The 41,182-nt window shown below is 70.2% G+C and carries 39 protein-coding genes and 2 pseudogenes; 23 read left to right on the plus strand and 18 right to left on the minus strand.

Annotated features, from left to right (window positions below; translation table 11 throughout):
- Nucleotides 1–97 precede the first annotated feature (97 nt).
- Both MY520_RS22555 and MY520_RS22560 read left to right on the plus strand, forming a co-directional pair.
- A pseudogene (locus tag MY520_RS22555) lies at nt 98–418 on the plus strand (integrase core domain-containing protein); the annotation flags it as partial.
- A 625-nt stretch (nt 419–1,043) separates the two neighbouring features.
- Nucleotides 1,044–2,762, plus strand: coding sequence for an HNH/ENDO VII family nuclease (locus MY520_RS22560; protein WP_436694811.1), 1,719 nt, complete (start codon nt 1,044–1,046; stop codon nt 2,760–2,762).
- Between the two features lie 38 nt (nt 2,763–2,800).
- On the opposite strand, the pseudogene MY520_RS22565 reads toward MY520_RS22560, so the two are convergent.
- Together MY520_RS22565 and MY520_RS22570 are read right to left on the minus strand one after the other, a co-directional pair.
- Nucleotides 2,801–3,212, minus strand: a pseudogene (locus tag MY520_RS22565) (transposase); the annotation flags it as partial.
- A gap of 728 nt (nt 3,213–3,940) precedes the next feature.
- Nucleotides 3,941–4,963: a hypothetical protein gene (locus tag MY520_RS22570; protein WP_436694812.1), complete on the minus strand. Its 1,023-nt coding sequence runs from the start codon at nt 4,961–4,963 to the stop codon at nt 3,941–3,943.
- Nucleotides 4,964–6,010: 1,047 nt separating this feature from the next.
- Between MY520_RS22570 and MY520_RS22575 the strand changes: the two genes are divergently transcribed.
- The 7 genes from MY520_RS22575 (at nt 6,011) to MY520_RS22605 (ending at nt 13,849) form a co-directional block, all read left to right on the plus strand.
- Nucleotides 6,011–6,421 (plus strand): tyrosine-type recombinase/integrase, encoded by a 411-nt coding sequence (locus MY520_RS22575; RefSeq protein ID WP_436694849.1) that lies wholly within the window; start codon nt 6,011–6,013, stop codon nt 6,419–6,421.
- A 91-nt stretch (nt 6,422–6,512) separates the two neighbouring features.
- On the plus strand, nt 6,513–7,295 hold the full coding sequence (locus MY520_RS22580; protein WP_436694813.1) for a hypothetical protein: 783 nt from the start codon (nt 6,513–6,515) through the stop codon (nt 7,293–7,295).
- 680 nt (nt 7,296–7,975) lie between these two features.
- Nucleotides 7,976–8,698 carry a hypothetical protein gene (locus MY520_RS22585; RefSeq protein ID WP_436694814.1) on the plus strand — a complete coding sequence of 241 codons (723 nt, stop codon included), beginning with the start codon at nt 7,976–7,978 and terminating at the stop codon, nt 8,696–8,698.
- Nucleotides 8,699–8,962: 264 nt separating this feature from the next.
- Nucleotides 8,963–9,664: a recombinase family protein gene (locus MY520_RS22590; RefSeq protein WP_436694815.1), complete on the plus strand. Its 702-nt coding sequence runs from the start codon at nt 8,963–8,965 to the stop codon at nt 9,662–9,664.
- Nucleotides 9,661–10,710, plus strand: a complete 1,050-nt coding sequence (locus tag MY520_RS22595) for a protein NO VEIN domain-containing protein (RefSeq protein WP_436694816.1) — start codon at nt 9,661–9,663, stop codon at nt 10,708–10,710. Before MY520_RS22590 ends, MY520_RS22595 begins: the two co-directional genes overlap by 4 nt.
- Before the next feature lie 147 nt (nt 10,711–10,857).
- Nucleotides 10,858–13,470 (plus strand): DEAD/DEAH box helicase, encoded by a 2,613-nt coding sequence (locus MY520_RS22600; RefSeq protein WP_436694817.1) that lies wholly within the window; start codon nt 10,858–10,860, stop codon nt 13,468–13,470.
- Nucleotides 13,460–13,849 (plus strand): nucleotide pyrophosphohydrolase, encoded by a 390-nt coding sequence (locus MY520_RS22605; protein WP_436694818.1) that lies wholly within the window; start codon nt 13,460–13,462, stop codon nt 13,847–13,849. The genes MY520_RS22600 and MY520_RS22605 overlap by 11 nt, the downstream gene beginning before the upstream one ends.
- A gap of 3 nt (nt 13,850–13,852) precedes the next feature.
- On the opposite strand, the gene MY520_RS22610 is transcribed toward MY520_RS22605, so the two are convergent.
- Nucleotides 13,853–14,659 (minus strand): HNH endonuclease, encoded by an 807-nt coding sequence (locus MY520_RS22610; protein WP_436694819.1) that lies wholly within the window; start codon nt 14,657–14,659, stop codon nt 13,853–13,855.
- A 350-nt stretch (nt 14,660–15,009) separates the two neighbouring features.
- On the opposite strand from MY520_RS22610, the gene MY520_RS22615 reads away from it, so the two are divergent.
- The gene (locus MY520_RS22615) at nt 15,010–15,837 is read left to right on the plus strand and encodes a hypothetical protein (protein ID WP_436694820.1); all 828 of its coding nucleotides are present in this window, start codon (nt 15,010–15,012) and stop codon (nt 15,835–15,837) included.
- A gap of 76 nt (nt 15,838–15,913) precedes the next feature.
- Here the strand turns inward: MY520_RS22615 and MY520_RS22620 are convergent, their stop codons facing one another.
- The 3 genes from MY520_RS22620 to ychF all read right to left on the minus strand — a co-directional run bounded on the left by MY520_RS22620 (nt 15,914) and on the right by ychF (nt 18,573).
- Nucleotides 15,914–16,510 (minus strand): hypothetical protein, encoded by a 597-nt coding sequence (locus MY520_RS22620; protein ID WP_436694821.1) that lies wholly within the window; start codon nt 16,508–16,510, stop codon nt 15,914–15,916.
- Nucleotides 16,511–16,596: 86 nt separating this feature from the next.
- Complete coding sequence (locus tag MY520_RS22625) at nt 16,597–17,328, minus strand: restriction endonuclease (RefSeq protein ID WP_436694822.1); 732 nt, start codon at nt 17,326–17,328, stop codon at nt 16,597–16,599.
- Between the two features lie 171 nt (nt 17,329–17,499).
- Entirely contained in the window at nt 17,500–18,573 is a 1,074-nt protein-coding gene (gene ychF / locus MY520_RS22630) for a redox-regulated ATPase YchF (protein WP_436694823.1), read from the minus strand.
- Between the two features lie 113 nt (nt 18,574–18,686).
- Here ychF and MY520_RS22635 point away from each other — a divergent pair, with 113 nt between their 5' ends.
- A complete protein-coding gene (locus tag MY520_RS22635) occupies nt 18,687–19,385 on the plus strand; it encodes a class I SAM-dependent methyltransferase (RefSeq protein ID WP_436694824.1) in 699 nt (232 codons plus the stop codon).
- 12 nt (nt 19,386–19,397) lie between these two features.
- Here MY520_RS22635 and MY520_RS22640 read toward each other — a convergent pair whose 3' ends face one another.
- The 6 genes from MY520_RS22640 to MY520_RS22665 all read right to left on the minus strand — a co-directional run bounded on the left by MY520_RS22640 (nt 19,398) and on the right by MY520_RS22665 (nt 24,199).
- Complete coding sequence (locus tag MY520_RS22640) at nt 19,398–19,886, minus strand: GNAT family N-acetyltransferase (RefSeq protein ID WP_436694825.1); 489 nt, start codon at nt 19,884–19,886, stop codon at nt 19,398–19,400.
- Entirely contained in the window at nt 19,883–20,521 is a 639-nt protein-coding gene (locus MY520_RS22645) for a response regulator (RefSeq protein ID WP_436694826.1), read from the minus strand. Before MY520_RS22645 ends, MY520_RS22640 begins: the two co-directional genes overlap by 4 nt.
- Nucleotides 20,518–21,753, minus strand: coding sequence for a sensor histidine kinase (locus MY520_RS22650; protein ID WP_436694827.1), 1,236 nt, complete (start codon nt 21,751–21,753; stop codon nt 20,518–20,520). Before MY520_RS22650 ends, MY520_RS22645 begins: the two co-directional genes overlap by 4 nt.
- On the minus strand, nt 21,750–22,580 hold the full coding sequence (locus MY520_RS22655) for an ABC transporter permease (protein ID WP_436694828.1): 831 nt from the start codon (nt 22,578–22,580) through the stop codon (nt 21,750–21,752). Before MY520_RS22655 ends, MY520_RS22650 begins: the two co-directional genes overlap by 4 nt.
- Nucleotides 22,577–23,494, minus strand: coding sequence for an ABC transporter ATP-binding protein (locus MY520_RS22660; protein ID WP_436694829.1), 918 nt, complete (start codon nt 23,492–23,494; stop codon nt 22,577–22,579). The genes MY520_RS22655 and MY520_RS22660 overlap by 4 nt, the downstream gene beginning before the upstream one ends.
- Nucleotides 23,495–23,593: 99 nt before the next feature.
- Nucleotides 23,594–24,199, minus strand: a complete 606-nt coding sequence (locus MY520_RS22665; RefSeq protein ID WP_436694830.1) for an ABC transporter permease — start codon at nt 24,197–24,199, stop codon at nt 23,594–23,596.
- On the opposite strand from MY520_RS22665, the gene MY520_RS22670 reads away from it, so the two are divergent.
- The 5 genes from MY520_RS22670 (at nt 24,189) to MY520_RS22690 (ending at nt 28,813) form a co-directional block, all read left to right on the plus strand.
- Nucleotides 24,189–24,491, plus strand: coding sequence for a hypothetical protein (locus tag MY520_RS22670; protein ID WP_436694831.1), 303 nt, complete (start codon nt 24,189–24,191; stop codon nt 24,489–24,491). The two genes, MY520_RS22665 and MY520_RS22670, sit on opposite strands and share 11 nt — an antisense overlap.
- 61 nt (nt 24,492–24,552) lie before the next feature.
- Complete coding sequence (locus tag MY520_RS22675) at nt 24,553–26,040, plus strand: AlkA N-terminal domain-containing protein (RefSeq protein WP_436694832.1); 1,488 nt, start codon at nt 24,553–24,555, stop codon at nt 26,038–26,040.
- Nucleotides 26,037–26,570, plus strand: coding sequence for a methylated-DNA--[protein]-cysteine S-methyltransferase (locus MY520_RS22680; protein WP_436694833.1), 534 nt, complete (start codon nt 26,037–26,039; stop codon nt 26,568–26,570). Before MY520_RS22675 ends, MY520_RS22680 begins: the two co-directional genes overlap by 4 nt.
- Nucleotides 26,571–26,689: 119 nt before the next feature.
- Complete coding sequence (locus MY520_RS22685; protein WP_436694834.1) at nt 26,690–27,778, plus strand: DNA recombination protein RmuC; 1,089 nt, start codon at nt 26,690–26,692, stop codon at nt 27,776–27,778.
- A gap of 222 nt (nt 27,779–28,000) precedes the next feature.
- Nucleotides 28,001–28,813 (plus strand): DUF6542 domain-containing protein, encoded by an 813-nt coding sequence (locus tag MY520_RS22690; protein ID WP_436694835.1) that lies wholly within the window; start codon nt 28,001–28,003, stop codon nt 28,811–28,813.
- 12 nt (nt 28,814–28,825) lie between these two features.
- On the opposite strand, the gene MY520_RS22695 is transcribed toward MY520_RS22690, so the two are convergent.
- Both MY520_RS22695 and MY520_RS22700 read right to left on the minus strand, forming a co-directional pair.
- On the minus strand, nt 28,826–29,287 hold the full coding sequence (locus tag MY520_RS22695; RefSeq protein WP_436694836.1) for a nuclear transport factor 2 family protein: 462 nt from the start codon (nt 29,285–29,287) through the stop codon (nt 28,826–28,828).
- Nucleotides 29,288–29,385: 98 nt separating this feature from the next.
- Nucleotides 29,386–30,357 carry a 4-hydroxy-3-methylbut-2-enyl diphosphate reductase gene (locus tag MY520_RS22700; RefSeq protein WP_436694837.1) on the minus strand — a complete coding sequence of 324 codons (972 nt, stop codon included), beginning with the start codon at nt 30,355–30,357 and terminating at the stop codon, nt 29,386–29,388.
- 118 nt (nt 30,358–30,475) lie between these two features.
- Between MY520_RS22700 and MY520_RS22705 the strand changes: the two genes are divergently transcribed.
- Genes MY520_RS22705 through MY520_RS22715 form a run of 3 tightly spaced genes read left to right on the plus strand, consistent with a single transcriptional unit; the run spans nt 30,476 to nt 33,214 of the window.
- Nucleotides 30,476–31,741 carry a hypothetical protein gene (locus tag MY520_RS22705; RefSeq protein WP_436694838.1) on the plus strand — a complete coding sequence of 422 codons (1,266 nt, stop codon included), beginning with the start codon at nt 30,476–30,478 and terminating at the stop codon, nt 31,739–31,741.
- A 34-nt stretch (nt 31,742–31,775) separates the two neighbouring features.
- Complete coding sequence (gene xseA, locus MY520_RS22710) at nt 31,776–32,996, plus strand: exodeoxyribonuclease VII large subunit (protein ID WP_436694839.1); 1,221 nt, start codon at nt 31,776–31,778, stop codon at nt 32,994–32,996.
- The gene (locus MY520_RS22715; RefSeq protein ID WP_436694840.1) at nt 32,993–33,214 is read left to right on the plus strand and encodes an exodeoxyribonuclease VII small subunit; all 222 of its coding nucleotides are present in this window, start codon (nt 32,993–32,995) and stop codon (nt 33,212–33,214) included. The genes xseA and MY520_RS22715 overlap by 4 nt, the downstream gene beginning before the upstream one ends.
- Before the next feature lie 10 nt (nt 33,215–33,224).
- Here the strand turns inward: MY520_RS22715 and MY520_RS22720 are convergent, their stop codons facing one another.
- Together MY520_RS22720 and MY520_RS22725 are read right to left on the minus strand one after the other, a co-directional pair.
- Entirely contained in the window at nt 33,225–33,464 is a 240-nt protein-coding gene (locus MY520_RS22720; RefSeq protein WP_436694841.1) for a hypothetical protein, read from the minus strand.
- A 162-nt stretch (nt 33,465–33,626) separates the two neighbouring features.
- Nucleotides 33,627–34,235, minus strand: a complete 609-nt coding sequence (locus tag MY520_RS22725; protein ID WP_436694842.1) for a DUF4245 domain-containing protein — start codon at nt 34,233–34,235, stop codon at nt 33,627–33,629.
- A 130-nt stretch (nt 34,236–34,365) separates the two neighbouring features.
- On the opposite strand from MY520_RS22725, the gene glpX reads away from it, so the two are divergent.
- On the plus strand, nt 34,366–35,412 hold the full coding sequence (gene glpX, locus MY520_RS22730; RefSeq protein WP_436694843.1) for a class II fructose-bisphosphatase: 1,047 nt from the start codon (nt 34,366–34,368) through the stop codon (nt 35,410–35,412).
- A gap of 28 nt (nt 35,413–35,440) precedes the next feature.
- On the opposite strand, the gene MY520_RS22735 is transcribed toward glpX, so the two are convergent.
- Entirely contained in the window at nt 35,441–36,163 is a 723-nt protein-coding gene (locus MY520_RS22735) for a DUF1707 SHOCT-like domain-containing protein (protein ID WP_436694844.1), read from the minus strand.
- A 62-nt stretch (nt 36,164–36,225) separates the two neighbouring features.
- Nucleotides 36,226–37,536: a hypothetical protein gene (locus tag MY520_RS22740; protein ID WP_436694845.1), complete on the minus strand. Its 1,311-nt coding sequence runs from the start codon at nt 37,534–37,536 to the stop codon at nt 36,226–36,228.
- Nucleotides 37,537–37,717: 181 nt separating this feature from the next.
- Between MY520_RS22740 and MY520_RS22745 the strand changes: the two genes are divergently transcribed.
- From MY520_RS22745 to MY520_RS22755, 3 genes are all read left to right on the plus strand, one after another.
- Entirely contained in the window at nt 37,718–39,136 is a 1,419-nt protein-coding gene (locus MY520_RS22745) for a class II fumarate hydratase (protein WP_436694846.1), read from the plus strand.
- A 102-nt stretch (nt 39,137–39,238) separates the two neighbouring features.
- A complete protein-coding gene (locus tag MY520_RS22750) occupies nt 39,239–40,555 on the plus strand; it encodes a citrate synthase (protein ID WP_436694847.1) in 1,317 nt (438 codons plus the stop codon).
- Nucleotides 40,556–40,691: 136 nt separating this feature from the next.
- The gene (locus MY520_RS22755; RefSeq protein ID WP_436694848.1) at nt 40,692–40,943 is read left to right on the plus strand and encodes a hypothetical protein; all 252 of its coding nucleotides are present in this window, start codon (nt 40,692–40,694) and stop codon (nt 40,941–40,943) included.
- Nucleotides 40,944–41,182 lie beyond the last annotated feature (239 nt).

Here is a 41,182-nt window from a genome sequence, read left to right on the forward strand (position 1 = left end):
CGCAAGGTCCTCGACTGGAAGACCCCCGCGGAGGTCCTGGACGAGCACCTACGCTCACTGCACAAGGCAGGTGTTGCAACCACCGGTTGAGGCCAGGCAATACCTGTCCGTGCGCTACACCGACCGGCTCGACGCCGCCGGGGCCGTACGCTCTGTGGGCAGCAGGGGCGACCCCTACGACAACGCCGCCGCCGAGTCCCTCATCGGGCTCTACAAGACCGAGCTCATCCGCCGCCGCGGCCCGTGGAAGGGCCTCGACGATGTCGAGCTGGCCACCCTGGAGTACGTCGACTGGTTCAACCACCGCCGGCTGCACGGCGCCTGCGGCGACATCCCACCGGTCGAGTTCGAGGACCGATACTGCCGCTCGATCGCCGGCCTCACCGAGGACCTACCGGCAGAACCGAGCCTCCACTGAGCCCGGGGCGGTTCAGTCGGCCCGTGTGACGGGCAGTGCGCGACCACACCGCGGCCACAGCACTCCCTACTTATGTCTGTCTCTGCCCCAAGGTCGCGATATGACCGACCCCGGAATCACGACAAGGCCATCGCCGCCGCCGTGGCTGGCGCATGACCGAGGTGCCACCCGGCTGGTTCCTCGACCTGCTCGCCGTATTGGAACTGACGGACCGTTGAAGCAGCGGCACCCTCGGGTCGAGAAGGGTAGCCGGGGACAGCCCCAGGGCGCCCCCGCTCGCTCGAGCAGCCGACCGAACGGGGCTGGCTGTCGCGTCAGCCACGAAGCAGGTGGAAGACCACCGTCAGTCGACGGAGAGGCAACAATCCGTCCAGTCACCTCAATCGCGTTTACCGAACGGCTTGCCACGGTGGGCGTCGCACCCAGCGTCGGCAGCGTCGGTGACGCGCTGAGCAACGCCCTGGCCGAGTTCCAGCGGCCTGTTGAGACCGAAACTCATCCGCCGCCGCGGACCCTGGAAGACCGTTGACGACGTCGAGCTGGTACCTCAAGGTCCGCGTATCAGACGGTTCCCTCCGCTGCCTGAATATGGGAAAATCTGTGCGCACTTTAACGAGGAGATGAGATGCGGACCAGCCGCGCTATCGGACGCGAGTCTGCGGCGAGTCCACGAGAGGCCCAGCGCCGCGAGCCTGTCGCGAAACCTCCCACGGTCGAGCATGTGTTGGCACTTCAGCGCCGGGCGGGCAACGCGGCCGTCAACCGTCTTCTCGGCGCCGGTCACGACCGCACGGTGCGACGGCTGCAGCGAGATGACAAGGAGCGTGAAGCTGAACGCGCGTATTACGAGTCGACACGCCAGGTTCGCCTCGAGGGCGCGGCTGAAGTGAACGATGCGTGGTGGCGAGCGAATCTCTCCGGAGGAGATGCTTCTCAGATAGACGCCTTCTGGCGTGGCGGACGCAAGGCGGCCCTGATCCAAGCGATCTCGACACCAGACCATGGTTTGGGGAAGCGTCAGGTTCTCCGAATCTGGACGCTCTATTGGGCTGACAAGTACAACCTTGTGAACAACTTCGTTGACAATATGGGTGGCTGCGCACGCCATGTCCCGGACGACAAATGCAGTGAGTACCAACGGCAATACAGTCAAGCGGCGGCCATGGTGAGTGCCGTCGTCGACGTCCACCACATCCTGTCGGCAGCCGAACAGCATAAGAAGAGCCTGACTCTCGATCAGATCAACGAATACGCGAGCGATGCCCTCCGACTTCGGGGAATCATGGTGCTTGTTGCCGGCGTTGCGGGTGGGCTGCGCCAGTCCTTCAGGGCACCGCCGAGGAGTCGCGCCGCCTCACAAGGTTTTGGGGGCGGGAAATCGAAGACGGGCGACGAGCCCGTGACGAGGGCGGCCCCGCCCCGCGCCACGGCGCGCGACGAGCCGGCCACCACGGCGACGACGGCCTCGCCGATGAAGCAGCTCCCCGCGAAGTCCGCCTCGGACCGGCCCGCGCCGGCCTCGGCCGACCCGGTGGCCAAGCAGGAGGGGGTTGTCGTCCGCCGCCAGGAAAAGGTGAGCGACGCCACGCGAGCAGTGCGCGAGGCTCATCGCCGCGTGGAGCAGTCGGAGCGCGCTGTCGCGACCGGCCGGCAGCGGTACGCGGACGCCCGGGCCGAGGCGGAGCGCGCGCAGAAGGCGACCGAGCAGGCGCAAGCCAGGGCCGAGGGCGCCAAGCGCGGTTCCGACCCGGCGAAGCAGGCCACGCAGGCCCGCAACGACGCCAAGAAGGCCGCGAGCGCCGAGGCGAGGGCAATAAGGTCGCTGGACAAGGCGGAAGGCGAGCTTCGCGACGCCCGCAAGGCGCAGGCCAAGGCCACGCTGCGGGCCAAGACCGCACGCAATGACCTCAAGCGATCGCGGGCCGAGCTCGAGCGTAAGCGCGCTGGCGACTCGACGTGGGAACCGCCGCTGAAGGTCGTCCGCGACCCGCGGACGGTCACGGGCCCGGCGGGCGGAAAGCTCACGGACCGCGGCTACGAGGGCCGCCTAGCCGACGACCCGCCGCTCGGCATGCAACGCAACAAGCTGTTCGACCAGAACGACAGCAACCTCCAGCGAATGCTCGACGGCCGCCCGCCGATCGGCCGCGACGGCGAGCCGCTCAACCTCCACCACCGGACACGCGGGCCGATGTCGCGGCTGGACGAGTACTCGGCCACCGAGCATCGCCAACTGCGGCTGCACGAGGCCGGCCTGGACAGCCAGATCGACCGCACGCTTTTCGGCGAGCAGCGGGCGCGCTACTGGGTGACGAGAGCCCGGAGCCTCCTGAACCTGAAGTGACAAGCGAGCCGCCAAGCCCCACGGCCAGCAGATCGACGCCGGTCGCGGGCGGACTTGGAGATGCCGGTGTCCGCGCCCAGCGCCCGCACCAGGTCATCGACCTTCCGCGTGGAGACGCCGTGCAGATAGGCCTCCATCACCACCGCGAACAGCGCCTGGTCGATCCGCCGGCGGCTCCAGCAGCGAGGGGAAGAACGAGCCGGCGCTCAGCTTCGGGATCCGCAGCTCCAGATCTCCGGCCGTGGTGGTCAGGGTTCGTGGTCGGGAGCCGTTGCGCTGGGCGGTGCGGGACTCGGTGCGCTCGTGCGGACCGGCGCCGATCACCGCGGTCAGCTCGGCCTCGATCAACGCCTGGTACAGCGTCTCGGTGGCGGCACGGATGCGGTCGTCGACGTCGGCGGCTTTCAGTGCCTCCAGGAGCTCGAGCAGGGCAGACTGGTCCAGGGCCATCGCGTGGCCTTTCTCTGAGTGAACCTTGGCGGGAACACACAGAAGATCCACGCGGTGGCCCCTCGCACGCCAGCACTTCGCCGACGAGCTCAGGACCTCCGACCAGCTACACCACGTCCTGGGACGTCACCCGACCGTACCTAGACAAGGACCCACCTGAAACAGCAAGCCAGCGTGATCTGGACGAAGAGACATGTGCAGCCGGAGAGCCCTACACCGGCTGCTGGGCATTCGTGGCGCGGGGCCGCGCCAGTTCCGGTTCCGTCCACGAAGGTGAGCAGCCGTCCCTCGAGCGCCGTCGCGAACTGGAGCGGGAGCCGCAGGTACGGATGCCCGGGAGGCAGGGCCAGGACCTCGGCCCCGGACGCGTGCCCCGATGCCGCAGCGCCGGAACAGGTCCAGGTGCCCGCGCCCGGCCTCGGCATCCCCCAGCGCCGGAACGCCTCGTGGATGAGCGAGATGAGTTGGTGGAGGGCCGGCGCGGGCGTGTTGAGTGCCAGCTTCCCCAGTCGGGGTCGGCATCGGCGACGTCCCCGCCGGTACACCGACACCGTGGTGACCCTGGAGAAGCCGATCGGGGGCCACGGCAGTCAGCGGGAGCGTCGCGGCGTCCAAGACGCGACACGGCTGCCGCGAGGCGGCCGCCCCCACGGGCGCTGTCCTACTCCGCGGCAAGGCAGAGCCAACTGCGGCCAGCAACGAGTTCGGGCCAGGGCTCCGGGTGGGGATCAGGCCTTCGACCACTCCTCCGCCGCAGGTCGTTCCCTCGGTGCCGGAGTTGGTTCGGCGCGCTTCGAGCCGTCCACAACTGCTACCGCGGCCTTGGCCGTCAGGCCGTTCTCATCCAGATACTCCTTCAGCACCGCGACCGCATCGAGATGATGTGGGAGTTTGCGATTGAGGTGGTGCCAGGCCTTCGGTACGACTGAACGCTCCAGTCCACGACGTGAGTTCAGGCCGCCGAACCAGTCCCGTGAACCCATGAATTGCTTGACGTGCTTGAACTGATCCGGGAAGTCGACGACCGCCCCCAACGTCACGACGTGCAACGAGTCGAAGAGAGGGTGACTGTCGCCGTCGAGGTCGCGGACGAACTGCTCCATCGCGTAGTCGAGCATGAGACTCCCCTTGCTGTGCCCCACCACCAGGTTCAGGTTCTTGGGACGGGCCACGAGGATGTCGAGGATGGTCGCCACGTCCGGCCCCGGGCGGGCGCTGAGGCTGACCGCTTGCGGGTTTCGTCCTACCGCTGCCGCCGGCAGCACGCCCCCCAGCACGCTTCTCGAGGTCTCCACCACTTGTTCGACCCGCATGCGCGTTCTGTCTGCGGCTCCGAACAGGAACCAGCCGCCCAGAGCCTCCGCGACCAGATCGGTGAGCCCGTAACCGGTCACCACGCCGGCGACGTCGCAATCCATCGCGTCGGCGACGTTGCGCGCCAGCGCGACCGTGCCCACGACCGAGCTGCCGACCCCGGCCACGGCCAGCGCCCGGATCTGGTCACCTTCGACGTGCATGAAGCGCAGGGCACTCCGGTAGTGCCGGATCCTTCCTCTGCCGCTGGGTGGCACGACCACGATGCTGCCCTCGCGGTCGTTCAACGGGGACAGCTGCCCCTGCTCCTCGGCCGTCAGGCTCCCGACGTCGTAGAAGATGCTGTCGGCGAGCGCGTTGCGGGTCCTGACCGAGAGGTACGGGACATCCACCGCGAGACTCGTCAGGGGATCCTTGGCTTCCATCGTCAGCGTCACACCTCTCGCGCAGGGGTCTTGTCGTCGTGAATGGCTCGTCTACTCGCGAGTTCCCCGTCGCCGTACCGGCTCAGGCACCATTGCAGTCAGTGCCATGGCGCCAGACCTGGATCGCTGTGGCGAGGCAGTTGTGCGTCGATCGATGAACTCGACATCCACCGCCCTTCTCGGCAGGGAGGAGGCGCGCAGTCCGCACCTGGCATGAGACGTGGAGCAGCTGAGGGAGACTGCACTGTCCCTCCGAACGCCTGACCGACCCGTTGCGCTCCTCCGGGCGATCTGGCCCGAAGCTGGAGGACGGACGAGAACTGGTGACGGCGGCGACCTCCGGTGATCAGCCAGGCAGTCATGGACGGCAGACCCCTGGGAAGGGCGCCTTCCGATGTCGAGGCCCATCGTCGGCAGTTCGCGTCACCCATCCGTCACGAACGCGTAGGCGGGCGCGTCACCGCCATCTCACGTGGACCGATGAGAGGTCGCGCGGTTCAACCGCACGCCCGCCACCGTGTCGACCTACTCGCACCTCTGGCCGAGCGCCGGGCCCGCACGCGGGCCACCGCACAGGCCCTACTCACGGAATCGTGCGGACTGGACGTGGACCGGGGCCACTGAGCAATCCGCTGAGCTCCGGCGCTAGGGCCGGTCACACGTTGAAGCGGAACTCCACGACGTCGCCGTCCTGCATGACGGTATGTACAGGAGTTCCAAGTGCAACTACACGACGTCTCTACCTGTCATGACGTGGCGCTGACGCGCCTAGCAAATCGCCCGATCAAAGAAGCGACCCACAAGGAATACTTAGCTACTCTCAGAGCTCTGCACCTGTCAGACCTTCCGTTTGATTCCGTCACGGTAGCCATGCTGACCACCCGGTTGCAGCGCGTCCTCAGCCCCAATACACGGCGGAAGCACGCAATCAATCTCAGGGCTTGCCTTGGTATTCCTGTCCCCTGCCCCAGACCTACACGGCGGGAATACGACCTCCCTAGCCTTGATCTTCTTAGAAAGTTGATCGAGGAAAGCTCTTACCGCATGTGGGGATATGCCATGTTGCTAGCAGGACTTCGACTAGGCGAAGCCTGCACGAATCAACCAGTTAAGGGAAACGTCATCACCGTGGACAGGCAACGCCTGCCCGACGGCACGATCAGCACACCCAAGACCGCCGGCCCGGTGGTAGTACCTCAGTGGTTCGCAGACGAGTACCGAAGCCATGACTTCACCAGAGCAGCCAACACGGTCTATGTCGGAATCCGCCGGGCAGGTCGGAAGGCTGCCATTGACTTGACACCACACGTTCTCCGCCACGCATTCGCTACCAGCTTGGTCAACGCGGGGTGCTCACCGGAGGTTCTGCGACGACAGATGAGACACCACGACGTATCGGTCAGCCTGGGTTTCTACGTCCACACCACGACCGGCGACATTGAGGGAGCGATGAGCCGGGCGTTCGGCTAGCCCAGCAAGTCCCTGTACGGCTCCCTGACGCCCTAAGAATCCCCCGGCCTGCCTCGGTGCGGGCCGGGGGATTCTTGCTTAGGCTCAGGGCATGTTGGAGTGGTGGGACTTCCTGTGGGCGCGGACCGCCGAGCAGTGGCAGGCAATTGGGTCGGTCGGCACGCTTGCCATCGCAACCCTTGCGGCGGCCGTCGCAGGCGTGCAGGCAAGGGAAGCCCGCCAGCTACGGATTGCACAGAGCATGCCTGAGATCGTAGTGGATTTCGAAACACAGTCCGTGTTGGTGGAAATCGCGATTTCCAATACGGGCCAGACCACGGCCAGCGACGTGAAGGTAGCCTTCGACCCTCCACTGGAGTCCACGCTGATCGAATCTGGACGAACAAAGATGCTCACGTCCAAGTTGCTGACCGAGGGCATTGAGACCATGCCGCCGGGCAAGAAGTATCGATTGATGTTCGAACACGCCCCAGATCGCTACAAGCGGGACGACCTGCCTCGCACGTACACCGCGACCGCTACCTACCGCGACACGAGGAACAAGCGGCACGCGGCCACCTATGTTCTTGATTTCGATACGTACTACGGCTACAACCAGGTCACCCTCTACGACATTCACGACGCCGCCAAAGCGCTGAAAGAAATGCAATCCCTCATGAAGAAGTGGGCGGAGTTCGGCCAGGGTGGCCTCAGAGTGTTCAGCCGGGACGGCGACGCCAAGGACCGGCGTATGCGGGAAGAGTTTGAAGAGATGAGGCGAGACGAAGGAGCCGGCGAGAGCGAGGCTGAGGATTCATCGAGCGCAGAATCAAGCTTCGTCGGTCAGATAATCACCAGGGTCGTCCGGCGCTTCGGCGGGCGAAACAACGACTGAGTGTCACTGTCATCGATGGGAACGACCCGTTCACGGTCTAGCGATGGGCACCAGTCGGGGAAGGGGCGAGAAGCTGTGGACAGCGACAGTGCCGGGAACCTCGCACTGACACACTAGTGCCGTGTCGAAGGTCTGGGATTCCAGGATGACGTTGACGCTGACCTGCCCGCACTGTGGCCGGGTGCCGATGACCGAGGTAGGCCGCACGCCCCTACCAGGCATCCACGGAGGCCCCGAGACGGTCTTGGCGACCTGCAACGGCTGTGGTCGACCGTCCGTCCACCGGCTGATCGGCAAGACAGACCGGCGTCTCTGGCCGTATGCCCGGATTTTGGACCGCGAGTCCTGAACGCCTGAGCGGGGTTCCGCCCCCTCAGAGTCCGCAGGAGCCGCCCGAAAATCGCGGACGGCAAGTCCCCAGGGAAGTTGATTTCCGGCCCTTGCCCTGGGGCTGGGGAAGCCTCATCATTGAATCAAATCTTATTCCGCCCGGCACCTGGTCGGTTGCATTTCAGTGGATATTCGTGTAGCATTAATGGCAACAGAGGCCACTGAGACCATGCAGGAGGGTTGCTCAAAGCATAGATTTCTTCTAGGGGTAGAAGAGTACAAGCAAAGAGTCCGCCGGGATGGTCCCCGGCGGACTCTTTTGTATTCCTAACCCCTATTGGAGAAGCGTAGTGAGCAAGAATTTGAATAGCAATGAACTGACAAACGCAATGCTGTGCGCGCACTTGTCAGGCAACGAAATCAAGGTGCTCCTCGCCTACGTCAGCAAGGGCGGCTGGAAGCACGGAACCGAGGTGTTCCTGCCAGAGTCGGTCCGGAAGGAATACGGCCTCGCGGACAGCACTGTTAAGCGAATGCGCAAGAATCTCGTAGCTAAGGGGTGGATGGTCCCGACCGGCAACAAGTCACACTTCGGCTGTGACATGTACCTCCTCAGGATTCCGACGGGGGTTCATCCTGAACCCTCTGCCCCGGTCAGCCTGGACCCCCCGGTGGTTCATTCTGACCCCTTGGGTAGTCCAGATCGATCTACAGAAGTAACTAAGGAACTAACTCAGGAACTATCAAAGTCAAGTAACGAAGAAGAGGACCAGGAGTCTAATCCACCAGAGGATGACTCTGGCTTAATTGGTAATGATCCTTCGAGTCCTAGATTCTCTGGTCTGATTCTTAATTCTGGGTCTTCAGAGCTGCCCGCAGGGAGGCCGGCCGACGAACGGGCGGTCGAACTGAAAAGGCAGTGTCGGACCTATCGACCCGACCTGACTGAGGGGGAGTTGGACAGGATGGTGTCCGGGATGCTGAACCGCGAGCGGCTAAGAGAGGTGCAGGACGAGGCCCGTAGGCGCCGCCAGGAGACGCAGGAGGCCGCAGAAAAGGAGCTGACCTGGTGAATACGTGGGAGGTTTTCTCAACTGATAGGGCGCCGCTGGGCTGACGTGTAGTACTGACAGCCGTCTATTGATACTCCGTTGGACGCTGTGCGATGCGCGGAGCGTACGGCAACACGAAACGGCTGGTGCTAACAGATTTCGTTGACGCCGAAGTTGAACGCGCGTGTCGCACAGCCGATACGGAGTTCACCTGGTCGGGTGCGATTCGGATAGTGCGACCATGCTTTGCTTAAGAATACGGTCGTTTAGATTAGATTTGACCCTATGGCTAAGCGTGTCAGCAGTCGGGTTCTGGCGTACGTTCGCGTCTCGACGGAAGAGCAACGGTCGTCCGGTTTGGGCCTTGCCGATCAGCGGGCCGTGATACAGCAGGCGGCTACTCAGCGCGGCTGGGCTGATGTCGAGTTCGTAAGCGACGAAGGCGTGAGCGCGAAGAACCTTGCCCGTCCTGGCATCGCTTGGGCGCTTGAAGAGCTGGCTGCTGGACGCGCCAGTGCCTTGGTGGTTAGCAAGCTGGATCGGCTGAGCCGGTCGCTGTTGGACTTTGCGAACCTCATGGACACGGCCAAGCGACAGGGCTGGGAGGTGGTGGCCCTTGACTTGGCTATCGACACGTCAACGCCAAGTGGCGCTCTCATGGCGAACGTCATGGCGAGCTTCGCCCAGTTCGAACGGCAGTTGATCGGCCAGCGGACGTCGGCAGCCCTCCAGGCTAAGAAGCTCGCTGGCGCACGGCTTGGGCGACCTCGCTCGCTTGCCCCGGTCATTCGGCAACGAATCGTTGCCGAGCGCGCAAGCGGAGGAACGCTCACGAGCATCGCCAGGGGCCTAAACGAGGATGCCATCCCCACGGCACGCGGTGGGCGAGCTTGGCACCCAGCAACTGTGGCAGCGGTCTTGCGCTCCGAGGCACTCGATGACGAGGCGCGGTTGGCATCGCGGGTCCCAGACATGATGGCCTCGTGAGCGAGTCGACGAGGTTGCCAGGGGGAACGCAGGAGGCACTCAACCGGTGGTGGGACGAGGAGCCGTCTGAGCGGTACTGGCTCGAAATCACTGATCGAGAGGACCTTGGCGCTGATCTTCATGCCCCGAAGCTGGATGATGCCGGACGGCCCTACTGGAGCTACAACCTCGTCACCGAGGTTCGGGCCGACGATGTGGTGCTGCACTGGCACAAGTCGATGCTCGGGTATCCCGCCATCGTGGGCTGGTCGGTCGCAACGGGGGTCCCGGAGGACAGCAGCATCGTCTGGCAGGCGCGAGGAAGTTTCGGTCGTCGTCATGGCCCGACGGGGCCTGAGCCTGCCTGGCGAATGCCGCTTCGTGACTACACGCCTCTCCTGTCTCCGATCGGGCAAGCGACCCTCAGGCGGGAGGAGGGGGCTGTGCGGACGGTTCACGACGACCTCGTCGGTCGGTTCCGAAGGCCCCTCTATTTCCCCTTTGCCCTGAGCGAGCGGCGGCCCGTGCGAACCGCTCAGGGATACCTCGTCAAGTTCCCGTCGGCGCTAGTGCAGGTCTTCGAGGAACTCGCGTCACTGCCGACCGCCACACCCAGGAGCCGGCCAAGTAGGACGACTCCCCGGCCAGTGCCGGGACGGGGCGGTGCTGGGTACCAGTCGGACTTCCGCGTTCGGAGCGCCATCGAGACGCATGCTGTTGACCGGGCCGTCGGCTACTTCGCGGAACTGGGCTATGAGGTGGAGAACGTAGGCGCCTTCGAGTCTTTCGACCTCTTGGTCAAGAAGGACTCAGAACTGCGACACGTCGAGGTCAAGGGGTCCTCGGGAGACGCCGTCACCGTTGAGCTGACCGATGGCGAAGTGCGCCACGCCCGTCGACATCAGCCAACTGACCTGTACGTCGTCGACGGCATCGCATGGAGACGCCAGCCCGATGGCTCAATAGCAACGAGTGGAGGAAATGACCGCGTGCTGCATGACTGGATGCCCGGCTCCGAGGATCTCTCTGCAACTCGCTATCGATACCGCCTCCCGGAGCACTCGTGAGTAGCAGGCGTTAGATCTATTGCCCCCCGTCAGGACCTGGCAGGGTCCGCATCCCAGCGTGGGGATGTTTTCGGGTGGGGGGACGAGCACGGCGCTCAACGCACCGACTCTCGGTGGGGCCACTCCGGTGGGGTGCAGGATGCAGTCGTGCCCTTCGTGCGTCGGACCGCCACCGGACCTGTCCCAGAGGACCCCGAGCAGCTCTACAGGCTCCTGGCCGAGAGCAACTCTGGTCCAGCCGCTCTGTGGGGCCACCAGCAGGACGTGGTTCGCTCCTGGCACCAGGAGCACGAGTCGAGGGCCGACGTCGCAATCGAGCTCCCCACAGGTGCCGGCAAGACTCTGGTCGGCGGCCTCCTGGGAGAGTTTCGGCGTCGGGTTGCAGGTGATCGAGTCGCCTACCTCTGCCCGACTCGGCAGCTTGCCAGGCAGACGGCTGCCCGCTTGACGGAGTACGGCATCCCAAACGTGCTCCTGATCGGTAAGGCAGTCGACTTCAACCAGGCGGACCGTGCGCGATATACGGGCGCGCAGGCCATCGCGGTGAGCGTCTATCACCACGTCTTCAACAGTAATCCGGCGCTGAATGACGCCCAGATGCTGGTTTTGGACGACGCCCACGCTGCGGAGCAGGCGGTAGCAGGGCCTTGGAGCCTCCGCATCGATCGGACCCACGAGGCTTACATGGACGTCTTGGCGCTCCTGCCGGGTGCACTCGACCCCCACATCCTGGACCGACTAAGGACCGACAGCCCGGATCGCCAATACCTGGCGCAGACGTACCTGGCCTCTCCAGTCGGCCTCGCTGCGGTTGCGTCCGAGCTGGAGGCCGCATTGGACACTGCGGCTTCCACGCGCCGGATGAGCAAAGACGCCCGCTATGCCTTGAAGCAGATGGCCGGGCGCCTAGACCGCTGTCTCGTCTACGTGTCTTACCGCTCGATCCTCTTCCGCCCACTGGTCACGCCGACGGCAGTCCACGCGGCCTTCGAACAGCCAGCTCGACGTCTGTATATGAGCGCCACACTCGGGGCGGGTGGCGAGCTCGAGCGCGCGTTTGGCCGGCGGAAGATCGCCCGCGTTCCGATCCCCAAGGGGTGGGATAAGCAAGGCACCGGGCGCAGGTTCTTCTGCTTCCCTGAGTTCTCTCCCGACCTGGCGGCCACGCCCTTGGCTGTCCCGGACTGGGTCCGGCGCACTGTCGCAATGCACGGGCGCAGCGTCGTTCTCACGCCTGACGAGCGGACCGCGCAGAACGTGGCGGCGCAGTTCATCCCTGAGGGGTTCCAGATCCTTCGTGGGGACGACGTCGAGGATGACCTGGAGGCGTTCACGACCAAGCCCCAAGCGTCCTTGCTCCTGGCGAACCGCTACGACGGCATCGACCTGCCGGATGAGGACTGTCGCCTGGTCGTGATCGCAGGCCTCCCGGCGCGTGGCGACCTTCAGGAGCGTTTCCTGTACGGATCCCTAGGCGCACTCGAAGTCCTGCAGGAGAGGATCCGTGCACGCTTCGTCCAAGGGGCAGGACGCGCGACCCGCAACGCCAAGGACTTCTCCACCGTCGTGGTCCTGGGCGGAGACCTGACGAACTACGTGAACAGACGCGAGGTCACGGAAGCACTTCAGCCAGAAGTGCAAGCCGAGCTGTCCTTCGGCTTCGCTAACAGCCTTGCGAACTCTTCGGAGCAACTCCTCGATGGAATACGCGAGTTCCTCGGGCAAACAGAGGCGTGGCATGGGGCCAACTCAGAGATCGTTGCGGAACGCGAGACTCGGAAGGTTCAGTCGCCCGCCGGAACCGTTCAGCTCGCTGCCGCCGCTCAGCACGAGGTATCAGCCTGGCAGGCTGCTTGGCAGGGAGAGTGGGATCGTGCCCTGGAGTCAGCGCGCGCCGTGCTTGACGCACTGAGCGGTGGACGGGACGTCCAGCGTTACGGCGCGTTGTGGAACTACCTTGCTGGATGCTGGGCGCTGCGCCTAGCGAGCGTGAACGGCGACGCGACACTTCAGGAAGCGGCTAGGGACTACTACCAGGCGGCTCGGGCCGGCGGGCGGGGCACGTCCTGGTTGGACCATCTGACCCTGGCTTCCGACATGCCTCCCAGCCTTGCAATCGACGCAGTCGACCCGGTGGACCGTATGGCTGCGGAAGGCATCCAGTCGTCTCTGCAGACGCTAGGCAAGCCCGCGAGGTTTGAGTCGGCGATCGTGGAGATGCATGCGGGGCTTTCGGGCCGTCCTCCGAAACCCTCTGAGAACGCCCTCGTGAGGCTTGGCGAGTTGGCTGGCGCGGAGAGCAAGGGGAACGGGGGAGCCACTGCTGCACCTGACGCAACCTGGCGCTTCGGAAACGTCTTGTGGGTGAGCTGGGAAGCTAAGAGTGACGCAGAACCGGAAGGTGAGCTGGGGCCGGAAGACGTGCGCCAAGCCGGAGCACACCTGCGATACATGTCTGCGGAGTCCGAAGAAGACATCCCGCTTGGTTCATTCGGACTCCTGATGACTCCCCAGGCGCGCGTGCATAAGGCCGCAAGGTCGGTCGCCGAGGACCACGTATTTCTAGTTAGGAGAGACGACGTCCTCGATCTGCTCGATGGATTGACGCGGGCGTGGCGATCCATCCGCTCTGGCAATGGGGACGTCGGATCTATCCTGTCCGCGTTGCATACCGAGGGCGTCTTGCCGTCGATGTGGGCGACGCGACTCCAGGCGGATCCTCTTGCAGCTGGAGCCGAGGAGTGGTCAAGTGACGGATAGTCGCACCAGTAGCGACTCTGCACGGGACGGGACCCTGGGCGAGTTCGTCGCGCGTGTGCGCGAGTTCAGCGATCAGCGGGACTGGGGTCAATTCCATGATCCCAAGAATCTGACCATGGCTCTGTCAGCGGAAGTCGGTGAGCTGGTGGCGATTTTCCAATGGCTCACCGCCGAGCAGGCTCGCGCCGTAAGCGGAGACGCCACGAGATGGCCGAAGGTCGAAGATGAGATAGCGGACGTTCTCATCTACCTGGTGAGGTTAGCCGACGTCCTTGGTGTCGACCTGCTCAACGTTGGGGCGGCGAAACTCAGCCGAAATGCCGAGCGGTACCCAGTTGAGCTGGCGCGAGGAACAGCGACGAAGTACGACGAGCTGTGAGACTCACCGACGATTGAGCTTCCAATCGATGGCACCTGGATCGGGAGCGGCTGCCAGATGACCGATGTCGGGCTTAGTCACTGTCGAAGCGATCGTCGTGGCTACTCGCCAAGCCATCGATGGTTCGAGACGTAAGAGGCCTCGGTCGAACGCTCGGTGGTGATTAGGGCACAGCGGTAACCCATTGGTCCACACGTCATCCGCGTACCCTTCATCGACGATATGCGCAGCATCCAGTAGGTCGGCTGTCGCGATATCACATGCGCCGCACAGGACTCCGTAAGCTCTAAGCACATCCGCCTTGAACCGCCGTTGATTTGGCCGGCTCCGCTGCTTCCTGAGCTCTGACGCACTGCGCTCGTCGGAAATGCTCAGCGGCCCCGGTGCTACCCCGGCGCCCGGAGAGGCTAGGAATCTCGGGGGGACGATGGCCCCGAATGCGGTCAGCGTGGCACTTAGGTCGGTCGGCATCCAGAGTGCCGGCGGCGGCGTTGTCAGAGCGGGCCAGCCATACGCCCCGGCCAACCGCGAGTAGGGCACCCCAGGACTGACGTCGAGCGGAAGCCCCAAGATCAGGGTGGCCGGAAACGTCTGAGCTCCCCCGCCGGTCCAGCGAATGCCCAAGGCTTCAAGAGTGGCCCCTTGGTCTTCTATGACCGCCAGCACCTCGTACAGGGAAGTGATCTCCTCCTGCCCTTGCTGTGCGCCGTCGGCGCGTGTGATGCGCGCGCCGAAGTCGCCCGCTTCGACCTTCTTTCGCCCGAGAAGGGCAGAGCCAGCCCGCAGGCCCCAGACATAGCCCGACGTCACCTGCGAAGGGTCGACGCCTCTACTGAGCAGCTCATCGCTGATTGGGTGGAAGCTTGTCTCGTGCGTGAGTCCCCGTGTCACGTTAGTTCGGGAGCCGCCGCCGTACGTGCTAAACCGAAAGACTCTATCCATCGAAATACTCCCCTACAGCCAAGTTGTTTCGCAGTGCACCGCGTTGACGCTCTCGTCGGCGCACGACCTATCTGGCCTATCGGCACCCAGATGGTGATCTGAAGTGGACTTTCCGTCTATCTCGGATACCTATGCCATGGCGGCTCGTCGAGCGGGATGAGGAGGTGGTCTGGGCAAGCTGCGGCCCCGAGGCCAACCGTCGCTGTCACACTGCTGGGATGACGACGACTCCCGATGTCCAGGCGTCACGGACTCGCCTGTCCAGGGCAGCAAGACAACTAAACGAATACCACAACCTGATTGAACAACACATGCGAGACGGCGAGCCGTACGCCGTGGAGGTTGAGAACCCGCACCCCCTAACCGGTGAAGGGCATGTGTACCTGAAGCTCAAACCGCTAGGGCACGAGATACCCGCCGTGCTAGCGGACTTCCTTAGCAGCCTGCGCATTGCGCTGGACTACAGCGTCCGCGCCCTGGCCGAGCTTTCGGGCACCGCTCCTACGCCTAGCCATCAGTTCCCTATCGAGACTGACAGAAAGACTCTCTTCTCTAGACACCTGACACCAGACGGGGCGGCCAGGCCGAAAGGCTGGCTGCAGGGCCTAACCCACGGGCTAGGGGTCATCGAGTCAAATCAACCGTTTAATCTTGCGCCCGACGACCCACGGGCTGACCCTCTGGCGCTACTGCAGCGTTTCTCGAACACCGCCAAGCACCGTGAGCCGATCACGCATTACATCATCAGCCACGGGCGCAGCACGCTCGAGATCGAGCCGAAGCAAAATCTGCTCCCCGCCACACTTGATTTCGCCGGCCTGGCCTTCGCCCGAGGCGAACGCGCACACGCCTGCACCTTTCGCTACACCTACCCATTCCCCGACAACGTACGTGCTCAGGTCGGCCTCAATCTTGAAGTGCTGATCGTTGACCCAGAGCTTGAACGCAAGCACCCGCGCGGCGCCTTGACTGAGTTGTCAACGTTGGACTCCATGTATCACCGAGTCGCGACGATCATCAACCTTATAGCCAGCGTGACGATCTGACTAAGCATGCCCGGCAGGGTGGCGCCCGTCACCCAGCCGTGCAATCAGTCCTATCGGCGCAGCGCCCAGATCGCCATCAGCCCAGGATGTATCCGTCAGGCCGTTCAAACCCTTCGGGTCGCTCCGTGAGGGTTCCATCTAATGACCGCTCCCACCGGACACCGGCTGTGTCCGTGAATGCGATCGCTACTCCCAGGTCCCCGGCCTCCCAACCCTCGGGGTCAGCTTTCCAGCTCTTGGTTCCATCCGGATTGTCTTGAAGAGTTTTGATGGGGCCATTTGTGTAGGGATGGTTCCAGGATAAGTCGATGCTCTTGGTGGCGACTCGCTCCTCATTGATAAAGTTGCTGACTCGCGCGTCTACAGTGGGAGCCTGCATCGGCGGCACCACCTGTCGACCAATGAAGTCGTTATGATTGTTCGGGCTTATGAAGGTAATGACCACGTCATAGACGGGGTTACGGCTAGCGTTGTACACCCACACCAGATAGCGGCCATGCTGGTCCCGGTCCAGCCACGTAGTCACGTGAGACGCCTGCTCCTGCCTTTGTTCTTTGCGCCGCTCATGGGCTTCCGCTTCCAGCGCGTGCGCCTCTGAGCGAGCAATGGTGACTTGCTGGTAGGTGAATCGGCTCGCAAAGCCAGCAGCGATAAGCGCCCCGGTTGTCGCCACGGAGGCGACCCAGTCTGGGAAGCTTCCCCAGTCAACGCTACCCAACAGGTCCCCACTTCCCTGGCCGCAGATAGGAGACGCAAAGTCTACGACTGGCGATGCGTCACAAGCACTTCTTCGACACTCGCCCGGTCGCGGTCGTGAACCATTTCGAAGCCTGTTCCACAGTTGTCGCATTCGACACTATCGCCGAAGAAGCCAGTGACAACGCCACAGTCAAGGCAGCGAACTCCCCATGTTCCGCAGGTGTCGCATGAACCGGCATCAACGGTTTCACCTGTTTCTTGGGGCCACTCACGCCAGCCGATGTCACCCGTGTAACAGTTGTCGTTCGGGCAATCTCCGAAGCCAGTGAACTCCGTCAGAGTAGTTGACCACTCCGGCGGCTTCGGCGTTGCACCGACAAGCTCTTTCAATACGATCCGCGGCTGAATGGCATTCTCGGCACGGGCGACCGCAGGCTCACTGGTTCCGTTGATCGAGTACAGCACGCCCCTGTCGACACCTAAGTCGAGCAGCTTGCCCGCGAATTCATCTACCTTACCTATGCCCAAGCGGTTGGCGTAGTGCTTGCATTCAATAGCAATGGACATTTGCTGGCCACCGATACTGCCGGACACTAAAACGTCCACCTGCCGCTCGGTTCCGCTGATCTTCCCCGTAATCCGTGCGTCGTGCTCGACGTCGGCATCGGGGTCCATTTTCCTGATCAGCTCTGTAACGCTCAGCTCAAACGCTCGCCACTGTGGGTCCGTGGGCACTACCACGGCGACTTCGTCATCGGTGCTCTGAGCCTTAGCGTCGCTGCCCTCTGTCACGCGACGATGCTGCCTCACAGCGTTCGGCCCGTCACGTCGCCATGCCCGCCCAGCCAGGGACCTGCCAAGAGCCTTCACAGCAGGTCCGGATACCGCAGCGCGTACCCTTGCCCCGTCCAGCGGCGTACGGAATGCAGTTCCCCGTTCAACTCCTGATGAGCGTGACCGCAATCACACGTTGAAACGGAACTCCACGACGTCGCCGTCCTGCATGACGTAGTCCTTGCCCTCCACGCGCACCCAGCCGCGGGACTTGGCCTCCTGCATGGACCCGGCCTCCACGAGCTGGTCGAAGGACACGATCTCGGCCTTGATGAAGCCGCGCTGGAAGTCGGTGTGGATGACGCCGGCCGCCTGCGGCGCGGTCGCGCCGATCGGGATCGTCCAGGCGCGGGACTCCTTGGGCCCGGCGGTCAGGTAGGTCTGCAGGCCGAGGGTGGCGAAGCCGATGCGGGCCAGCTGGTGCAGGCCGGGCTCGTCCTGGCCGATGCCGGCCAGCAGCTCGGCGGCCTCGTCCTCGGGCAGCTCGGCGAGCTCGGCCTCGATCTTGGCGTCCATGAGGATCGCCTCGGCCGGCGCGACCAGGGCGCGCAGCTCCGCGATGAGCGCGTCGTTGGCCAGCTCCTCCTCGTCCACGTTGAACACGTAGAGGAACGGCTTCGTCGTCAGCAGGGTCAGCTCGCGCAGCGGTTCCGGGTCGACGCCGGCGGCGAACAGCGTCCGGCCCTCGTCGAGCACCTTCTGCGCGTCGAGGGCAGCGGCCAGCAGAGCCGCCCGCTCCTTGTCCTTCCGGGACTCCTTCTCCAGCCGCGGGATCGCCTTCTCCAGCGTCTGCATGTCGGCGAGGACGAGCTCGGTGTTGATCGTCTCGATGTCGTCGGCCGGGTTGACCTTGCCCTCGACGTGCACCACGTCCGGGTCGGTGAACACGCGGATGACCTGACAGATCGCGTCGCTCTCGCGGATGTTGGCCAGGAACTTGTTCCCGAGCCCGGCCCCCTCGGACGCGCCGCGCACGATGCCGGCGATGTCCACGAACGACACCGTCGCCGGGATGGTCTTCTGCGAACCGAAGATCTCCGCCAGCCTGTGGAGGCGAGGGTCCGGGACGCCGACCACGCCGACGTTGGGCTCGATGGTGGCGAACGGGTAGTTCGCGGCCAGGACGTCGTTCTTGGTCAACGCGTTGAACAGGGTCGACTTGCCGACGTTGGGAAGCCCGACGATGCCGATGGTGAGACTCACGGGAGTCCAGGGTACGGCCCCGGACGGCCCCCTACTCCAGCGCGCACGAGCCCCGCCACGCCGGACCCGACACGGTCCGGGCGACGGTCGTCCCCGCGGTTAGGGTCGATCCCATGCAAGCCCGGGGAGACGAGCTGGTGCGTCTGGTGCTCCAGCAGGCCAACAGCATCCACGTGCGGTCCATGTACAGCATCGACGACGAGCGGCAGCGGGCCGCCCTGCGCCGCACGGCCGACTTCATCGAGCAGCACATGCCCACCGCCCTGTCGTTCAGCGGCGACTCCCCGCTCGAGGCGAAGTACAAGCTGCTCGACCACTCGGTCGACCTGGCACCGGCAGACGGGCTCGTCCTGGAGTTCGGGGTGGCCACCGGCGACACCCTGCGCCGGATCACGGCGAAGCGGTCCCCGGCGCACGGGTTCGACTCGTTCGAGGGCCTCCCCGAGGACTGGCGGACCGGCTTCGCGAAGGGCGCATTCGCCCAGCACGTGCCCGACGTCCCCGGCGCCACCATGCACGTCGGCTGGTTCGAGGAAACCCTCCCCGGCTTCTTCGCCGAGCACTCCGGCCCGATCGCCTTCGCGCACATGGACGCCGACCTCTACAGCTCGACGGTCACCATCCTCCGCGAGGGCGAGGACCGGTTCGTCGCGGGCACGATCCTGCTCTTCGACGAGTACTTCAACTTCCCCGGCTGGGAACACCACGAGCACAAGGCGTTCATGAAGTTCATCGACCGCACCGGCCACGAGTTCGAGTACCTCGCCTACAACAGCCTCCACGAGCAGGTGCTGGTCCGGCTGACCAGCTGACCGGCCCGGCCTTCAGTCGAGCTCCTTGACCATCCGGGCCCGCGTCAGCGTCTCGCGGTCCAGCGTCACGCTCTCCACCTCGACCCGCCGGTACCCCAGCCGCTCGAACACCGGCGCCGCCCGCCACGACGCGTGCGTCACGAGAGCCGGCAGGCCCGCCGCCCGCGCGGCGGCCTCGACCGCGGTCAGCAGCGCCCGCGCCACCCCCCGCCCACCGGCCGACGGCGCCACGAACAGCTGGTCCACCTCGCCGGGCACCAGCCCGTCGACCGCCGCCGGTGCGACCGAGGCGAACCCGGCCACCACACCGTCCACCTCCGCCACCAGCACCGTGGTCGTCTCCACGAACCGCGCGTGCGCTGCCTCCGACCGCCGGGCCGCCCACACCGCCAGCTGGGCCGGCGTGTAGTGCCCGGCGGCCGACTCCTCGATCGCGGCCCGGCTCACCGCGGCCAGCACGGCCGCATCCGCCGGCCGCGCGGCCCGGACGACGACGGTCACGCGGTCCCGGGCCCCGGCAGCAGCCCGCGCTCGACGGCGACCATCACCGCCCGGGTGCGGTCGTCCACCCCGAGCTTGGCGAACACCCGCAGCAGGTGGGTCTTCACCGTCGCCTCGCCGATGAACAGCTCCCGGCCGATGTCGGCGTTGGTCAGCCCGCGCGCCACCCCGGCCAGCACCTCGAGCTCCCGCGCGGTCGGCGCCTCCGCGGCCGGCGCCCGCAGGTGCGACACCAGCCGCGCGGCCACCGGCGGCGCCAGCACCGTCTCCCCGCGCGCCGCGGCCCGGACGGCGTCGGCCAGCTGCGGCAGCGGCGCGTCCTTGAGCAGGTAGCCGGTCGCCCCGGCGGCGACGGCCCGCACGATGTCGGCGTCGGTGTCGTAGGTGGTCAGCACCAGCACGCGGACGCCGGGGTGCGCGGCGCCGATCCGCTCCGTCGCGGTCACGCCGTCCATCCGCGGCATCCGCAGGTCCATGAGGACGACGTCCGGCCGCTCCGCCGCCACCAGCGCGAGCGCCTGCAGCCCGTCGCCGGCCTCCCCCACGACCGTGAGGTCCTCCTGCGCGTCGAGCCAGCCCACCAGCCCGCCGCGCACCACCGGGTGGTCGTCCACCACCAGCACCCTGATGGTCACGAGCCCGGCACCCGCACCGTCACCCGCGTCCCCGCCCCGGGCGACGACGCGACGTCCATCGAGCCGCCGACCTGCGCCACCCGGCCGCGCAGCCCCTCCAGCCCGGCGCCGTGCGCCGCGGCCGGGTCGAACCCCACGCCGTCGTCCTCCACGTGCACCGACACCTGCCCGGCGACCCGCGACAGGCGGACCACCACCGCCGACGCCGCCGCGTGCCGCCGCACGTTGGTCAGCGCCTCCTGGGCCCCGCGCAGCAGCACGACCTCCTCGTCCCGCCGCAGGGACGCCCCCTCCCCCAGCGCCGCGACGTCGACCCGTACCGCCAGGCCCGTCTCCCGCGCGAACCGGTCCGCCAGCTTCTCCAGGGCCTCCACGAGGGTCGAGCCGTCCAGGCCCACCGGCCGGAACGCGGCGACCACCGCCCGCGCCTCGGCCAGGTTGTCGCGGGCGACCTCCTCGATCAGCGCCAACCGCTCCCGCGCGGCGACCGGGTCGGCCGACAGCTGGGCGGCCGCGGTCTGTGCCAGCACCACGATGCTGGTGTAGCCCTGCGCGAGGGTGTCGTGGACCTCGCTGGCCAGCCGCTCGCGCTCGGCGAGCACTCCCCGCTCGCGCTCGGCGGCGGCCAGCGACGCGCGCGTCCGCTCCAACTCGCGGATCAGCAGCGCCCGCTGCCGGCTCTGCTCCAGCACGCGGAAGACCCACAGACCCATCGCGAGGCTGAAGACCAGGCCCACGAGGGTCTGCGCGGGACCGGAGATCGGCTCGTCGCCGCGCGACCAGGCGACGAACGGGCCGATCGTGCTCGCCGCGGCCAGGGCGACCGTCCAGAGCATGCCCCGAGGCACCGACTCGGACAGGAACCACACCTGCGCATAGCCGAGGAACAGCAGGAACAGCAGCGACGGCTCCTGCGCGGCCAGCACGCCGAACACCAGGACCAGGACCGCCAGGTAGGCGGTCGCCCGGCGCTGGTCGCGGCTGGTGAGGGCCGGCGCGCCGAGCAACGCATAGGCGACCGCGAGCACACCGAGCGCGGCCAGCAGCGCGGGCTTCGAGCCGTCCACCGGCGAGAGCCCGATGGTGACCACCGCGACCGCCAGCAGCAGCACGAAGACCACGTGCAGACCGACGACCGTGATCCGCCACCCGCGCTCGGACAGCGGCGGGCCGCCGTCGTCCTCCTCGTGCGGAGGATCGACGGCGGCCCGGGGCCCGACGAAGGGGGTCATCCGTCGGCCCGGCGCCAGCGGAACGTGCGCACGCACACCACGGCACCGATGATCACCCATGCACCCAGCACCAGGGCGATCCGGCCGTGCTCCCAGCTGCCGGCCGCCTCGGCCACGGCCGCCTGCTCGGGCAGGAACGCCGAGCGCATGCCCTGGGTCATCCACTTCAGCGGGAAGACCGCGGCCACCTGCTGCATCCAGCCGGGCAGCTCGCCGAAGGCGAAGAACACCCCGGAGAAGAACTGCAGGACGATCGCGAACGCCGAGATGCCGGTGGTCACCGACGTCGCGCTGCCCCGCAGGGCGGAGACCGCGATGCCCAGCACCGTGCCGGCCAGGGCGCCCAGGACCGCGACCCAGCCGAAGGTCAGCCAGTGCGCCAGGTCCACCGGCATCGGCACGTCGTAGCCGTACCGGGCGACCGGCAGCAGGAGCGCGAGCTGGGCCGCCGTGGTCACCAGCACCTGCCCCGCCTTGCCGCCGAAGTAGGCCACCGGCGGCGTGCCCAGCAGCTGCAGCCGCTCCAGCTGACCGGTCTCGCGCTCGGTCACGATCGACGTGCCGACCGCCTGGAAGCTGCTCAGCATGATGCCGGTCGCCGCGATGCCCGCCAGGAAGTACTGCGGGAACGGCACGTCTCCGGGCAGCACGTCACCGCCGAGCACCGCGCCGAAGATCACCATCATCACGACCGGGTAGGCGAACGAGAACACCACTTGCTGCCGCTCACGGGAGAAGAGCCGCAGCTCCAGGCCGATCCGCGCCCACGTGACGGCCAGGGTGGACGGCGTCGAACGGACGGTCGACGGGGTCAGGACGGCGGTCATCGGAGCGACTCCTCGGCTCGGGTGGGGACGGCGCCGACGAGCTGGAGGTAGACGTCCTCCAGGCCGGGCCGGGTGACGGTGAGGCCGGGGACCTCGTCCCGGGTGTGCGCGGCGAGCAGGTCGCGCAGCACCGCGGACGGGTTCTCGGTGCCGACCTCGCGGCGGGCGCCCGCCTCGAGCCAGCTGACGGTCGCCCGGCGCCGCAGGTCGGCGCCGAGCTCGGCCGGCGGAGCGACGTCCACCAGCCGGCCGTCGGCGATCACGCCGACGCGGTCGGCGAGCTCGGCGGCCTCGTCGAGGTAGTGCGTGGTGAGCAGCACCGTGGCACCCCCGGCCCGCAGCCCGCAGACGAGCTCCCAGAACTGCCGGCGGGCCACCGGGTCCATGCCGGTGGTGGGCTCGTCGAGGAAGACCACCTCCGGGCGCCCCTGGACACCCAGGGCCACCGCCAGTCGACGGCGCTGCCCGCCGGACAGCGCCGACACGCGGGTGCCGGCCTTCTCCTCCAGACCCGTGACGGCGAGCAGCTCACCGGTCGGCCGGGGCGCCGTGTGGTAGCGGGCGAAGTGGTCGAGAGCCTCGCGGACGGTGAGGGCCTGGCCGGCCGACTCGGCCTGGCTCACCACCCCGATCCGGGCGCGCCAGCCGCGGCTGCCGGCGGCGGGGTCCACGCCGAGCACGGACACGGTCCCCTCGTCGCGGCGCCGGACTCCTTCCAGGATCTCGATGGTCGTCGTCTTGCCGGCGCCGTTGGGGCCGAGCAGCGCGAAGCACTCGCCCGGCCGGACGTCGAGGTCGAGCCCGTCGACGACGGCCTTGCCGCCGTAGCGCTTGACCAGCCCGCGCACGCGCACGGCCGGTGGGTCCTCGGTCGCCGTCCCGATGCGGGAGGGCGCCGGCTGGGTCGCTGTCATGACACGACCCTCGCCGGGCGGCGGTCGCGCCGGGACCGCCGAACCGCTGGTCCGCCGTCCACCGGTCGGTGGACGGGCGGGGTCGACCGACCGGGTCGCTCACCGGCTCAGCGTCTGCCACCGCCGGACGCTCAGCGCCGCGAACAGCGCGGTGAGCGCGACCGGCCAGACGACGGCCAGCAGCAGCGCGTGCTCGGTGGCCCAGCCGCCTCCGGCGTCCCCCGGCTGGCCGAACAGGTCCCGGACGGCGGTGACCGTGGCCGCCAGCGGGTTCCACTCGGCGACCGTCCCCAGCCACCCGGGCATCGTCGACGCGGGGACGAAGGCGTTCGACAGGATGGCGAACGGCCACACCAGGATCTGCACCGCCGTCACCGTCGCCGGGTCCCGGGTCAGCAGGCCGAGGTGGACGCCCATCCAGAGGAAGGCCAGCCGCAGCAGGAGGAGCAGCCCGACGGCGGCCAGCAGCTCGGCTCCGCCGCCCGGGCGCCAGCCGATCGCGAACGCCGCCGCCACCAGCATCGCCAGGCCGAGCACCGAGGAGCCCAGGTCGGCCCGGTCGCCGGCGAGGAGCTCGGCGCCTACGACCCGGAGCAGTCGTTCGAGTTCGGGCTGGCACGGCTGCTCGACGGGATCGGCGTCCTCGTCGGCGGGGGGCTGTCTGGCGGGGCCGCGGCGACCTAGCCTTGCCGGGGTGGCCGCCAACGAGCTGCAGCACCTGGTGCAGCGACGACTGCTGGAACTGTGCGAGACCGCCGAGGACGCCTCGCGCCGGTCCCGCTGGGCCGTCGCCCCCGAGACCATCGCCCGCATCGCGCACGGCCGGCACTCCGGGATGGTCAGCGAGCGGCTGGCGGCGGCGCTGGCGCTGGCGATCGACGTGCCGGAGAACCGGGTCCGGCGGGCGGTCGGGCTGCCGCTGGTGCACGACGTCCGGGCCGACGTCCACACCGGCCCGCACCTGCGGGTGGTGGGGGACGACGGCCGGCCCCGGTAGGGCGACGGCGACGTCCGAAAACCGCCAGTCACCCCTCACCCGCGACTGCCATGCTCGCTCCATGACGCGGTCCCTCGACCCCGAGCGCTGCTACCGGGCGGTCACCAGCCGCGACGCCCGGTTCGACGGCTGGTTCTTCACCGCGGTCGCCACCACCGGCATCTACTGCCGCCCCTCCTGCCCGGCGCGCACCCCGCTGGCCCGCAACGTCTCCTTCTTCTCCACCGCGGCCGCTGCCCAGGGCGCCGGCTACCGCGCCTGCCGCCGCTGCCGGCCCGACGCCGTGCCCGGCTCCCCAGAGTGGGACGTGCGCGCCGACGTCGTGGCCCGGGCGATGCGGCTGATCGGCGACGGCGAGGTGGAGCGCTCCGGCATCCCGGGGCTGGCCGCCCGGCTCGGCTACTCCGAGCGGCAGCTGCACCGGCTGCTCGTCGCCGAGCTCGGCGTCGGCCCGCTCGCCCTCGCCCGCGCCCGGCGCGCCCAGACCGCGCGGCTGCTCATCGAGACCACCGGGCTGCCGCTGGCCGACGTCGCCTTCGCCGCCGGGTTCGCCAGCATCCGGCAGTTCAACGACACCGTGCGCGAGGTCTTCGCGACCACCCCGACGGAACTGCGCCGCACCGCCCCGGGAGCGCCTGCCGGCGCACCGGGCGAGCTCACCCTGCGGCTGGCCGCCCGCGCCCCCTACGACGCGGCCGAGGTGCTGTTCTTCCTCGGCGCGCACGCCGTCCCCGGCCTCGAGGAGTGGGACGGGACGACGTTCGCCCGCGTGCTCGACCTGCCGCACGGGCCCGCCGTCGTCCGGCTCTCCCCCGCGGCCGACGGCGGCCCGGCGGTCACCGCCCGGCTGCGGCTCACCGGGCTGCGCGATCTCGGGGTGGCGGTGGCCCGCTGCCGGCGGCTGCTCGACCTCGACGCCGACCCCGCCGCGGTCGACGACGTCCTGTCCGCCGACCCGGCCCTCGCCCGGGTGGTGGCCGGCGCGCCCGGTCGCCGGGTCCCCGCCTCCCCCGACGCCGACGAGCTCGCCGTGCGGGCGGTCCTCGGCCAGCAGGTGTCCGTGGCCGGCGCCCGCACGCTGACCGCCCGGCTGCTCACCGCGGCCGGCACGCCGCTGCCCGAGCCGGTCGGCACGCTCACCCACGCCTTCCCCCGCGCGGCCGCGCTGGCCGGCGCCGACCTGACCGCGGTCGGGCTGACCGGGTCCCGCCGGCGCACGGTGCACGCCCTCGCCGCGGCCCTCGCCGACGGCTCGGTGCCCCTGGACGCCGGCGCCGACCGCGAGGAGGCGACCCGGGCGCTGCGCGCGGTGCCGGGCATCGGCCCGTGGACGGCGGCGCTGGTCGCGCTGCGCGGGCTCGCCGACCCCGATGTGTGGCTGCCCGGCGACCTCGCCGTCCGCCGCGCACTGGCCGCGGTCGGCAGCTCCGACGCCGACGCCGCGACCCGGTGGCGGCCCTGGCGCTCCTACGCCGTCGTGCACCTGTGGGCGCTCGCCGTCCCCAGCCTCTTCACCCGCAGCCCCCTCTCCGATCGGAGCGCCTCATGACCCCGCCGCCCGCCCGGTTCGCCACCACGGTCACCCCACCCGGGCCGTTCACCGTCGTGGTCACCCGGGAGCACGACGGCCGCGACGTCGTCCTCGCCAGCGGCTGGACCGACGACGTCGCCGCCCTCCTGCCCCTCGTGCACCGCTCGCTGCGGCCGACCTGGGTCGAGGAGACCGACCGGCTGCCCGTGCTCGACGCCGTGGACGCCTTCGTCTCCGGTGCGGTCGCCGCCATCGACGACGTCGAGGTCCGGCAGCGGTCCGGGCCGTTCCTCGAGGACGCCTGGGAGGTGCTGCGCACCGTCCCGGCCGGGGAACCGGACACCTACGCGGCGTTCGCGGCGCGGTGCGGGCGGCCGGCGGCGGTGCGGGCGGCGGCCAACGCCTGCGCCCGCAACGCGGCGGCGCTGTTCATCCCCTGCCACCGGGTGCTCGGCTCCGACGGCGGGCTGGGCGGCTTCCGCTGGGGGACGCCGGTGAAGCGCTGGCTGCTCGACCACGAGGCGGCGCACGCCCCCGTCGCCGCCTGAACTGAGGCATAGGAAGCATTACCCACGTCCCCCGGCACCTGACGTGGGTATTGCTTCCTATGCCTCGTGATCCGCGGGGCTCCACGGAACTGTCGGACCCGTCCGGCAGGCTCCGCGCCGTGCACGCCGCCTCCCTGCTCACCGGTCTCCTCCTCGGCGCCCTGCTGGCCACCGCGGTCACGCTCGGTGTCGTCGCGCTGGTCGCCCGGCGCCGGCCGGCCGAGGAGGGGCTGGAGCCGCTGCACGAGTCCCTCGACCACATGCACCGGCTGCTCGCCGGCATGGAGCGGGCCCGCGCCACCGCGCACGGTGAGCTCCGGGAGCAGATGGGCACCGTGGGCCAGGCGTCGTCGATGCTGCGGCAGGAGACCGCCGCGCTGGTGACGGCGCTGCGCACCCCGCACGTGCGGGGGCGCTGGGGCGAGGTGCAGCTGCGGCGGGTCGTCGAGGTGGCCGGCCTGCTCGAGCACTGCGACTTCGTCGAGCAGCCGAGCAGCACCAACGACGCCGGCGCCGGCGTCCGGCCCGACCTCGTCGTCACCCTGGCCGACGGGCGCCAGGTGATCGTCGACGCGAAGGTGCCCTTCACCGGGTACATCGAGGCGGTCCAGGCCGAGGACGTCGCGGTCCGCACCGAGCGGGTCGCCGCGCACGCCCGCCAGCTGCGCACCCACGTCGACGCGCTCGCCGCCCGCCGCTACCCGACGGCGTTCCGCCCCGCGGCGCCGTTCACCGTCCTGTTCGTCCCCTCCGACGGGTTCCTCACCACCGCGCTGGAGGCGGAGCCCGGGCTGCTCGAGTACGGATTCGCCCGCGACATCGTCCTGGCCACCCCCAGCACGCTGCTCGCGCTGCTGCGCACGGTCGCCTACTCCTGGCGGCAGGAGCGGCTGGCCCGCGACGCCGACCAGGTGCTGGAGGTCGGCCGCCGGCTGCACGCCCGTCTGACCACGCTGTCGGGTCACCTCACCCGGCTGGGATCGGCGCTGAGCTCGGCGACGGCCCGCTACAACGAGACGGTCGGCTCCTACGAGAGCTCCGTGCTGGTCGCCGCGCGCCGCTTCGACGACCTGGGCGTGGCCGAGACCCCGGTGCCGGAACCCCAGCCGGTGGAGGCGACGGTCCGCACCCTGCGACCGGCCGAGCTGCCGCCGCCCGCCCCGGGGATCCCGGCCGTCGATCACGAGCGCGACGGCACGACCGGCTGACCCGGAGCGGCCGCGGTCGCCCCAGGCACCCCTGCAGCACCGGTTCGTCACAGCCGCACCGGCCGTTCCGCGGGGTGCTCGATCGGGGCGGAGGTTTTGGCACTTCTGCACACCCTGGATCGGTGCCGTCCTCACGCGCCAGCACGGTCGGCGTAGCTACCGTCGTCTTCGACAGCGGGCCTCTTCCGGGAGGTCCACGGCGAGGAGACGGGGAGGTGCGCCATGGCCTCGGCGAGCACGGCCGACACCTGGCGGGAGACCGGAGCACGCCGGGAACGGCGCTCCAACCCCCGGTCGCCCCGCCCGGAGGCGGCCGACGGTCCGCGCATCGCCCGCCCGCCGGTGCCCCCGCGCCCGGCGCCGCGGATGCGGTCCACCGACATCCCGCCGCTGCCCGAGCACCTGATCCGCGCCGGACGCGCGCGGGCCGCGGACGACGAGCTCTCCTCGACCCGCCCGCCGGTCGCCCGTGCACCGATGCCGCCCCGGCCGGCGCCGGCCCGCGCCGCCGCGGCCGTCCGTCCGGTCGAGCGCAGCATCCCGGTGGAGCTCGACGATGCCCTGGAGGACAGTCGACCGGTGGAGTACGACCGTCGGGCGGATGGCCGCGACTCCGCCGACGGCCGGCGCCGACGTGCCCGTCCGGCCGAGGCGCGCGCCGCCGGCCGGGGTGCCCCGCAGCCCGAGCAGGGCAAGCTGCGCGGCTGGGCCGCGGTCACGGTGGTCCTGCTCGTCACCCTCGCCGGCACCGCCGCGGACCTCTACCTCGGCGGCGGGCTGGGCTTCATCTCGCTGGTCGCGCTGACCGCCTCGAGCGTCCTGGCCACGCTGCTGGTCCGCCGCAGCGACCTGGTGAGCACCGTCATCGCCCCGCCCCTGGTGTTCATCGTCTCCGGCGTCGCCGCCAGCACGGTGCTCTCGACGTTCAACCTCGCGGCGGTCGCCACGCTGCTCATCCGTGGCTTCCCGGCGATGGCGATCGCGACCGGCGCCTCCCTGGCGCTCGCGCTCGTCCGCTGGGCCGCCCGCCGCTGAGCCGCCGGGGAGTCACTCCCCCCGCGGAGCCGTCCCGCCGGTCACCGCGATGTGCTTGCCCGTGTCGACGTAGTGCCGGAAGCGGGTCACCCGCCCGGCGTCGTCGAACGTCCAGAGGTGCAGCTCCTCGTCCTCGAGCCGCGTGCCGTCCGGCAGCCGCGCCGCCAGGCTGATCTCCCCGACGACCTGCCGGCCGTTCCCGATCAGGTCGAGGACCTCGAACCGCTCCATCGTCCAGGACCCGACCACCTGGAAGAACGCGGCGACCTCGGCCGGCCCGCGCCGCGGCACCATGTGCGCCACACCGGCGCGCTGCGCCGAGTTGTCCGCCCAGTCCTCCCAGTGGACGTCGTCGGCGAGGGCGCCGAGGATCGCCGGCACGTCCCCCCGGCCGAACGCGGCGTAGATGCCGGCGACGGTCGCGGCGTTGTCCGTCGCGGTCGCCGAGCCGGTGGTGGCCTGGCTGCTGGTCATGGCTATCCCCTCCCGGGCGAGCGACGACACTGCGGGGGCATCGTGGCGCTGCCGGGTGGGGACGGCGAGGGTCCTAGGACCCGCCGGAGCCGCCCGGCTCAGGCGGGGTCGGCGGCCGGCTCGCCCCGGCGGACCCGCAGCTCGTGCGGCAACGCGAAGACCAGCCTCTCCTCGGCGGCCTTGACCGTCCCGACGTCGGGATAGCCGCGCTCGGCCAGGAAGTCGAGCACCTCGCCGACCAGGACCTCCGGCACCGAGGCGCCGCTGGTCACCCCGACGGTCGCCACGCCATCGAGCCAGGCGGGGTCGATCTCGGAGGCGAAGTCGACCAGGTGCGCGGCGCGGGCGCCGGCCTCCAGCGCCACCTCCACCAGGCGCACCGAGTTCGACGAGTTCGTCGAGCCGACGACGATCACCAGGTCGCACTGGCCGGCCATCTGCTTGACCGCCTGCTGCCGGTTCTGCGTGGCGTAGCAGATGTCGTCGCTGGGCGGGGACTGCAGGCCGGGGAACCGGGTCTTGAGCCGGTCGACGGTCGCCAGGGTCTCGTCGACCGACAGCGTGGTCTGCGACAGCCAGACGACCTTCTCGGGGTCGCGCACCTGCACGCGGTCGACGTCCTCGGCGCCGTCCACGAGCTGGATGTGCGCCGGAGCCTCGCCGGCGGTGCCCTCGACCTCCTCGTGGCCGCGGTGGCCGATGAGGAGGATGTCGTAGTCCTCCTTGGCGAACCGCTTGGCCTCCTGGTGCACCTTGCTCACCAGCGGGCAGGTCGCGTCGATGGTCTTCAGCTGCCGGTTCGCCGCCTCCTCGTGCACCGCCGGGGAGACCCCGTGGGCGCTGAAGACGACGACCGAGCCCTCCGGCACCTCGTCGGTCTCGTCGACGAAGACCGCCCCGCGCCGCTCCAGGGTGGCGACGACGTGCTTGTTGTGGACGATCTGCTTGCGGACGTACACCGGGGCGCCGTGGATCTCCAGTGCCCGCTCGACCGCGACCACCGCCCGGTCCACGCCGGCGCAGTAGCCCCGGGGGTCGGCGAGCAGGACGCGTCCGCGCGGGTCAGCCATGCCTCCCATCGTAGGTGGGCGCCGGCCCGCACCCCCGGGACGAGACGTGGGCCACGTCCGGGTGGAGCGGCACCCGACAGGGGTGTCGCGGACGGCGTTCTGGGGCAGGGTGAGGCCCATGTCGCGTGAGATCCCCCAGGCCATCCGGGCCGTGGCCGGCCTGACCGCCACCGTGCTCGACGAGGTCCTCCGGCTGCCGCGGACCCTGCCGGGGCTGCCGGTGCGGGTCATCGGCCTCGCCATGCAGGCCACGATGAAACTGCAGCAGCACTACACCGGCCTGGTGGCCCGCGGGGACGAGGTGTTCACCGGGCTGCGCGGCGAGCAGGAACCCGGGCTGGCGACCTTCGACGAGGACCTCCCGGCCTCGGCCAACGGCAACGGCCTGCGCACCTCGGCCTTCGACCGGGCGGCCGACGTCGTCCCCGACGAGGAGGTCGCCGAGGAGGTCGCCGCGCTCATCGACGACGAGGTCTCCGGGCTGCCGCCGGAGCCGGCGCCCGAGGAGGTCGTCGAGGCGCTGCAGGACATCACCGACGAGGTCACCGCCGCCGACCTGCGGCTCGTCGAGCCCGGGCTGACCACCGAGGACGCCCTGGAGACCGCCCTGCTCGAGGCCGACGGCGCCCCCGACAGCGCCCTGGTCGACGGCGGCACCGCCGATGCCGGGCTCGTCGACGCCGACGACATCGCGGAGTCCCCCGCCCCGGTCACCGAGGCCGACGCCGCACCGGGTGAGGACGTCGCCGCCGACGTCGCCACCGACATCGACGTCCTCACCCCGGACGGCGGCATCGCGACGGTCGAGGGCACGGTGACCGACGAGGGCGTGGCCGCGCCCGAGACGCCCGAGACCGGTCCCGGGGCCGGAACCACCGGGGCCGCGCACGTGGTGACCGACCATGAGGCACGGGTCGACGAGGCCCTCGGCAGCGAGGCGAGCGACGCGGACAGCCGGCCCGGCACAGGCGTCGCCGAGGCGACCCCCGGCGCCGGGACGACCAGCTGGGGCGACGAGGTCGTCACCCCCGGCGGCGAACGGGTGGACGACGCCCTCGGCGGCGCGGACGGCGAGGACGGTGGGGACGGTGGGGACCGCGCGCCCGCCGGGGACGCCGGGAGCGACACCGTGGTGGCCACCGACGAGAGCGGCACCCCGGTGGCCGAGGCGACCGGCGGCGGGGACGGCGGGGAGCCGGGCGCGGCACCGGTCGACGGTTACGACAGCATGACCATCGCCCAGCTGCGTGGCCGGCTGCGCGGCTACCAGCCGGTGACGGTGCGCGACCTGCTCTCCTACGAGGAGGCGACGCGGGCCCGCCCGCAGTACCTCACGATGCTCCGCAACCGCCTGGAGAAGATCGAGCAGGAGCAGGCGGGCTGACGGGGACGTCGCACCGGTTTGGCAGTCTCGGGGCATGACCGCCCCCTCGAGCCCGGAAGCCCCCTGGCCGGTCCGCACGGTGGCCCGCAAGGTGGCCGAGTGGATCGGCCGGCTGGGTGAGGTGTGGGTCGAGGGGCAGGTCGCCCAGCTGTCCCGGCGGGGCGCGGCCACCGTCTTCCTCACCCTGCGCGACCCGGCCGCCGACCTCTCGGTGCCGGTGACCTGCGCCCGCGACGTCGCCGACCGGCCCGGGCTGGAGCTCACCGAGGGCGCCCGGGTGATCGTGCGGGCCCGGCCGGACTACTACATCGCGCGCGGCTCCTTCTCCCTGCGCGCCACGGAGATCCGCGCCGTCGGCCTCGGTGAGCTGCTGGCCCGCATCGAGCGGATCCGCAGGCTGCTGGCCGCGGAGGGGCTGTTCGACCCGGCCCGCAAGCGGCCCCTGCCGTTCGCCCCCTCCGTGGTCGGGGTGGTCACCGGGCGGGACAGCGCCGCCGAGCGGGACGTGCTGGTCACCGCGCGCCGCCGCTGGCCGGCCGTCCGCTTCGCCGTCCACCACAGCCTCGTGCAGGGGCCGAGCGCCGCGGCGTCGGTGATCGACGGGCTGCGCCGGCTGGACGCCGACCCGGCCGTCGAGGTCATCGTCATCGCGCGCGGCGGCGGCTCGGTCGAGGACCTGCTGCCCTTCTCCGACGAGGGCCTGGTGCGCGCGATCGCCGTCTGCCGCACCCCCGTCGTCACCGCCGTCGGGCACGAGACCGACACGACGCTGGTCGACCACGCCGCCGACGTCCGTGCGGCCACGCCCACCGACGCCGCGCACCGGGTGGTGCCCGAGATCGGCGAGCAGCGCCGGCTGGTCGACGGCCTGCGCGCCCGCGCCCGTCACCTGCTCTCCGCCCGGCTGGAGCAGCAGGAGCGCTGGCTGGAGAGCGTCCGCAGCCGGCCGGTGCTGGCCTCGCCCGACCGGTTGCTGCACGGCCGCGAGGAGGACGTGCAGCAGCTGCGCACCCGCGCCCGGCGCACGCTCACCCACCGGCTGGAGGGGGCCGAGCGCGACCTCGAGCACGCCCGCGCTCGGGTGGCCGCCCTCTCCCCCGCCGCGACGCTGGAGCGCGGGTACGCCGTCGTGCAGCGGGCCGACGGCGCCCTGGTCCGCGACCCCGCCGAGGTCGCCGACGACGAGCGGCTCTCGGTGCGGGTGGCGGGCGGCCGGCTGCCCGTCCGCGTCGCCAGGGAGGATGGCCAGCCATGAGCGAGACCCCCGCCGAGCCCACGACCACCTACGAGCAGGCCCGCGAGGAGCTCGCCGACGTGGTCCGCCGGCTCGAGGCCGGCGGGCTGACCCTCGAGGAGTCGCTCACCCTGTGGGAGCGCGGCGAGCACCTGGCCGAGCTGTGCCAGCACTGGCTCGACCGGGCCCGGGAACGGCTGTCGGCGGCCGCCCCGGCCGAGGACCGCGACCGCGGCTGAGCCGGCGGGCTCAGGCCGACTGCCGCGTGCCCGGCCCCACCGCCAGGCCGGCTGCGGCGAGCGCCGCGAGCAACCGGTCGGCGGTCTCGGCGGGGTCGGTGACGCCGGCCAGCGACCGCACGAGCAGGTCGCGCACCGTGGGCCCGGGTTCCGGCCGCCGCGCCGGGATGCGCGTGACCATCCCGCAGGCGCACGACCCACCCGCGGGCGGTGGCCGGTGGTCGCCGCCGCTGCAGGCGCGTCCGATCATCGCCAGGCTCCTCGCAGGCCGGGGCCGTCACGGGTGCCGTGCTCGGCCGGGGCGCTCAGCGTCGCCCCGCCCGGAGGCCGGCGCCCGCCGACGCACCGCTGCGCACCGGACGGACACCAGGTCGTGATCTCCGTCATGCGATCGCAACGGAGGCGGGCCGGGTCAGCCGGTGTAGGGCTCCACCGCGCCCGCCACGGTCTCCAGCTCGTCGTCCACCGCCGAGCCGGTGACCAGCACGGTGACCCCGTCGGCCTCGCGCCACAGCGCCGTCTCCCCGCGCTGGGTCGTGCCGCGCGTCCACGTCTCCCCGTCGAGGTCGACCGTGCCCTCCTCCTCCGCACCGCCGAGGACGCCGGTGACCGCGTCGACCCGGGCGTCGTCGCTGACCACGAAGCCGGCGAACTCCTCCGCCGGCGTGAGGTAGCCGATCTCGAGGGTGACCGGGTCGCCCGCCTCGGCCTGGCCGGCGTCGGTCCGGGCGCTGGTCGGCTGGTAGCCGTCGGGCAGCGCGGTCGGCACGACCAGCGGATAGGAGGCGCGGGCGGCGGCCAGCTGCACGGTGCTGGTCGGGTCGATCCCGCGGACGGGCTCCACCGCCGACTGCCGGAAACTCACCCAGGCGACGATCAGCAGGCAGATGAGCACCAGCGGGGCCAGCGACCGGATCATGTTGGCCGCGCTCATCCGGTTCGCCCGCTGGACCGCGGGCGAGGAGGGCGGCGTCGGGGCCGACTCCTGGGGGCGCTGGCTCGTCGGGCCGGGTCCGGTCATACCCCTAGGATCGCAGCACCACTCCCCAGCCCCGCCGCCCCGCGCCCGCGCGGCCCCGCCGGCCGCCCCGCCGGCCGGGTACGACCGTCGGGTGGCGCACCACCGACCGGTGGTCGAACCAGGAGGTCCCGTGTCCCTGCCCCTCCCCGAAGGCCCCACCCGCGCGGGGAGCAGCTTCCGCTCCGACCGCCCCGCCCCCGACCGGAACCTGGCGCTCGAGCTGGTGCGCGTCACCGAGGCCGCGGCGATGGCGGCCGGCCGCTGGGTGGGCCGCGGGGACAAGAACGGCGGTGACGGCGCGGCGGTCGACGCGATGCGCGCGCTCATCGGCACGGTGAGCATGAACGGCGTCGTGGTCATCGGCGAGGGCGAGAAGGACGAGGCGCCGATGCTCTACAACGGCGAGCAGGTCGGCGACGGCAAGGGTCCCGAGTGCGACGTGGCGGTCGACCCGATCGACGGCACCACGCTGATGGCCAAGGGCATGCCGAACGCGATCGCGGTGATGGCGGTGGCCGACCGCGGGGCCATGTACGACCCGTCGGCGGTCTTCTACATGGAGAAGCTGGCCACCGGCCCGGCCGCGGCCGACGTCGTCGACATCACCGTCCCGGTCGCGGAGAACATCCAGCGGGTGGCGAAGGCCAAGAGGTCCGCGGCCGAGGACGTCACCGTCTGCATCCTGGACCGCCCCCGGCACGAGCAGCTGGTGCACGAGGTCCGCGAGGCCGGTGCGCGGATCAAGTTCATCACCGACGGCGACGTCGCCGGCGCGATCGCCGCCGCCCGCGAGGGCACCGGCGTCGACCTGCTGCTCGGCATCGGCGGCACCCCGGAGGGGATCATCGCCGCCTGCGCGCTCAAGTGCATGGGCGGGGCGCTGCAGGGCCGGCTGTGGCCCAAGGACGACGACGAGCGGCAGAAGGCGCTCGACGCCGGCCACGACCTCGACCGGGTGCTGCACATCGACGACCTGGTCCGCGGTGACGTCTTCTTCGTGGCCACCGGCATCACCGACGGCGAGCTGCTGCGTGGCGTCCAGTACCGGGCCGGCGGCTGCACCACGCAGTCCCTGGTGATGCGGTCGCGCTCGGGCACCATCCGGTCGATCGAGAGCCTGCACTCGCTGCAGAAGCTGCGCCACTACTCCGCGGTGCCCTTCGACCGCACCGACTGAGGAGGACCTCCCCACAGGGAGGCCGCCGTCAGGCGGGCGGAGCCGGCGGGACGGGCGGCGGCGGGGGCACCGGCGGGACGGGCGGCGGCGGGGGCACCGGCGGGATGGGCGGCGGCGGGGGCGGTGCCAGGTGCCGCTGGGCCAGCCGGTCCATGACCGCCCGCCAGCGGCTCGGCGACTCGCCCGGCGCCAGGCTGCGGAGCTTGAGGTCGCCGAAGACCGCCCGTGCCCGGACGAACACGCGGGGCGTGCCGGCCACCCGCGGCACGGGCGCCAGCTGGGTCTTCTTGTCGCCGAACACCGTCCAGCCCTGCAGCTCGGCGTCGACCCCCTCGGCGACGATCACGTCGACGTCCCCGAAGACCGTGCCGAGCACCAGCTCGATCCGGTCGGCGTCGGTGCGCAGGTTGCGCAGGTCCAGCCGCACGTCGCCGAACACCGTCGACACCTCTCGGGGCACGTCCGCCGTCCCCTCGAGCTTCACGTCCCCGAACACCGACGTCAGGGACCGGGGCACCCGGGTGCCGACGATCTCCACCGGCGGCGGCGCGTCGACCGGCAGGTCGGCGACGACCGTGTCGAGGTCCGCCCGGGTGACCGCGGCGTAGGCGACCTCCACCCGCTCGCCGAACTCGTGCAGGTCGATCCGGCCCTCGCTCAGCGCCTTCTGCAGCCGGGTGACGGTCACCTCGCGGTCGGCGTCCGAGACGCGGACGTCGTTCGGGCGGGCAGGATCGGCGTCGGTGCTCACAGCGCCCGACCGTATCGAGCGCGGGTGCCGGCCGGAACGGTCCGGGCGCCTGCGCGCGAGAGTCAGGACGGGTAGAGCTCGACGCAGGTGGTCTCGGTGGGCTCGTTCCGGCCACCACAGGTGAGGCCGTAGTCCGCGTAGGGCGCCAGCGCGGGATCGTCCTCGAGCGCCGCCAGCCGGAGGATGTCGCAGTAGGCCACGATGCCCTGCTCGCAGCCGTCGGCCACGGCCTGGACGTCGGTGTCGCCGATCCCGGTCGGGGCGGGCGTGGCCGGCGGCAGGTCCGCGGGGATCGCGCCGGCGTCGCCCTGACCCGGTGCGTACCGCTCCTGGCAGCCGCCCGCGACCGGCTCGTTGCGGCCGCCGCAGGTCTCGCCGTAGCTCTCGTACTCGGAGCCGATCTCGCTGTCGAAGTAGAGCGTGTCGCAGGCCGCCCAGTCGGCCTCGAAGCAGGCGTCCGCCAGACCGTCGAGGACCGGGTCGTCGCCGAGCGCGCCCGGCGGCTGCCCCGCCGGCACCTCGTCGCCCTCGTCCGACGGCGAGGCGGACGTGGACGACGCCGACGGGGACGGGGACGGGGACGTCGACGGCGCCGCGGACGACGTGGCCGCGGTCGTCTCCCGCGCCGTCGTGGGGTCGTCGTCGCCGCCGAGCAGGAGGAACAGCCCGACGCCGACGGCGGCCAGGACGACGACCGCGGCGATGACGAGCGCGATCAGCTTGCCGCGCTTGCTGCCACCGGCGGGCGGCCCCGCCGGGCCACCCGGACCGCCGTAACCCGGACCCCCGTAACCGGGGCCGCCGTAGCCCGGACCCCCGTAGCCGGGACCGGGCTGGCCGTAGCCCGGACCCGGGTAGCCCGGACCGCCGTAGCCGGGCTGGCCGTAGGGCGGCGGCCCCGGCGCCTGCTGTCCGTAGGCCGGCTGGCCGTAGGGCTGCTGGCCGTAGGGCGGCTGCCCGAACTGGCGGGTCGGGTCGTAGCCGGGCTGCCCCGGGGCCTGCTGGCCGTACGGAGGCGGACCCGGCGGCGGGCCGTACCCGGGCTGCTGCCCGAAGTGCGGCTGCTCGAACTGGCGGGTGTCCTGACGCTCGCCCGGGGGCGGCGGGGGCAGCTGCCCGGGCTGGATCTGCCGCGTACTGCCGCCCGGGGAGCCGAGCTGCTGCGTCACGTCGTCCTCGCCCGGCGTGCTCCAGACCGGCGCACCGGGCTCCTGACCGGCCCCGCCGGGCCGGTCGGGCGGAGCCGTGGCCGGCTGACCGAGATCCTGGGTCGGCTCGTCCGGGTCCGGCTCGTCCTTCCGCCAGCCCCTCGGCTCGGGCTGCTGGCCCGCGGGCCCCTGGCTCCCCTGCGGCGGGTACGGCGGCTGCGACATCCTGGGGAGCTCCTCGGGTACGGGGCCGGCGGTCGGCATGGTAGGTGTCACCCGGTGCCACGACCAGGGACCACGGCCCGCCGCGGAGCCGGTTCCCCGCCGGAGTGGTCCGGGCCGGGACCTGCGCGGCATCTAGGGTCCTGGGACGGAGCACTGTCTTACACACCACCGGGAGCGCAGCGTGGCCCCACAGCAGGACGGCGCAGGGCAGGACGGCACCGAGTTCCGCATCGAGCACGACTCCATGGGCGAGGTGCGGGTCCCCGCCTGGGCGAAGTGGCGGGCGCAGACGCAGCGCGCCGTCGAGAACTTCCCCATCTCCGGCACGCCCATCGAGCGCGAGCTGATCGGCGCCCTGGCCGCCATCAAGGGTGCGGCCGCGGCCGTCAACGCCTCGCTGGGCGTGCTCCCGCAGGAGGTCGCCGACTCGATCGGCACCGCCGCCGGCGCCGTCGCCCGCGGCGAGTGGGACCAGCACTTCCCCATCGACGTCTTCCAGACCGGCTCGGGGACGTCGAGCAACATGAACACCAACGAGGTCATCGCCACCCTGGCCACCGAGGCCCTCGGCTCGCCGGTGCACCCCAACGACCACGTCAACGCCTCGCAGTCGTCCAACGACGTCTTCCCGTCGGCGATCCACGTGGCCGCGACCGGCGCGATCGTGCGCGACCTCATCCCGGCGCTGCAGCACCTCGAGGCCTCGCTCTCCCGCAAGGCCGAGGAGTTCGCCGAGGTGGTCAAGAGCGGCCGCACCCACCTCATGGACGCCACCCCGGTCACCCTCGGCCAGGAGTTCGGCGGGTACGCCGCGGCGGTCCGCTACGGCATCGAGCGACTGCAGTCCTCCCTGCCGCGGATCGGCGAGCTGCCCCTGGGCGGCACCGCGGTCGGCACCGGCATCAACACCCCGCCCGGCTTCGCCGCGGCGATCATCGAGAAGCTCGCCGGCGAGCTGGACCTGCCGCTCACCGAGGCGCGGGACCACTTCGAGGCGCAGAGCTCGCGGGACGCGCTCGTCGAGGGGTCGGGCCAGCTGCGGACGATCGCCGTCGGCCTGGTGAAGATCGCCAACGACCTGCGCTGGATGGGCTCGGGCCCGCGCACCGGCCTGGGCGAGATCTTCCTGCCCGACCTGCAGCCCGGGAGCTCGATCATGCCGGGCAAGGTGAACCCGGTGCTCCCCGAGGCGACCATCCAGGTGGCCGCGCAGGTCATCGGCAACGACGCCGCGGTGGCGTTCGCCGGCACGACCGGCAACTTCGAGCTCAACGTGACGCTGCCGTTGATGGCGCGCAACGTGCTGGAGTCGATCCGGCTGCTGTCCAACGTCAGCCGGCTGCTCGCCGACCGCTGCGTCGACGGCATCACGGCCAACGTCGAGCGCTGCCGCGAGCTGGCCGAGTCCTCGCCGTCGATCGTCACGCCGCTCAACAAGTACATCGGCTACGAGGAGGCCGCCAAGGTCGCCAAGCAGTCGCTCGCCGAGCAGAAGACCATCCGCCAGGTCGTCGTGGAGCGCGGCTACGTGGAGCAGGGAAAGCTCACCGAGGCCCAGCTCGACGAGGCGCTCGACGTCCTCTCGATGACCCATCCGTGACCCGTCGGCGGACGGGGACGGCGCGCTCCCGGCGGCCGTCCCCGCCGTCGCGGCGGGGGTCGGGCCGCGCGCTCGGCAGAAGCTGAGTAGCGTCCACTGCTGATGAGCGAGACAGCGAGCGCACCCGCGGCCGGCAACTCCGACGTACAGCTGCGCTACCCCGGTGGAGAACTGCCCCTGCGTGTGGTGCCGGCCACCGAGGGGTCCGACGGCCTCGACACGAGCAAGCTCCTGGCCACGACCGGCCAGGTGGCCCTCGACATCGGCTTCGTGAACACCGCGTCGTGCACCTCGGCGATCACCTACATCGACGGTGACGCCGGGATCCTGCGCTACCGCGGTTACCCGATCGACCAGCTCGCCGGGAAGTCCAGCTTCCTCGAGGTCAGCTACCTGCTGATCTACGGCGAGCTGCCCACCGCCGACCAGCTGGGCGAGTTCGACTCCCGCCTGCGCCGGCACACGCTGGTGCACGAGGACCTCAAGCAGTTCTTCAAGGGCTTCCCGCGCGACGCGCACCCGATGCCGGTGCTCTCGTCGGCGGTCAGCGCCCTGTCGACCTTCTACCAGGACTCGCTGGACCCGTTCGATCCCCAGCACGTCGAGATCTCCACGCTGCGGCTGCTGGCCAAGCTGCCGACCCTGGCGGCGTACGCGTACAAGAAGTCGGTCGGCCAGCCGTTCCTGTACCCGGACAACTCCCTGGGCCTGGTCGAGAACTTCCTGCGGATGACCTTCGGCTTCCCCGCCGAGCCCTACGAGGTCGACCCCGAGGTCGCCGCGGCGCTGGACATGCTGTTCGTCCTGCACGCCGATCACGAGCAGAACTGCTCGACGTCCACCGTGCGGCTGGTCGGCTCCTCGCACGCGAACCTCTTCGCGTCGGTGTCGGCCGGCATCAACGCGCTGTTCGGCCCGCTGCACGGCGGGGCGAACCAGTCGGTGCTGGAGATGCTCGAGGCGATCCAGCAGGACGGCGGCGACATCCCGTCGTTCGTCAACCGGGTCAAGAACAAGGAGCCCGGCGTCAAGCTCATGGGCTTCGGGCACCGGGTCTACAAGAACTACGACCCGCGCGCGGCGATCGTGAAGCAGACCGCCGACCGCGTGCTGGACAAGCTGGGCGGCAACAACCAGCTGCTCGACCTCGCCCGGCAGCTGGAGGAGGTCGCGCTCAGCGACGACTACTTCATCCAACGCAAGCTCTACCCGAACGTCGACTTCTACACCGGGCTCATCTACCGGGCGATGGGCTTCCCCACCCCGATGTTCACCGTGCTCTTCGCCCTCGGCCGGCTGCCCGGCTGGATCGCCCAGTGGCGCGAGATGATCGCCGACCCGTCCACCAAGATCGGCCGCCCGCGGCAGGTCTACACCGGGGCCACCGAGCGCTCGTTCGTGGAGATCAACGACCGCTGAGGCGCGGTGCTCAGCTGAGGTCCCGTCGTCCGCTCCGGACGACGGGACCTCGGCGTCTCGGGCAGCATGGTCGCCGCCGGACGCACACGCTCCGCCGCCGCTGCCGGACCAGCGGCGCCGACCGGGAAGGAGTCCCATGGCCGAGTCCTCCGCCGAGGACGACCTGGTCCTCCCACCGGTGCCCCTGGCCACCGGCCGGGTGGTCTCCGTGGACGGCGTCGAGCGGGGCGTCGCGCGGGTCGAGCTCGTGGTGTCGACCGAGGACGGGGAGGAGTTCCGCCTCACCCTCGAGCACCGCCACGGCGCCTGGTGGGCGCCGGCCGACCGCCGGTTCACGCGGTCCACCGATCGGGTGCACCCCGCAGATCACCCTCACCCCCAGGGGTGACCCCGGCCCCCGGGCCTCTCCGGGGACCTCCCCCGTCCGTCGATACGACGGCTGAGCGCTCCGCGTCCACCGCGGAGCCGGCCACGTAGGACGAGACCGCCGGGGGAACGAGTGCCTGCACCACGCACGCGAACCCCCCGTCCCTCGCCCGCGCGCGGCGCCGCGCCGCACCGCAGCGCCCCCTCGGCCGCCGCCCGCCAGGCGGCGCTGATCGCCGCGGCCCGCGAGGCCGCGGCCAC

The organism is Geodermatophilus sp. CPCC 205506 (genome assembly GCF_051383635.1).
GTDB lineage: Bacteria > Actinomycetota > Actinomycetes > Mycobacteriales > Geodermatophilaceae > Geodermatophilus.

What these genes read in the sequence shown, in the direction of transcription:
- MY520_RS22750 (WP_436694847.1), top strand. Translation starts at nt 39,239, where the DNA reads ATGAGCGAGACAGCGAGCGCACCCGCGGCCGGCAACTCCGACGTACAG.
- MY520_RS22700 (WP_436694837.1), bottom strand. Translation starts at nt 30,357, where the DNA reads ATGGCTGACCCGCGCGGACGCGTCCTGCTCGCCGACCCCCGGGGCTAC.
- MY520_RS22755 (WP_436694848.1), top strand. Translation starts at nt 40,692, where the DNA reads ATGGCCGAGTCCTCCGCCGAGGACGACCTGGTCCTCCCACCGGTGCCC.
- MY520_RS22615 (WP_436694820.1), top strand. Translation starts at nt 15,010, where the DNA reads ATGACGACGACTCCCGATGTCCAGGCGTCACGGACTCGCCTGTCCAGG.
- MY520_RS22675 (WP_436694832.1), top strand. Translation starts at nt 24,553, where the DNA reads ATGACGCGGTCCCTCGACCCCGAGCGCTGCTACCGGGCGGTCACCAGC.
- MY520_RS22590 (WP_436694815.1), top strand. Translation starts at nt 8,963, where the DNA reads ATGGCTAAGCGTGTCAGCAGTCGGGTTCTGGCGTACGTTCGCGTCTCG.
- MY520_RS22635 (WP_436694824.1), top strand. Translation starts at nt 18,687, where the DNA reads ATGCAAGCCCGGGGAGACGAGCTGGTGCGTCTGGTGCTCCAGCAGGCC.
- MY520_RS22560 (WP_436694811.1), top strand. Translation starts at nt 1,044, where the DNA reads ATGCGGACCAGCCGCGCTATCGGACGCGAGTCTGCGGCGAGTCCACGA.
- MY520_RS22725 (WP_436694842.1), bottom strand. Translation starts at nt 34,235, where the DNA reads ATGACCGGACCCGGCCCGACGAGCCAGCGCCCCCAGGAGTCGGCCCCG.
- MY520_RS22705 (WP_436694838.1), top strand. Translation starts at nt 30,476, where the DNA reads ATGTCGCGTGAGATCCCCCAGGCCATCCGGGCCGTGGCCGGCCTGACC.
- MY520_RS22720 (WP_436694841.1), bottom strand. Translation starts at nt 33,464, where the DNA reads ATGATCGGACGCGCCTGCAGCGGCGGCGACCACCGGCCACCGCCCGCG.
- MY520_RS22660 (WP_436694829.1), bottom strand. Translation starts at nt 23,494, where the DNA reads ATGACAGCGACCCAGCCGGCGCCCTCCCGCATCGGGACGGCGACCGAG.
- MY520_RS22740 (WP_436694845.1), bottom strand. Translation starts at nt 37,536, where the DNA reads ATGTCGCAGCCGCCGTACCCGCCGCAGGGGAGCCAGGGGCCCGCGGGC.
- MY520_RS22580 (WP_436694813.1), top strand. Translation starts at nt 6,513, where the DNA reads ATGTTGGAGTGGTGGGACTTCCTGTGGGCGCGGACCGCCGAGCAGTGG.
- MY520_RS22715 (WP_436694840.1), top strand. Translation starts at nt 32,993, where the DNA reads ATGAGCGAGACCCCCGCCGAGCCCACGACCACCTACGAGCAGGCCCGC.
- MY520_RS22680 (WP_436694833.1), top strand. Translation starts at nt 26,037, where the DNA reads ATGACCCCGCCGCCCGCCCGGTTCGCCACCACGGTCACCCCACCCGGG.
- MY520_RS22695 (WP_436694836.1), bottom strand. Translation starts at nt 29,287, where the DNA reads ATGACCAGCAGCCAGGCCACCACCGGCTCGGCGACCGCGACGGACAAC.
- MY520_RS22650 (WP_436694827.1), bottom strand. Translation starts at nt 21,753, where the DNA reads ATGACCCCCTTCGTCGGGCCCCGGGCCGCCGTCGATCCTCCGCACGAG.
- xseA (WP_436694839.1), top strand. Translation starts at nt 31,776, where the DNA reads ATGACCGCCCCCTCGAGCCCGGAAGCCCCCTGGCCGGTCCGCACGGTG.
- MY520_RS22575 (WP_436694849.1), top strand. Translation starts at nt 6,011, where the DNA reads ATGTTGCTAGCAGGACTTCGACTAGGCGAAGCCTGCACGAATCAACCA.
- MY520_RS22655 (WP_436694828.1), bottom strand. Translation starts at nt 22,580, where the DNA reads ATGACCGCCGTCCTGACCCCGTCGACCGTCCGTTCGACGCCGTCCACC.
- MY520_RS22690 (WP_436694835.1), top strand. Translation starts at nt 28,001, where the DNA reads ATGGCCTCGGCGAGCACGGCCGACACCTGGCGGGAGACCGGAGCACGC.